Source organism: Anaeromassilibacillus sp. 1001302B_160321_C8 (assembly GCF_015554745.1).
In the GTDB taxonomy this organism is placed as follows: domain Bacteria; phylum Bacillota; class Clostridia; order Oscillospirales; family Acutalibacteraceae; genus Anaeromassilibacillus; species Anaeromassilibacillus stercoravium.
This window is the reverse complement of record NZ_JADNJD010000004.1, coordinates 1-55,859: the sequence shown is the minus strand read 5'-3', so window position 1 is coordinate 55,859 and position 55,859 is coordinate 1. Positions and strand designations below refer to the sequence as shown.

Genomic DNA, 55,859 nt, shown 5'->3' with positions numbered 1-55,859 from the left:
ACCATCGGTATTAACAAAAAACTATTGGGCGAAGACATGGAGAATTTCTACTGTATGGATTGCCTTGCCGAATATCTTGGGTGTACTGTTGAGGAATTGCTTGATAAAATCGAGGAGTTCAAAGAGGAAGGCTGTAAATTATTTGAATGAGGTGGGATTGTGAAGCGTTTTATCTATGCGGATAATGCAGCCACAACACAACTGGATATTGATGCGTTTGAGGCGATGCAACCATATCTTTTAGAAGAATACGGAAACGCTTCGCAGCCCTATTCATTTGCGAGAGCGCCCAAAAAAGCTCTGCGGGAATCGAGGGAAATCATTGCCCAGTGTATTGGCGCTCAACCTGACGAAATATTTTTCACTTCAGGTGGTACGGAAAGCAACAACTGGGCAATAAAGGGAACTGCATTTCTCGACCCGGAAAAACACGGATTTATAACATCAGCCATTGAGCACCATGCGATTTTGCGTCCGTGCGCTGATATTGAAAGAATGGGCTATCCCGTTTTTTATCTGCCGGTAGATTCTACCGGCAAAGTAAATACCGCAACGCTGTCAGAACACATTGCACCGGATACTCGGCTGGTTTCTATTATGGCCGCCAACAACGAGATAGGCTCCATTCAGGACATTCCAGCGTTAGCTGCCATTGCTCATTCCGTTGGCGCAATGTTTCATACCGATGCTGTTCAGGCGGTTGGACATATCAAAATAGATGTGAACGATCTTGGTGTAGATATGCTTTCTGCTTCCGCCCACAAATTCCATGGTCCCAAAGGTATCGGCTTCCTGTATGTCCGAAAAGGGACGCCGCTGGCTCCATACGCAAGTGGCGGCAGTCAGGAAAACCACATGAGGGCGGGCACAGAGAATATCGCATCTATTGTAGGTATGGCGGCTGCATTAAAAAAATGTGTAGATGGACTGAAAGATACAGCGGAGCATTTAACTCGGCTGGAAACCAAACTAATCATGGGCTTGTCAGATGCGAATGTACGATTTTCCAGAAATGGGAGCGCAGCACATATCCCCGGGAACATCAGTCTCTCTTTCCCCGGCTACAGTGGTGAAGCCCTCTTGCACCGATTGGATTTGATGGGAATCTGTGTCTCTACTGGTTCAGCCTGCAATAGCAGAGAAACACAAATATCCCATGTGTTGCAGGCGATTAAACTGGAGCCAGAACTGGCAAAGGGAACAATACGATTGTCGTTAGGAAAGAACAATACAGAAGGCGATATCGACGAAATCGTTGATGCACTTTTGCGAATTTTGAAGTAGAGCTTCTATTGAATACGATAACAATCATCAGCACTTGCTGGATGTGATGAAGTCCCTGTAAGGTGGTGTCATGATGAGCGAAGAACAACCCCTGATTGATTTTAGCCAAATCCCAGAATATGAAATGAAAGCCCTCTGCCGTACACTGCTGCAATCTTGCAGGGAGTTCTATTCCGACCCCAAGAATGTTGAGAAATTTGAACGGTGGAAAGCAGAGCGTGACAAGGAAAACAGAAAAGAGGTGTGATGATGTCAAGGACGATAACCGTAAAAGGAGTTGGCAGAGTCTCCACTCCGCCGGATTACATCGTCATCTCCATGAGCCTTGAAGCGCAGGATACGAACTACGAAAAAGCGATGGAACAGGCCGCACTCCAGATTGACTATCTAAACAAGGCGCTGGAATCTGTCGGATTTAAGAAGAAGTCTGTAAAAACCGTGAATTTCAATGTTCGCACAGACTATGAACGAGTAAAAGACAGAAACGGCAACTATAAAAGCGTATTCAACGGATATATCTGCAATCACCGGCTCAAAGTTGAATTTGATTTCGACACAAGGCGGCTGGCGCAGTCCCTTTCCGCAATCTCAAAATGTCTTGCCAAACCAGAGCTGTCCATCGCCTTCACAGTAAAAGACCCGTCTGCGGTCAACAAGAAGCTTTTGAAATCCGCAACGATCAACGCACGGGAAAAAGCGGAAATTCTTTGCGAAGCCTCGAATGTGGCGCTGGGAGATCTGCTCGCCATCGACTATAATTGGGGCGAACTCAATGTTGTCTCACGCACTGAATATATGCTTGATGAAAAGTGCTTGGCGATGCCGATGGGAGCCATGGCCGATATGGACATCGAACCGGATGACATTGATGTAAGCGACACAGCCACTTTCGTCTGGGAGATTCGATAATCAGAATGTGAGGTGCGGAAATGACTTGGGATGAATATTACGAAAAGTTCTATGACTGGGCGACGAGTACACAGATTCGACGGCTTTCCGCCCTCACCTCCTATGGCTCCCCGGCTGAAGTCACCGAAGTAGCTATGGAATTGTGTGATGAAAAGGCCGCAAGTCGGCTGATAAACAGAGCCTTGGATGCCGGTGTCACCTTTCAAGTCGAGAATATTGAGGATTTGAATTGCTGCGTGGATACAGCGACGATGAAGCGTGTCGTTTCCTCCGTCCAAGGAACACTTTCCGATGAAGCGTTGGATACCCTCACCGGCTGCATGGATGATGAAGTATTCCAGACACTTCTGAAAAAGGCTACGAGCGACCAATATGCACCGGCAACGATTATGGAGTTGGTTGACTGCGCAGATGAAGAGACCTTCAAAACGATGGTAATGAAAGTCACGGGATGCTTTGACGCTGAGCAGCTTGATATTTTGAGGGATTATCTTGACCAGGCAACTATCGAGACTCTGATTGAGAAATCGTTACAGGGCAAGGTGCGGTTCGCTCCGCAGCAAATCATGGAGTGGCTCGATTTTGGAATTTCGGAATCCCTCATTGAAAAAATGTCGCTGACCGCCCAAGGGACATTTGATGCCAATCAAGCTGAGGAGTTGTATGATGTACTCCCAGACGATACATATTTGAAGATTGCGAAAAAGCATCATCTGGAACTTCACAATGAGCCCATCTACGAGGACATATCTTATCAGGAATCCGCAGCACCTCGATTGGGCTTTTGGGGAACGCTATTCGCTGCGATTGCCGGAATCAATGCAGTTTCCCGGCACAGCGAACGACACCAGCATAACGGACATTGTAACGGGGACTGCGCCAACTGCCCTCCCCACTATGGGTATCGCTATGGACGATGGTACTATGGCCACGGTCATCAATACGGCTGCGAGTTTGGAGGTAACAAAGGCGATGGCAGCATGGATTGATGAGGTGCATTGATGTTTGGAAAAAAGAAAAAGGCTCCTGCGCCGGCCTTCGATGTGACGCAAAAGCTGAAGAAAACCTGGTATGGCGGCAAGAAACGGATTCCTACCACAAAGGCGGAACAGCGCAAGATGAAGGAGGCAATCCTGAAGGTTTATCCCGAGGCGATTGTCATAGATGATAATGCAAAGCGGCAAAGGGAACTGGATTGGATAGATCGAATTAAGGAATACGATGCCTTGTTCAATGACTAAGGCTATAAAGCCACCGAGAAGATAGCAGAGGGAAACCCGCTACAACATGGTCAGAGCATCCAATTTAATGTAATGATCCGTTTTTATCCAGCATCATTGCCACCTTGCATACGCCGCTCAAAAAGTGCAGCTTGACCGCAGATGATGGTGCATCACCTCCGCTTAAATGGTGCACCAATTCCGCCGAAATGGTGCATGGCGGCCGCAGGCGTGGTGCACGGGGCCGCCATGCGGGGAATCACTCGGGAATGCCCTTGCGCTTGCGCATGGACTCGCCCTCAATCTGGATGGTATAGGCGTTGTAGATGATCCGGTCACAGATGGCATCGGCGAGAGTCGGATCGTACAGGTTCTCGTGCCACTCGCTGGTGTCGTACTGGGAGCAGAAGATAGTGGAGGCCACCTTGTTTCTTGCCTCTACCAGTTCCAGCACATCCCGGGCCTCGGCCTCCTTGAGGGGATAGAGCAGCCACTCATCCAGGATGAGCAGTTTCTCTTTCCTGAGCTTTTTCATATAGTCCCGGTAGGTTCCGTTGGCCCGGGCCACAGAGATCTCCACCAGCAGATCGGGCAGGCGAATATACCGCACGGAATAGAAACTGCGGCTGGCAGCCATGCCAAGGGCGCAGGCCAGATAGGTCTTTCCGGCCCCAGTGGCTCCCAGAACGATGACATTGTGTGCTTCCTGGAGGTAGGTGCAGGAGGCCAGGCGCAGGATCTGCTCCCGATCCAGCCTTCGTTCCGGGTGATACTCAATATTCTCGACGCAGGCAGCAGGATCTGCGTAACCGGCGTTGCGGATGAGCCGGGTCAGGCGGTTGCTTTTCCGGGCGCTCCACTCCGCATCCACCAACATGGCAAACCGATCCTCAAAGGAAACGGTCTGGAATTGGCTGTCCTGCAGCTGGGTTGAAAAGGCTTCTGCCATGACGCCCAAGTGCATCTCCTGCAGCTTACGTACGGTTTCATTGCTCAGCATGGTCATTCCCCCCTCTTGTAGTAGCCGGCGCCTCGGGTAAACTTATGGGCTTTGGGCGCTTCCGGTTTGGGTAGAGCATCCTCATCCAGCAGCTTGTCCTGTCCGGATTTCAGGATGGACTGGACGCTTTTCAGGCTGGGGGAAGATGTGTAAGAGAGGGCTTTCCGACAGGCGTTCTCCAGCCGCTGCGGGGAATAGCGCTCTGCCAGTTTCAGCAGGGCCATACAGGACTTGTAACCCTGCTGCTCTATCTTGTGGGCAGAGAGGAAAAGCCGCACCACGGCAGCGGTGTGCTGGCCAATCTGCTCCGCCCAGCGGATGAAACGCTCACCATTCCATTGCAGGTAGGCCTGGTGGTCCGGCGGCATATGGTCCTCCACCGTGCTGTACTGGTTGGGACGGCCATGAAGCCGCAGATGAGAGGCGATACGGGTGCCAGAGAAGAAAATTTCTACTGTGGTCCGGGTAAGGCGCACATCCACCTGCTGCTTGATGTACTCATACGGCACGGAGTAGTTCATGCGCTCCACACTGATGTGGTAGTTATACTGGACGGTTGCCACTTTCCAGACTGCCAGCTCGAAAGGAGCTGCCGGCAGCGGCTGCAGAAAGAGCTGCTCCTCGGCAAAACAGGATGCCCGGCTGCCTTCTCGTTTCTGAAATGGCTTGTGGTTGAAGATTTCCAGCTTCTCACGGATTGCTTGATTCAGTTCCACAAGGGACAGAAACTGGCGGTTGCGCAGAGCAGCCAGGATCCAGGTAGAGACCACGCCGACGGAGCCCTCCACAAAGGCCTTGTCCTTGGGACTGCGGGGCCGGGCGGGGAGAATGGCGGTGCCGTAGTGCTCCGCCATCTCCTGGTAGGACTTGTTGAGCACAGTCTCTGTACGGGAGTTCTTGACAATACCGGTCTTGAGGTTGTCCGGCGTGAGGATGCGGGTGACGCCGCCGAAATACCGGTAGGCGTTGACATGGCCGGTAATCCAGGATTCCTGCTTCATGCCCAGGAAAGCCTCTGTGTAGGCGTAGCCGCTGTATGGCAGCACCGCCACAAACAGGTAGGTCTCCAGCCGTTCCCCTGAGTCTGTGTCCACCAGAGCCACTGTCTGGCCCGCCCAGTCTACCTGCATGGTCTCGCCGGGCTTGTGTTCCAGGTGCATGGTGGCTTTAGTTTTGTGGACATAGTCCGCGTAATACTTGTTGAACTGAGTGGACTTGTAGGGCAGCTCGCCGTTCTGACGGCACTGCTCGCAGTATTCCACCCACAGCAGGCTCAGGGTGACACCGCTCTTCTGCATTTCACGGTGTACCCATTCGTAGTCCGGCATTTTGTAAACAGGCCCCTTTGACTCGGCTGGAAATAGCCACTGGGAAACTTCCTGCTGCGACATGGACTGCGCTTGCTGCCAGCCAAGCTGCTGCTCCCGAGCCCGGGCTAATGTGCGTGTGACCGTGTTGCGGCCGCAGCCAACGGCATCCGCAATTTCTTGGTGTGTGAGTCCCAGCCTTTTCAGCCGGAGGATCTCTTTGTGATTGACCATGGTAAGGCCTCCTAAATTGAATTTGCATCTGACGATGCTAAACTCATTTTAGTGGCCATCCTGTCAATGCACCATAGATGCGGTGACCACGCACCATTTCAGCGGTCTGGGTGCACCATTCGTGCGGTCTAAGGGCACCGTTTCAGGCGGCGTATTCAACCTGAAAGATGAACTCTTCCGGTGTCGGTCTGTCGCTTTTGAATGACATCATATCCCATAACTTTTGCGCCTCCTTGTCATGGTGATCGTAAGCATGATCAATAGCCAACTGCATTTCACGGAGTACATTTTCTGGCGTGGTTCCGTTCTCCCTGGCAATTTTCGCAATAATCTCTTCAAAGTTTTTCATGGATATTCCTCCGTCTTTAGACTTTTCTCTTGTTCTTTGGCGCAAGTATAACATCATAAGAATGTCGAAATCACTCACATTTTGACAGAGGAAAAAGAAAAAGCGTGGAAGAGCCGAAAGCTCTTCCACACTCATCTATCTACCAATACAGACACTACTTTTAAGACCCGCATCCTTTCTTCGTGAGGGAGCGCCTCGATGGCGGCAGAAAGCTCCGAAGCAACTCCGGCAGTCGCTCGATCCACCACATCCACCAGAAGGTCATCCGCAGATACGCCAAGCACATTTGCAATCGCTACGAAAGTGTCCATCCTCGGAATCTTGGTTCCGCGTTCAATCACGCTCACATGGGTCGGGCTAATGTCAATGCAGGCGGCAAGATCTTCTTGTGTCATGTTCTTTTTCTCCCTTGCAGCCTTGATTCTTTGTCCAACTGCTCTTGCATCCATCCTGCCACCGCCTCCTTTAGAACTCGCTTTTGTTCTAAAGAATAGTATAGTGGTGATGGCCTGATTCATACAGAATCCAAAGAACGAGGTATAATTCTAAAGAACTGTTTACGCGGATAACTTTCAGCAAAGATAGAAAAATCGAGTATCAGGTAAGGCAGTATTGATTGACTGCGCTTTTGATAGCACGCACCAATCAATCGTTTTTTTCAATCTGCATCCAGCGGCGCACTGACTCGAACAGTGCAGATGGCTTCACGCAAGACCTCATGGTCGAGCTGTCCTGGCGCTGCCGCAGTAATAGTTTACAACACGATCCGCCCCGATGCCCGAATGCCTTGTAGTCTCCACCGCATCGATACTGGTGCCAAAGAACAGAAATTCCCAGCCATATAGGAGGACTCTTCTTCGGTTTGGTCGCAGGGAAAGCAGTAATCACAAAATTCCTCGAAAGCATTCACTCTCGATATCGGCGATCTCATCCAGTGGGATTTTCGTCCCATCGGTCAGAACAAATACTCGCTCATAATAGTCAATCCGTTTCAGACTGCCGGTGTGGGATGTATAGGAGCCTCCGGCCTTCCTCTCATCCGGGACGAAGTAGGTAATGGTGATCTCCGGTCGGTCTGCTATGATGTCCTGAAGGTACTGCTGTTTCCGGTCCAGCTCCTCCCGCACTTCCTCCCCAATCTCCACTTTTGTATCTGTCAGCCGTCCGGTTTCCTGGATGGCATCCTCGTAGCCGGTGAGAGCGGCGAAGGGGGAAAACTGTGCCGCTCTGTCCAGCATGGACATCTGCGGCCTTGTTTTGGAGACATGATGGGGCAGATGGATGATGTCATCATACTGTGTTTTCATGATTTTTGCCCCCCTCAAAAGGTGACCACAATTCCCTTGTGGTCGGATAAACGCTTGTCCACATTCCATTCTTCCAGAACTGGCCGTTTGGTGGTAACCATACTGCTTGACACGGCAATGTGGTCAATGCACTCTGTCTGTCTTTCGGTCAAAAGGGTCAATCCTGTATCACGAAACAAATCCAGAAGCGTTGTCCTTGCGGCCTGTGTGAAACAGTAGTTATCCGAGAAGGAGCAGTTAAAATCTCCGCAGACACATATCCCATCGCCCAATTCGGACAGGCGGCGAATGTCATCACACTGCCGGTGCAGTTGTTCCATGAAGGAAGAATGACGATTGCCCAGCGTACCTATGATTGTCCCATACACCAGCAGATTCCCTTTTTCCGTCTTTAGCTCAGCACAGAGGGCGGTACGCGAATCATAGGTTTGATGCAGCCGAACAACGGGATAGTTGGTGTAAAGCGAGACGCGATTTTCTGTGACGGCATAGGGAATGGTCTTATCTCCCATCAATGATGTGGTCTCGCAGCAGAAGGCATAATCGGGATGCAGCCGCTTGTCTGTCTCGGTCAGCACAAGGATGTCGGCATGGATGCCATCACATAAGCCTTGTATCTGGTCGAGCTGTTTTTTGTGCCTGAGCCGCTCCACATTCCATGTGGCAATTTTCACGCCCTATGCCCTCCAATCTGCCCGTTCCTGTCCTTGGCCGTTGCCCCTTCTTCCAAATTCATTCCCCGGAGGATCGCATTCTTGCCGAACTTCTTCTTGATGGTCAGCATAGCCGTCTGCATTTTCTGCTCCCGCTCCAATTCCTGCTTTTCCCGTTCCTGCTGCGCCTGTTGTGCGGCATAGTCGGTAAACAGGTCGAGCTGTTCAAAGCCCCCGTTTTTCACCGGCGCAGACTCTTTCGGAAGGACATGGTTCGCCACCACATTCAGCCTTCGGATGAGAAGGTTTTTGCCTACAATGCAATCAAACAACTCTGCCGCAGCGCACATTATTTTGCGTGTAGATGATGTGTGTCCGTCCAGATTGATGGTGCCATGGGCGTGTTTGGGGATCTGGCGTCCGTAATGATCCTTCACAACCGCACCGTGGTACTTTGCTTTTCTGGCCGGGTCGGTGAGGTTTTCGATGTCATAGCCCACCGTCACCACCAGCTGATCGGTGACAAGCCCCTTGTCCACCAGATCCAGCGAGAGCATATCGGCCATCTCCCGCAGGACAAGCCGTGCCTTCTCCGCATTGTAGGGACAGTGAAGCACCTGCCCGGAGCCTAAGCTGTTGGAGCTTGGCCTGTATGCCTTGATCGCCTCAATGGTGGTCGGCTCCCAGCCCCACGCATGGTCGATGAGCAACTCCGCATTTTTCCCAAAGAGTTGATACAGTAGGTCCTCGTTGCGCTCGGACATCCGCGCCACATCGCCCATGGTGAACATCCCATGCTCTTCCAGCTTCTTTGCATAGCCACGGCCTACCCGCCAGAAGTCGGTGAGAGGCTGATGCGACCACATGGTCTGCCGGTAGGTCATCTCGTCCAGCTGGGCGATGCGTACCCCGTTTTCATCCGCTGGGATATGCTTCGCCACAATATCCATGGCCACCTTACAGAGAAAGAGGTTGGTGCCGATCCCCGCCGTGGCCGTGATGCCTGTTGTCTCAATGACATCCAGTATGATCTTCATGGCAAGGTCATGGGCAGACAGCTTGTAGGTATTCAGGTAGTCGGTCACATCCATGAATACCTCGTCGATGGAGTAGACCACGATGTCCTCCGGGGCGATGTATTTCAGGTAGACCTCGTAGATCTTTGTGCTGTATTCCATGTAGTAGGCCATGCGGGGCGGGGCGATGATGAAGTCGATTTCCAGCTTCGGGTTTTGTTGCAGCTCAGAGATGAAGTGTGACTTGCCCTCCAGCACTCTGCCCGGAGCGTCGTGCCGCCGTCCGGCGTTGGCCTCCCTGACCCGCTGCCTGACCTCAAAGAGCCGCCCCCGGCCGGAAATGCCATAGCTTTTGAGGCTTGGGGTGACGGCAAGGCAGATGGTCTTGTCAGTGCGGCTTTCATCCGCCACAACAAGATTGGTGTCCATGGGGTCAAGCCCGCGCTCCCGGCATTCCACCGAAGCGTAGAAACTCTTGAGGTCGATTGCGATGTAAGTGCGCTGCTTCATGCTTCGGTACGCCTCCTTTCAGCGGCATCAGCTTTTCTTGGCTTTCTTTTTCCTCTTGGGCGCTGTTGCGCCATAGCTCATATCCAGCAGCATTTTGATCAGTTCGTCCGGCACACTGCCGTCTAAGGCAACCGAGATCCAGTTTGCCTTGTTCATGTGGTAAGCCGGAAAGATGCCGGGTTCTTTCCGCAGTGAGCCGATGAGGATCGGGTCGCATTTGAGGTTTACCACATCAATAACATCCGAGCCTGCCAGACCCAGCTTGTTTTTGGGAACATCCATCACAAGGGCAAACCATTTGCGGTTGCCCGGATGCCGGAAAACCTCGTTGTTGGGGTATTTTATCCACGGGTGGTTTGCCTCACAGGGATAGGTTTCAAGAATATATTGCTTGAACTGTCCCCGATTCATTCTGCAAACCTCCCGCTGCATTGCTCAATAGATGTGTTTTCCAAATTCATATGCCTCTTGCAGATGGTCGGTCTTGTCAATCTGTGGCTTGCCGTTGGTGTCGCCGCAGCCTCCGGCCAATAGCATCCCTCTGTCATGGAATCCGATGTAGTTGACAAGGGTAAACTGATAGTAAGAAACCGCTTGCTCAAATGTCCAGAAGAAATTGTCAGCGGAGGTCATCAGCAAGGCGCAGTCTTTGGAGGGGTATTTCTCATACCGTCCCAACGGCGGGTTGGGATCTTCCTCTGCGATGCAATAAAAGCGCTCGATCAGCGCCTTTAGCTGAGCGGAAATCGTCCAGAACAGTAAGGGTGAGGCAAAGACAATGCAGTCTGCATCCTTAATTTTGGGAACAAGCTCGTTGAAGCTGTCCTTCTGTACGCAAGGCTTTCCATACCGACAGGCGTTGCATCCCATGCAGCCCTTTACTTCCTGTTTTCTCAGTGAAATAACTTCTACGGTATGCCCCGCTTCTTTCGCACCACGGGCAAAGTGTTCCACCAACTGGGCAGTATTTCCGTTGGGTCTGCCGCCCCCTTGGATAATGAGAATGTTTTTCATCCGGAACCTCTTTTCTGCTCTTGATACAGCTTCCAATTTATTCGTACTCCACATCGTTGTCCCGGCACCAGCGCTCTGCCAGCTCCCGGTAGGCATCCGCCTGATAGTCGTACCACAGCTGCTCGATGCCGTGGAAGCGGATGGTCTGCTTGAAGCGCCGGAATGCACCCCTGCCCCGGATCGCTGCGCCGAGTTCGTTTTTCATCCTTCCCGGCGGGAGGTAGTCCACAAAGGAGTCCATGATGCTGTATTCGTGGATATCATATTTTGTCGGAAAATGCAGGAACCGCTTCGGTTCGTTCTCAACCAGAGCGGCAAGCGCCTCGTCGGTCTCACCAGTGACCCACGCATCGGGCAGATAAACCGTTTCGTTGGTTTTGGTGTCGTAGAGCATCGTGTAGGCATCGCTGGCCTGTTCGATTGCGTCTATGACTGTTTGCAGCTTGATTTTCATATGCTCACCGTCCGCAGCACTTTTTGAACTTCTTACCGCTGCCGCAGGGACAGGGATCATTCCGCCCCACCTTCTTCGGCTTAGCAGCAGTTTGAGCCGCTGCAATCTCTTTCAATAAACTCATACGCAGTTCTTCACTTGGCATATCCATCGTCAAGATCCCCTGCCGCAACTCTTCGGGATTCATGGTTCCGTCCGCAATGGCCTGACGGATGTTCGGACCAAAGGAAAGGGATTTGGGGATGCGTTCTTCCGGGGGAAGTAAGGCAAAAAGTTCATCAGGAGTATGCCCTCGGTTGCATTGCATCCGCACATGGTTGTGAAAGGGGGTATAGACCTCGGCAAAATCGCCTACATCCACTTTGCGGCGGAACTCCACGCCAATCTCATCCAACCGGTTCAGCACATCCTCCAATCCGGCGTTCATGCAGTGGAGGCCATAGTAGATGTCTACGAAAACCGCTTCCATCTTGTCCTCCGGCACGGTGGTTTTGGTCAGGAGGAAGGTGCGGAATGCTTCCGCTTCTGGGGTGTTCTCCCAGTAGAAGGGATTGTCGTAGGCCAGAAGCTCCTTTTTGTCCGGCACATAGTAGGGTTTTCCCTGATGGCCCCGTAAGACCTCGTGATAGGGATCAAGATCCTCGTCGATCAGCTGCACGTCGATGACCTCATATTCCATCAGCTCCGTTTCGGGGCCGTCGTAATAGAGTTCAGACTTGCCGAGGATGTAGTAGTCCTCACACTCATGCCGCGCGATTTCGGCAAAGGCCAGAAACTCCTCCCTGGTTACAAGGGATTTATTCTGGGAGGCGATGATCCCATAGAGCTTGTGCAGGGGGATAATGCCGTACAGATTGGCGGCGGCATTAAAATACTTCCGCAGGAGCCGGGAAGTGGCGTCCTTCAGCGGGATCTCCCGATAGAGGGCGTTCAGTTTTCTTCGCCCGTATATCTCCGGCATCGGGATATAATAGGGTTCCTCTCTGCTCATTCCGCTTCCTCCACGATTCCAAAGTCAATGAGAATATTCTTGTCAGCATGGGTAGGATAGACAATGCCGGTCATCTCGTAGGCGTACCGCTTGGTCTTACGGAAATCCTTTGTCCGCTCCGGAGCGAAGGCGGCGGTCTCATACTTTTCGTATTCCGACAGACCGGCAAGGTCATCCGCAGCTGCCTTGATGAGTGCGTCGGTCACATCGTAGATGTCTTTTCCATACTCCACAGCCACCAGCTCGTGCTTCTTCACATCCTTGTCCAGATTCCCGAAGGAACGATACAGCAAATATTTCATCTTGATTTTCTCCTTTTCGCTTGTCCCGGCAAAACCATCTCGTTCATTTTAAGAAATCGCTTCGGTGTTCCTGTTCACGGAAGCGATACCCCCTCGTGTTCAGCTCTGAGACCTTGAGCGCCACCAAATTGATGTCCGAAGACATTGCCCGCGCAATCTGGCCCACATCGTAGCCGCCGTATATGTATTCCAGAATTTCCTCGTCTGGAAGGGCGATCTGTGCGGCAAACATATTTGCCTCGTATTCCATGCGCTTGTCTCTCATGTCAAAGATATTGAATTCCTGCAGTCCGCCGGCACGGATTGCATCTTTACGGTGGAGGCGGTCATGGCCGATCTCATGGAGCAGAACAATGTCGTGCATCACGGGGTCGAGATGTTTATTGATAAAGATATAGCGGTTTCGTTCAATGACCATGTATGCGCCTTTTTGACGGGAGAAATCACGAGACATGACGATCAGCCCCAGCTCCCTTGCGATCCGGTCAGCATTTCTCGTGCCGCATTGCCGCACAATACGGTTGGCTTTTTGAATGGCTTCCTCCGCTCGAATCAGCATAGTGGTATCACCCCTTCCGGGCAGAATGGTACTGTTTCAATATAACAGATGAAAAGTCCCATAGAGCGGGCTTACTTCGTTCCTTCCTGCTGTTTCAGATACTTTTGGGGCGTGTATTTCTTGTTTCGCTTCTTCGCATCGATATAGGCTTCCTGAATGGCAAGCATCATCTCATCCATATCTTCTTCTGCCATCTCGCCTCCGGAAAAGGCTACCCTTACTTCTTTTAGCAGTCGCTCGGCGCCCTTCTTGCCCCGATAGCCATATTGCTGCCCCGCCATTGCGATGAAATCGTCGCCCTCGTTGTGCAGATAGTCTGCATCGCAGCCGAGAATCCGGGCAAGAATGCCATACACCTCGCGGTTCTGGGGGTATGTGCTGCCCTTTTCATAGTTGGTGATCGTCTTGAGTCCTACTCCCGCCAGTTTCGCAAGTTCCGCCTGAGTAAGTCCCTTTTCCTTGCGCAGTACGCGGAGCTTTTCTCCGAACCTCATAGTATATCCTCCTACCTGTAAGCGTGATAATATGCAATCTATTTGCGTTTTCCGCCTAAAAGTGCTTGACACAAGCAATCCGTTTACATATAATGATAATACGCAATCGCTTTACGCATTTATTGTATATCGGTTTGCGTGTCCCGTCAAGAGTGCGCAGACCAAAATGTGATGTTCGTTTTCGTTTGGACTGAAATTGGTAACGGACACCGGGCAACGAGAAAGTTGCCGGTGCCCGTTATGTGTAGCAAGGAGTGAGAAACATGAGTGCACACTGCAGGAAAGCCTATGTCTCGGTCAATCTGGATGTGGATCAGGAGGGCGTATTCCATCCGCGCTTCATCCGGTGGAAAAACGGCCTAATTTTTCAGATCGATCAGGTACTCTATAAGTGCCGTGCCTCTTCCAAAAAGGTGGGTGGCGGCGGCATTCGCTATACGGTGCTGATCCGTGGCAGAGAATCCTATCTGTTTCAGGAGGGCAGCAAGTGGTTTGTTGAAGCAAAGGAGACCTAACGATGATCTTATCCCAGAAGAAAATCGAAGAAATTGCAGTAGCCGTAACCAAGGATTTCAATGAGTTCTTTTTCGGCAGCGAAACCAAGGACATCCGACGAATGGCACGAGGGACACCGATTGACCAGTTCGCCAAGGAATACCTTGGCTTGGAAGTGTCGTTTGCCCATCTTTCCCCGGATGGAAGCATCTGTGGTCTGACCGCCTATGCGGATACCGAGTATATCACGGAAGAGATGGGCGTGAAGCGAACCATCCCACTCAGGAAAAATCAAATTCTGATGGACACCAGCTTTATTCAACCCGGACAAGTCCAAAAGCTCTGCGGCAAGAGACGCTTTACCCTTGCCCATGAGTGCGCACATCAGATTTTGTTCCAGATGGAAAGTGAAACTGCGCAGTCAGCCTATGCAAAGAAATACTCGGCACGGACAGTGTATTCGCTCCGCGACTTAAAGACTCGCGAGGACTGGAATGAATGGCAGGCTAATGTCCTTGGCGCGGCCATCCTTATGCCGCAAAAAGAAATTGATCTTGCCATGTGGTATTTTGCCGGTGGCAAGAAGTTAATCAATTACGAGGGGGTGTTCGCATATCGTGACAAGTTATCACTGTCTCTTTTGTGTAGGCAGTTTGCCGTGTCGAAGTCGGCGGCTGTAATCCGGCTGAGACATCTCGGTTACATTGAGGATCGTCCGTACCGGGAATATTCAGATCCCTTGGAGGTGTGGGCATGAAAAAGAATATCCGCATCTCTGAGCCGTCTGAGGAAATGATGGAGAAGATCCGAAAAGCGCGTCATGCCATCGCAAACCAAAAAACAAGGATGGTGAAATGTCCCTTCTGTGGACACAATTCAATCGCTGTATTTGAGGACACCAGAGGCCATGTCCAAGCAAAGTGCAAACGCTGTGGACAGGAGACCGTCTTTAATGTCCTCAGTATGAGACGGTTAAAACTTCGCTTTTATCAAGACCGATAAGGGCAGAGATTAACAAATAAATATTGATAGCTGTGCTGTGGAGCCGCTGACTGGTGAGTCTTCCTAATGCCGCATGATCAGATGTTTCCAAAATGGAAACACCTGATTTATCGGTATGGAATTACACGCTCACCGTCATGCGGCTCTTTTTGTTGCCTCGTCATTCCGCTGCTTCGCACCAGCGGAAAGGACGAAGCAATGAAAGGAATCCCGAAAACCCCAGTCGAGTTCGACTATGACCTCTGGACAACGGAGGACGGCAAGTGCATGGTGCGGATCAAGGCTACTGGCGAGGTAACAGAGGTGGAGCGCACTGTGATGCAGGTGTTGCGTTCGGAGGAAAAGCGGTTCCGTCGAGCAATGTCACTGGATCAGGAAGCGGATAGAGACGGCATATCCAAACCAACGATTCTATCGCTGGATGTGCTCCCTGAAGATGTGACAGACTCCAACTGGTTGGCTGATACGGTCGATTACACAGAAGAAATCTCCACGAAGCTGCTGGAACAAAGACTGCGAGAGAGCCTGACTCCTACCCAATATGGAATTTACCAGGCTTGCATTCTGAATGGGATCAGTTACAAGGCTTATGCGGATCAAATGGGAGTCAGTTATCAGAGCGTCCAGAATGCAATCCGACTCATTCAGAAAAAAGCGAAAAATATTTTTGGGTGATGGTTGTGATTTGCTGAAAAAATGTCCGTTGTAAAGTGAAGGGGTTCTTCGGACGCCTTCATTGAACCTTTTCAACTGAATATCCGGCAGCTAAATAACATCAGCGGATGAGCGAGCGATGCGGACGGTGCGCGATGACCACCTGTAGGGGAGAAAGGGGCAAAGCCCTCTTTCTCTTCTATCAATGACGGCCAATAAGGTGCCCAGCGGGTCCACCGATCCAAAAGCAGGCGTGGCAGTCTGTTTCGTCAAGACCTCATCCGCCTACAATGGTACCCCTGCCCAGCCACAGTCTCAAGCAATGGGGGCAGCTCGGAGAGATCCTCGGAGGGGTTCGATTCCCGGAGTGCGGCGCCCGCCGCAGTTTAGATGTCCGCCCTGGCCTGGGGAAGTAGTGTCGAATACAGGCAAAAAAAGACGAACAATCGTCTTGATATCAGAAGCAATGGGGGTCACCCACTATGTAGCGAAGTAAGCCAACACTGCCGCAACCAGACGGGGTGGCCCCTATTTTTGTGGTATCAATTCAATTTTGCAGTTAGGAGGGATCACACCATGATTACCATGTCACAAACCAAAAGTGCAAACTATCTGTTTATCGTGGTCGTGCTGAAATCGATGCGGAACAGCGGTGTGATCACCGCCGCTGAATACGAGCGAGCCAAGCGATATTACCAGAAGCTTACCGGCTCGGATCTTGTTATTGCGGATTAGGATGTCAGGACGGCATCGTCTAATCTGATGGAGTTTGCACGGCGCAGTCTGTTGACTATGTAGAAATTTCCTGATCTGCATTTATTCAATGGATTTTATCTTCTTCTTGAATATAATGTTGCTTGAACCGTAAAAGTGGATTGTACCAAAATGTAGTACAATCCAAAATTCAGCCAGAAAGGGGATTCTGCTGATGCCACAGGCCAAACTCATCTCGCCCATCACCAGACAGGAAATTCGGAAAGTCCGAGTCGCTGCCTACTGCCGGGTATCTTCCAATTCAGCAGATCAGCAGAACTCCTATGCCAACCAGATTCGGGTCTATACCAGCCTCATTCAGAGAAAAAAAGAGTGGGAACTGGTGGAGATCTTCGCGGATGAAGGGCTGTCTGGCATGAAAGCGCAGAACCGAACCGAATTCCAGCGAATGATCAAGATGTGCGAACAGCACCAAATCGACCTGATCGTCACCAAGTCCGTCTCCCGCTTCGCCCGAAACGCCAAGGAGTCTCTGGAATATGTCCGGAAGCTGAAGCTGCTCGGCGTGGGGGTGCAGTTCGAGAAAGAGGGAATCTACACTCTGGCCCTCGGGGATGAAATGCTCCTCAATACCTTCTCTGCCATTGCGCAGGAGGAGTCCAAGGCTATTTCCCAGAACCAGCGGCTCTCCATCGTAAAGCGGATGCAGTTGGGCGAGTATGTGGACAGCAACGCTCCCTACGGTTTCCGGCTGGTGGATAAGGCGCTGGTGGTCTATGAACCGGAGGCAGCCATCGTCCGCATGATGTTTGAAAACTATCTGAGCGGCCAGTCTACATCGGAGATCGCCCGCGACCTTAACAGCCGCGGCATCAAAACCAAGACCGGAAAATCCCTCTGGCGCTCCACCAAGGTGGCATACATCCTTGGGAATGAACGGTATTGCGGCGATTGCAAATACCAGAAAACCTACCGTGACACCACGGTCCCGTTCAAACAGTTCCGAAATCGAGGCCAGGAGGATATGTTCTACGCCTCCATGACCCACGCTCCGCTCATTGATCGGGAGACCTTCGACAAGGTCCAGACCCTCCTGAAAAAGCGCCAGGACATCTTTGGGAAATCCACAGCGCAAAATATCTATCCTCTTACGAGCCGCATTCAGTGTTCTGAGTGCGGCTCGTATTTTCGCAGGCGGCAGGTTTCCGGGACCGCCAAGTGGGGATGTTCCAAACACATTCAGGATCGCACCCAATGCGACTCGAACTACTACAGTGAGGATCGAATCTACGACGCCTTCATCGCCATGGTCAACAAGCTTCGGTTCTCTGAATACGACATTCTGGGGCAAACCCTGCTCCGCCTGGAATCCGCCGAGCTGAAGCAAAAGCGGAAAAACACAGCCGCAAGGGAGATCAGCCGGAGCATCGCAGATCTCAATGCCAAGCTGGTGATGGTGGAACAGCTCCATGCAAAAGGATACCTCAAAGACGAGGTCCACAAAGCCCAGGTGCAGGATATCAACGACCAACTGCGCCAACTGAAGCGTGAGCGCCAGTATGAATTCTCCTCGGGCATCACCGATATGATCGAGGAAGTGACACGGCTGAAAAAACTGCTGGAGGAGTTGGAAGAACCCCTGGACCGATTCGATGAAAAGCTGTTTGCCGAGATTGTCCAGGCCGTCCGCATAACCCGCCGGGATGAAATGACGGTCACCCTCATCGGCGGGCTGCGATTTACAGAAATGCTCCGACGGAGAGGAACCTCAAAATGAAGAAGATACGCTATATCCCATACGGTTACACTATGCGGAACGGAAGGACAGTCATCGCACAGGATGAAGCTATGGTCATCCGTGAGATATTCAGCGCCTACATCAACGGCGCTTCCCTCCAAAGCATTGCCGAACTGTTGACTGAAAGGAAGATCCCCTACAGCGAGAGGACGGATGTGTGGGATAAAGCCCGTATCGCAAGAATCATAGGAAACGCCAAATACCTCGGAGATGGAGAATATGACCCCATCATCGAGGAGGAGCAGTATGAGGAGGCTGCTGCGGTGCGGACAGCCCGCCAGCGGAACACCTTCGAGAAAAATCTGGAGGGGATCGACCTGCTCCGGAACCGGGTCCGGTGCGCGGAATGCGGGGCGCCAATGCGGAGGAGAGTAAGCAACAGGCACCGGATTCGGGAAAGCTGGGAATGCACCAATGCGGATTGCGGACAGCGCATACGAATTTCCGATACGCATCTGCTGGAAAAGGTGACGATCCTGATGAACCGCATCATCGCTAACAGCCACCTGCTCATACCCCGCCCCAAAAAACGAAGGGAGTTGTCGGCAGAGGCTCAGCAAATCAACAGGGAAATCGATGCCGAACTGGAGCGGGATAATCCCAGTGACGCCCTGGTCATCGCCAAAACAATTGAGATGGCGGAGCAGCTGTACGCAGAGAGCGATACACATCTGCAGATCGCCGCATCCATCGCCCGAAAACGTGTGCGCATGATGACGCCCCAGGAGGAATTCAGTCCGGCCTACTTTAGTGACATCGTCGCCTATCTGACGCTGGGAAGCGGAGGACAGGTGATCCTACATACCAAGACCGACGTAGAGATCGGAGGGGATGAAAATGAATGTAACCAGGATACCGAAAAAGACCATATCGGTCATTGAGCCGAAGCGCTCGCTGATCGTCAACAAGGAGCAATATCACCAGCGCCGGGTTGCCGCCTACTGCCGGGTATCCACTGACAGCGAGGAACAGCTTACCTCCTACACCAACCAGAAAAAAGTGTACACCGAAATGATTGCCGCCAAGCCGGAGTGGGAATTTGCCGGCCTGTACGCTGATGAGGGCATCTCAGGAACTCGAGCAGATAAACGGCCCCAGTTCCAAAAGATGATCAACGACTGCCTGGCAGGAAAAATCGACTATATCATCACCAAGTCGGTCTCCAGATTTGCCAGAAACACTGTTGACTGCCTGGACCATGTGCGTATGCTCAGGGCAAGAGGGATTGGCATCTACTTCGAGGAGCAAAATATAGACACACTGCAAATCGACAGCGAGCTCTATCTGGTCATCTACGCAGGGTTCGCACAGTCTGAATCCGAAAGCATCAGCAAGAATGTCACATGGAGCTTTCGGAAACGATTCCAGGACGGCAAGCCCGTATTCAATTATAAGTGCCTGCTTGGATACCGAAAGGGCGAGGACGGAGAACCGGAGATCGTCCCGGAGGAGGCATCCATCGTGGAGAGAATCTTCAATATGTACCTGTCAGGTGAAACCATCAACCGGATCTCAACCAAACTCAGAGAAGAGAATCTCCAGATACCAGGAAAACGATTCTCCTTCTCTGCGAGCATGATTAAGGGTATTCTCCGGAATGAACGATACTGCGGGGACAGCATCCTTCAAAAGACGGTCACAATTGACTGTATTGGCAAGGTCCGTCGCAAAAACACGGGTGAGGCACCCATGTACTATGTACAGAATAGCCATGTTGGTATCATCAGCCGAGAGCTCTTTCACAAAACGCAGGAAGAACTCGCCAGGCGGATGAGTCGGGAGCCAAACTCCACCAAAGCAGCCACTACGGCCACCGGAAAATACTCCCGGTATGCGCTGTCCAATGTGATGATCTGCGCCGAATGCAGGAGCCGATACAAGCGCGTGACCTGGACATCCCGTGGGAAAAAGCGGGTGGTCTGGCGCTGCATCAATCGATTGGACTACGGAAAGCGGTACTGCAAGTCCTCCCCTACAGTAGACGAGGAAGCGCTCCATGCTGCTATCGTCCGGGCGGTCAACCGCTTCAATGAGGAAGACGAGGCCACCTATCTGGCACTTATGAGGGCGACCATTGGGGAGGCCATCGGGCTGAACGGGAACAGCGATGAAATCGACCTGCTTCGCCGAAAAATCGATGGTCTGAACCGCAAAATGGTGTCCCTCATCAATGAGAGCGTAGAGAGCGGCGAGGGCATTGAAAGCCATGAGGCGGAATTCAAGGAGCTTTCCGATACCATCGAACTCCTGCAAGGGAGAATCAAAAAGCTGGAGGACGCCCTCCTCTCGGACCAGGGGAATGATGGCCGCATCCTCCAGCTGCAGCAAATCATCGCAGATCGTGCGTCGAGAAAGATGGAGTACGACGATACCATCGTCCACCAGATGATCGAGTGCGTAAAGGTATATCCCGACGGCAGGCTGGACATCATCTTCGGCGGCGGGTATCTCATCGAGGAAGCGCTCAATGAGGAAAACAAATAACTTCAAATATAATTGACATAATCGCCAAGGTAATATACTATAATGTATGTTAGGAGGCGATGATGTATGGGCAAAAGAGCGGCGGTCATCATGCCGCAGACAAGAAAGATTCTGGAGCAGATGGGTGAGCAGATCCGCCTTGCCCGCCTGCGCCGGAAGCTGAGTCTGGAACTGGTGGCGGAGCGGGCGGGGATCAGCCGGGCCACCCTCATCTCCATCGAGAAGGGTGCGCCCACGGTATCCATCGGCTCCTATGCCGCCGTGCTGCACGCACTGAACAATATGGACAGCGACCTGCTGCTTATTGCCAAAGATGATGAATTCGGCAGGAAGCTGCAAGACCTGGCGCTGCCTACCAGACGGCGGGCGCCCAAGAAAGGAGAGTAGCCCATGGCGCAGGACGAAAAGACCATCTATGTATATGAAAATTGGCGTGGAGAGACCCCCACCCTGATGGGGCGGCTCCGCTGCAGCTTTATCCGGGGGCAGGAAACCTTCTCCTTCGAGTATGACCCCGCCTGGCTGACATCCGCCGAGAGTTCCTTCTCTCTGGACCCGGATCTGGCCCTCTACCGGGGACGGCAGTATGTGCCGCTGGACAAGCGGCTCTTCGGGCTGTTCGCCGACTCCTGCCCGGACCGCTGGGGCCGCCTGCTGATGCGGCGCAAGGAGGCAATTGACGCCAGAAAAGAAGACCGAAAGCCCCGAAACCTCACAGAAAGCGATTTCCTGCTGGGGGTCTACGATGAATCCCGCATGGGGGCACTGCGGTTCAGCCTGGAAGAGGGGGGAGACTTTCTCTCCAACGACAAGTCCTTCGCAACGCCGCCCTGGGTTCATCTTCGGACACTGGAAAACGCCTCTATCGCCTTTGAGAATGACGAAAGCGGCCTGAACGAAACATGGCTGCGGGAGCTTCTGGCCCCCGGTTCCTCTCTGGGCGGAGCAAGGCCCAAGGCCACGGTGCAGGCAGCGGACGGCGCTTTGTGGATCGCCAAGTTTCCGTCTAAGCACGATGAATCCAACAGCGGCGCATGGGAGAAGGTCGTGCATGACCTGGCGCGGCTGTGCGGATTGAATGTCCCGGAATCCAGGCTGGAGACCTTCTCCAAGACCGGCAGCACCTTCCTGGTCAAGCGATTTGACCGGGATGGCCGCCGCCGTATCCATTTTGCCTCCGCCATGACTCTGCTGGGAAAAACCGACGGAGCCTCTGCGGCGGACGGGAGCAGTTATCTGGATCTGGCGGCGTTCATCCGCGCCAATGGGGCGGCTCCCAGGCAGGATCTGGCTGAGCTGTGGAAACGGATCGTATTCAGTATGGCGGTGTCCAACACCGACGACCACCTGCGCAACCACGGTTTCCTCCTGACTCTCACCGGCTGGCGACTGGCTCCGCTCTACGATGTAAACCCAGTCCCCACAGGCGACCGTCTCTCCCTCAATGTGAGCGAGTACGACAACACCATCGACCTGGATCTGGCGCTGGAGGTCGCTGACTACTTCGGCTTATCTCCCCAGGAGGCTCAGCAGGCGGCGGAGGAGATCTGCAAAACCGTATCCGGACACTGGGAGCAGCTGGCCGGACAGTATGGCCTCAGTCGGGGCGCTGTGGAATATATGCGCCCGGCCTTTTCCCTCCGGCCATGAAATTAAAAATGGACCATTCCCACAGGAACCGTCTCCATCGAAGTTAGGTTTCTTCGGAATACGCTTTACAGTCATAGCGTGTGTTGGCATCGCATCCAAATCAAAGGCAAAGACATTGTAATGGGGGACTGCACCAATTGTCTCCCTCACAGTGGTTACCGATACTGCAGATGGTATTATGGACATGACCATGTACGCGGCTGCGAGTTCGGCGGAAATAAAGATAGTGGCAGCATGGATTAATTATCCGCGAAATTTACAAGTTCTCTTACAGAACACGATAGGAGGTGCGCTTATGAGTTTAAAAGGTAAACTCACAGCTTTAGCTGGTGCTAAAATCGCCGAAAAAGTCATACCGAAAGGATCGGTAGATGGGGTGGTAAACTCCGTGCTGAATAAACTCGGTCAAGCCACAGGGCAGAAAACTGCGGCCGAACATATCCAGGGAATCAAGAAAAATTTCCTGGTTATCAAATCAAAGTCCTATTCCATAGGCACGATGGTCGGCCTCTTTACTGGGAAAACGCCTGATATGAATGATTATCTTGGGCGTTATCAAATTGTTGACGGCAATGGTACGCTCAAGTATAAATCTAACGCTGAGAACACTATCACCGACCGTGAAATCTTGGATTTGTTTGATGCAAACGGAAATAAAATCGGCTATGTTAAAGAGCATCTGATTTCTACAGGTGTTCCGTTGTTTGAAAAAGAGGTGAAGAAATGCACGGTATTCTTGGGTAAAGAAAAAATCGCATTGCTAAAAAAATATGTGTCATTTGGTAATCTGGAGTTCGAGGTTCTTGAAGGTAGTGTCAAAATCACACACCAGGAAGGCAAGAGTTTCAAAATCCAATATAAGGGTAAGCAGGTAGCTACTCTGCATGATTGTCCTTTAAATCTTAAGGATGGCTATGCCGATAAATTCGTTATGGAGTATGATAATTCTGAAGATGAAGTCATTGCAATTCTGCTTGCAACAGCAATCGACCTTATAAATACATAAATCTTTTAAGCATGAACGATGTATCTACCAACGGCGAATGGGGTAAGGTCGCATAATCTGGGGCGGCTGTGGATTAGATGTCCCGGAATCCAGCCCGAAGACCTTCTCCAAGGTCGGCAGTACCTTCCAGGTCAAGCAATTTGACAGGAACGGTCGCCTCCGCATCCACTTCGCCTCCGCTATGACACTACTGAGAAAAACCGATAGAGCCTCTGCGGCGGACGGGAGCAGTTATCTGGATCTGGCGGCGTTCATCTACCCTCCGGCCATGAAATCACAAGCGGACGATTCCCTGGGGAGTCGTCCGCTTGTTTATTCCTCGGGGTTATCTCCGAAGGAGTCCTCGTTCTCCTCCTCATCCAGATCTGTATCAATGTCCAGCCCTTCACTGTTCCCCACATTCTTCTCGTAGAGCCTGGTCCACTTAAGCGGATATTTACACTTTCGGTTGTAGGCAATAAGCATGGCCTCGGCATACCCCATGGAGCCGGGCCGCCGCTCCTTGGCGGTTCTGGAGAGCAGCTTTACCGACATCTCGCCCACCTTTTCCTTGAAGTTTTCATCCTTCAGCGCATCTCCAAAGGTATGGACCAGGCGGGCAATGCCGTTGAGCATATTAGCGGAGAGAGAATTCATATCGCCCTCCCAAGTGCCCACACAGAGCCGAAGTGTCCGGTCCAGAACATGATAGCCGAACTTGTCGTAGATGCTTTCCAACGTGGACACAGCGCAAACCACCCCATAGTTTCTGACTTGGCCAATGGAAAGCGAGTAGGACTCCACCAGATCCCGGATAATGAGCTGTTTCTGATTTCCGGCTTCGATATTTGCCATGAACACCTCATAGGGCTTTAAGGGTTTCACGAACTTCATCTGATTGGCGAAGATATCCGCCTCGTGCTCATAGTTGAGATCGTCGTAGATCATGCACCAGACCGGCGTGTCCCGAGAACCGGAGGCCAGCGCGACGATCTCCACCGTGTGCTGCCCATTGAACACATAGTTGACGCCGTTTCGTCGGCTTACCTTGACCGGATTGATCTGATATAGATCAAAGTGGGCTGCCGCATTCAGTACATGCTGTTCGGATATGTTTCGCTGATACTCCTGGTTGGACACCAGATTTTTAATGGGGATCTGCTCGAAATGGACATTGGGTACAAACATGCTGAAATCAGCCATTAGGAATCCTCCTCAATTGCCGCGAGCATCTCCTGCACCTTTTCTCCCAGCGCTGTTAAGGCTGCCTGCAAGTTCTCCTTGGCTGCGGGAGAGATGGATGCGAGATGCGCCATATTTCTGGTTCGCTCGATGGAGCTCATCCAGGAGGGAATGGTGAGGGTCAGTCCAGCCACCTCCGCATCCGGATCATAGGCGGGCATCGTCTTGATGGCAGGCTGCTCCGCCGCCTGTATGCCGGGCTTAGAAGACGCCTCGGTGGAGAGGCTGCGCCGTGAATCGCTGTATCGGGCAAAGGCATAGGGATTGTTCCCGATTTTCTTACTGAGTTCCTTCAGCTCCGCAGGGGCCATCTCCGCCAGTGCCACAATGTTTTCGAAGGATATCTTGTATGTCCCCGACAGGATGTGGGGAATCAATTCCGGCGCGGTTTTTGCAATCGCATCCAGCGCCACGCTGTATTTTGCATATTTTTGGACCGTTGCTCCAGACACATGATGCTCCTTTCCCAGACGGGCGGCGGTTCGTCGACTGCTCTCTTCCTCTACCGGACGGCCTCTTCCAACTGTGGCGAGGGGATTTGGGCAGTACTGATTATAGCCGTTCTCATTCCGGTGCGCTTTCTTTTCCGCCTCATACTGCCTGCCGATCAGATACTTCTTCGTCTCCTCTGAAATGTTGCGGCGACCGAGTTGATTGGAGCAGATCCAGGCGATTGCCGCATCCCGGTTTGGAAAAACCTGTTCTTTTACGCCATAAGGGATTTTCAATTTATTGCAGATCTCGTATCGGTTATGTCCGTCTACAATGGTACCGTCCCAAACAACGATGGCCTCCCGGCAGCCCTCCATCACCAGATTCAGCTCCAGCTGCCGGTATTCCTCCCGCCGGAGAGGTCGAATCAGGTTTTTGAATTCCGGATCGATCCTGAGTTCCCTAAACCCCTTCTCTTCCATATTGCCTCCTGCGCTCCTGCGGTTTCACGGTTTGGAGGGAAAAATAGGCGACCCGGTTCACCGAATCGATCTCTCCTGTCAAATGATAATTGAACCGCAGATCGAAGCCACCGACAATCTCCGACAGATTGCTCAGCAAGGTAGAACTATAAAACTCTACGGATTGGTTGGTGTGAAAGCTGACACTGGACAATCGAACCTTATTTGCCGTTCCCCCAATCATAGGCTTGTCCGAGCCAAGAACGGCGATATAAAGTTCTTCCGGATTCACTAAAAACTGCACATAGGCAGGACTGCCCAGGCGGCGTATGGTTTTCTTGTGGATGCGGATTCGATTGCGAAATGGATCAAGGGTCAGCGAGGCTTGCGGTTGATTTTCTCGACTCATATTCTGCCTCCTATGATGGATTCTGTTCTTCGCTTCCGTCCGGTATGGGAGCCTCCGCAATAGGCGTTTCTGGCGTAGAGGCACGATCCCGAAGCCCATACACCGCATATCCTTCAAAAATATCAACCTGCATGGATTTCTGATGTTCCCGGAACGGCAGGCCAAATTGTGTTTTCCAACCTTCCGGGAACACCGGCGTCCGGGAGGCTCTGGGCTTCTCGCCATCCTTCAGAACCCGCTGGTATACTTCGGTGGCAGTCAGGTCAAATGCGATAAGCCATTCATCCTTGGCGTGGATCACCCGTCCGAGGAGCTTGTATCGATAGTCCAGATTCCATCCCATCAGAGAAAACACCTTGGCAAAGAAGATCTTGCAGGTGATTTGCTTCGGCTTTCGTCTGCCAGAGCCATTGGTACACCAGGCGCAGGCATCCCGGTCTTCTGCCTGACAGGGGCGGATCGCCAATATTTTGCTTTCCTGATTGACCAGCACCTGCACATAATCTACCTTCGGGAATCGATTCAGGCAGGCAGCGTTTACATAGAATTTATAGTTGTTAAAGGTCACGGATGGCTCATTGATATGGGCAAAGAATTCCCGGCGTACCACCTGGTAGCCCTCGTAATTGAATTCCCGCTCCGTCTCCAGAACATCATCGCCTTCATGACCTGCCTGATGAACGTCCACTTCCATCTCCGGCATGACAGGAGCAATCCCGGCCGTCTGCTCCCCTTCCAGAGAACGGAGCATCCCGGCAATCACACCACCGGGTTTTTCGCCTCTCTCCTCGCTCAATTATGGTTCCTCCTTTCCGCGCCGGTTGAATTCCTGGCGGATATAGTCTCTCAGTTCCTCAAAACCGGTCACATGGAGTTTTTGACCGGTTTCGTAAAGCTGCCCCTCTATGCGAATCTTCCAATCCTCCTCGCTCTGGTCATGAACCTGCTGGAAAGATTGCTGGTGGAGATAATACTGCGTTCCAAAAGAATGAATCCACTCCTCCGGTACGGCGCGCACCCGCTTGCCAGAGATGGAGAGCGGCTGCACAGAATCATGGGAATCCTGCTCGCCTTGCTGACCGGAGAGCAGATAAGATTTGATAAACGCCTCTGCGTCATTGAGATCGAAAATATACGCTGATTCACTTTGGCTTTGAAAGAGCCGCCCGGCAATCCGATACTTTAAATCCGGGCTCCAGCCGAACAGCTGAAACAGCGTTTCCATATAGGCCGCACCCGCAATCTCTCTGGGCTGGTATTTCCCATCCACCAGTTTGGAGAACAGGACGGCATTGCGGTTGCCTTTTTCCGCCGTGCGGACAGCAAACTTCATCTCCACTGGGTTGACCAGTAGTTCCACATGGTTGTCTTTCCCAAATGTACGAACACAAGCTGTGCTGAATTTGATCCTCTTATCCTGAAACTGAACATAAGGACGGTGGTAATTATCAAAGAACTCGCTGCGGGTAATCTCAAAACCCCTCATGTCAAAATCCCCAGGAGCCAGAGTGACACTGGAAAGAGGCGCTCTTTCTTCCGCCTGCTCATCGGGAGGATGGATACTGGCGGAAGCCTGAAAGTAATCCGCAGGTTTGAACCCGGCCCAGCGAGGGTTGATGGTTACAAAGCCTTTGAGCAGGCCGCTGTCAATCACCCGCAGCTCCGGGAGGATAGAGCGATGTCCATACTTGGAGTTGTTCAGAAGGTGCTGAACGGCAATGAAATCATCTCTGGAAACAATGCCCTCGTGGTGATTCCGGTAAAGGCTCTGGGGGCGGTCGCCCCGATTCTTCCTGGACTTGTGGTTCAGGTAGTTCGGGGTGAAGGTCTTTCGGGTCAGCACATCCCCGCAATGACGCTCATTGCGAAGAACCTGAACAATGGAATTGGAGGTCCATTTGATATTTCCCAGGTAGGTCTTACGGCCCAGCTCGGTAAGCGCCGCCGCGATGTCGCTGGTGGAGTAGCCGTACAGATACATGTAGAAGATGAGCTTCACCGTAGGCGCTTCCTCCGGGTTGACCACCAGGTTTCCATCCCCGTCGTGAGAATAGCCCAGCAGCTTGGGCGTCAAAGGCAAGCCGCCGTCCAGCCGCATCCGCAGGGAGGTTTCCATGCTCCGGCTGCGGATATGGGACTCCTCCTGCGCCATGGTGGCCTGAAAGGAAAGCGCCATCTGGGAATCATCCTTAAGGGAAAAGATACATTCGCTCTCGAAAAACACGCCCACCGGGCTGGGCAGTTCCGCCAGCATCCGGACCATGCTGATGCAGTCCACCACATTCCGGGCAAAACGGGACACGCTTTTGGTGATGATCATGTCGATTTTACCGCTGCGGCAGTCAGTCATCATGGCATTAAACTCGTCCCGATGGACGAGGGAAGTCCCACTAATGCCCTCATCGGCATAGATTTTAACCAGCGTCCAATTGGGGTGATGCAGGACGAAATCCTCATAGTATTTCTTCTGCAGCTCATAGGAGGATGTCTGCTGGACATTGTCCGTGGAAACACGGGCATACACGGCGACTCGTTGCGGAATATCGTTGTCGTAGTAGTCGATAGGCTTCTTGGCAGGGATGAATTCGTAGTTCTCCGGGTCAACCTTTGTGTTGATCCGGCGGCGGACCCGTTCCTTTCGTTCTGCAAGCCGATTGCGGGTGGCCTTGTCAATCATGCAGCATTTCCCTCCCAGGCTGGTGATCGGGGAGGATCGTCCAATCAGGACCGGGCAGAAAATACGGATCATGGAGATCCTCCCGGTAGTAGGAAGCCATTGTGTAGATATCCTCCGAAACAAAGTAAATGCCCACCGGCTTTGGCAGCGCCGCAAGAAGCCGGGCACAGAAAGAGAGCTCCGATAGTTTCTTGGAAATATTGCTTGCCTTCTGGGTGATCACCAGATCTACCTTGCCCTCATAGCAATCTTGCAGGAGTCTCGCCCATTCTGGAGCGTTTTCCATGTTCGGTGCGGTGCTTCCCTCATCCACATAGAAACCGACAAATTCCCAGTTCGGACAAAGAGCCAGCGTGTCCAAAAACTGCTTTTTGTGGGCGGAGAGATAATCCTCATAGCGGGTTTGGTTGAAGTAGCGAATGTATACCGCCACCCGGTGATGGTTTTTCGGAAGCGGGCGCTCCCGCCGAATGCCTTTTAACCAGGCACGATGCTCTGCCAAAAGCGCATTCTTTTCCGCCTCTCCTTCCAGCAGAAAATCAAAGGACGGCATGATCTCCTGCTCCATTGCTTCGCCCTTTATTGCCAGCTCTTCCATATGTGCTCCCCCTGCGAATGTTCTTACGGGCTATTATAGCGGCCACAGACTATAAATAAAATCGACCAGAGGTCAACAACTTGACTCCTGGTCGATGAACGAGAAAAAAAGATTCAGATTACAATGACTTCCGGCGAGCTGCAAACCCATTTCTACCCCAAGACGAGCCCCATTGAGTCTTCTGCACCATATATGTACGATGAAGATAGTGAGATCGCAGTATTTTGCCACTCGGCTTTATCCTATCCAGGATGTACTGCCATCCGTGCTACTCCTGAAAACGAAATGTGCATTGACATTATGTGATATAACACATATAATGAACATAGAGAGAAGGCGGTGGGTATGGAAAACTTCTCGGCAAAATACTACGAAACGACAGACGGTACTTAACCAGCTTAAAATTGCATTCTAATAGACTATTCGAAGTGGAAGGAATGGTTATCGGCATGGACAATAGCATTGAAAAAAAGCGAATTGAGGGCGAAGAAGATCTCATTTCAACGATTAAAGTGGCAACTGCGGCTCTCCCTCTTATCTTCACAATTGCAGAAAAACTATCTAAGCAACATGGATTTATCCACGATAGCGTACCTGCTCGTTTCGGGGACAAAACTGGACGATTAGTTTGGGATTACATATTATACAATGAGATTACATTTGATAGTGAGGACGGAAAAATAATTAGCCTTTTCACATCTCTTTCTGATGCAGAAACGAAGAAGCGCTGGGATGTTTTAGTCGACAAGTATGGGTTATAACATTAGACAGACATTATCGAGCGGACTACCAGCAGAGGAAGGAGGATTGACCTATGGGCAAGAATTTTCGTGAAACTCTGAATGAACAGCTCCGAGATCCCGCATTCAAAGCCGAGTGGGATGCCCTCGAACCGGAGCGTCAGATCATGAGAGCGATTCTGGAAGGGCGCGATGAACAGTCGCTGACGCAAAAGCAGCTGGCGGAAGTGACTGGTATCGCCCAGGCAGACATCAGCCGTTTCGAAAACGGAACCGGCAATCCGTCTCTCCGCACCCTGAAAAGACTGGCGGATGGCCTGGGGATGCGTCTCAAAGTGGAGTTCGTCCCCAAAAAACCAACTGCATAAGAAAAGCGGCGGGCCTTTGGAACACTCCTCGGCTCGCCGCTTTAATCGTTGTCTTCTCTTCTGGTCATGGTGGATTTCACTTCCCGGACGATTTTCAGGATGGAATCCAGTTCCTTGGGGGAGCAATCGGCCAACAGCTCGTCAAACTCACTTTGGTAGAGGCTCCGCACCTCCGGCACATCGGGCCGAAGCAGGGAGTCCGCTGACACCTGAAGCGCCTCGATGATCCGGATGAAGGACTCCAGTTTCATATTGGTCTTTCCCGTTTCAATAGCGCTGACATGAGGCAGGGAGATATTGGCCTTGGCTGCAAGATCTGCCTGGCTCATCCGCCGGCCGACTCGCGCCTCCCGAATGCGGGAGCCAATCAGCTGACGCTCGTTCAAACCATGTTCCTCCATCGGCTCCCCCCCTTTTTGAAATATATTCTCCAGTTAATCTATTTCTAAGAGTATATCAACTTGGGGTGAAATTGATATAAGGCAAAGGCGATGATATAAGCCAGACACTATAATAAGGCTACAATTTTTTTGGAGGTCTTATTATGAGTCTTGACTACAAAGCCATTGGCAAACACATCCGCGAAGCCCGTCGCCGCAACCATCTCTCCCAGGCAATGCTCGCCGAGGCGGTGGACAAAACCCCCTCTTACATCAGTTACATAGAGAGCGGCCTCAAAAGTATGAGCCTGGACACCTTTGTTCTCATCGCCAATGCCCTCGGCGTATCGCCGGAAAGGTTGTTGATGGAGCAGATCACCGACACGGAACGGTGCGCCAGTGAGGAGATCACCTTGCTCCTCTCAGATTGCACCATCTGTGAGGCTCTCATTCTGCTGGACATGATGAAAGCCTTAAAGACAGCTCTGCGAGAACACCGGGAGAAGTGCATCGATTCGGATGCTTCCGATTTTACATTCCTGCTCTGAGAAAACAATCGACCGGAAGTCATGTGCTTTGACTGCCGGTCGATTTTTGCCTGTAAAAGTGTATATGTTTTTGGGAAAGTGAATATGTTTTCGAAAAGTCCAGGATATGGGCCTCCAAAGTTGGTATAATGGAGGGCGAAAGGTGGGATAGTCCATGATCTACTACACGGGCGATATCCACGGGAACCCTCGTGAGATCGTACAGTTCTGTGACCGGCACAAGCTGACCGAGCAGGACACCCTCGTCCTTCTGGGGGATGTGGGGGCCAATTATTTCCTGAACGGGCGGGATGCCGAGATGAAGCAGCTTTTGACACAGGTGAAACCCACGCTCCTGTGCATCCACGGCAATCATGAGGTTCGCCCATCTACCCTGCCATCCTACCAGACCAAGGAATGGAACGGCGGAACGGTCTGGGTGGAGGAGACCTACCCCCGCCTGCTGTTCGCTGCTGATGGGGAGATATTTCATCTGGAGGGTCTTTGCCATCTGGTAATCGGCGGGGCTTACAGCGTGGACAAGTTTTACCGGCTGGACAGAGGATATGGCTGGTGGCCGGACGAGCAGCCTTCTCAGGAGATCAAGGAGAAGGTCATCCGGACGCTGGATGCCTGCGGCTGGCAGGTGGATACCGTTCTCTCCCACACCTGCCCCTATCGGTATGAGCCGCGGGAAGCATTCCTCCCCATGATCGACCAGAGCACCGTGGATGCCTCTACCGAGGAGTGGCTGGAGGAGATCGAGAGGAAGCTGCAATACAATCACTGGTTCTGCGGCCACTGGCATATCAACAAGCGCATCGACCGGATGCACTTCCTCTTCCACAGTGTGGAGGCGGCGCCGCAGCTCCTGTCGGGAGATAGCATACGATGACAGAGGAAGAAAAAACGGAACGGGAGGCTTGCTTTGCCGCAATCCGTGAAACCGTCCAGAGGCTCTCCCGCCTGATGGATACCGCATACCAGCAATACAGTCAATTGGTGGAACAGGTGGTGAAGGACAGGATCACCGGGGAGCAGGAGATCGAGCGGATCATGGACGGCCTTATGGACTTCGGGGATGACCAGAGATTCCTTGCTCTGTACAAGGCCCTTTGCCGCCATGTCTATGACAAACATCCTACTCTTGTGAGAGAACACATTGCTCTCTTCCGAACCCAATTTGAGGAGAGAGCGGACGAGGAAACGCAACAAGCACAAGGAGGTGAACGCCATGAAGGCACCGGAGATTAAGCACTATATCAGCTGGCTGGGCCGGGTGGGATACCGAAACATCGACTGCTCTTTCTCCTACGACGAGGCATCCTATGGGGCCATCGACCGGATCTTCCGGCTGCTCTACCGGCTGGAACCTGACCCGGAGCACAACAGCTGGGAGCTTTGGCTTCGTGCCGAGCGGGGAACCATCGAGGACTTCGGCAGTTTTGAGGATCTACGGGAGGATGGGCAGGTGGAGAGCTACGAGGAATTTGAAGCCTGGTGGCGTTCCGAGTTCCCGGAGGAGGTGGAGTGGTTCCACTTTTCCGCCGGTGAAGATCAGAAGATCGGATACCGGGCGGTATTCCTGAGCCATAACCATGTGCTGGAGGTGGACTGCCGCAAAGAGAGATCTTTCCCCCATGACATCTCCCCATTTACCTCCTGGCTGGAGGAAGCCGTGCGGGACGCCGTGCAGGCGGTGGAGGATGGCAGCTATCCGAAGCTGGTGGAGCGGAATCTGCCCGTCTGGCATCGGACGGGAACCGTCCTGCGCCGGGATCTGTGGAAGGTCTTTCCCGAATGGAAAGAGAAGTTCTTCCAGAATATCTCCCGGCAGGAGGTGGATGAGTTTCTTGCCTCGGCGGCAGGCTATCCCCTGGAAGCAAACAGAAGACTCCCGTCCATGACCGCAAACGACTTCTATCATGCCTGCGCTCTGGGCTACCGGGCCATGGGATATGCCGGAACGGAGAAACCGGACAAGGAGCAGTACCTTCTCCACGCGGATGGGCGGGACGAGGGCCTGTCCAAATTGGACGGGAATTCCCCCGATGCCTTTGATCGCTGGCTGAAAGAGCGGCCACGCATCGGCCACCCCTGGGAGGTATGCCGGGGCGGCAACAGCACCCACATCGACTGCATCGTGTGCCGGGATGAGCATGGTTACTATCTGGCGGTGGCCGGTCTTGCGGAGACCCGGACGGTGGAGGCCATCCACTTCTTCCTCGCACTCCATCGGGCAGACATTCCCGTATGTATCCGCAATGCTGAGGAATTGAAGGCCCGCCTGACCGGAGAGGAGCCCATCGGCATCGTGCCGGAAGGAGTTCTTCCCGCCTACTGCCACGCCTGGTTCCCAGGCGAGCGTATCGTCGATTTTATGAATCTGCCCCTTGAGCGCCGGGACGAACTTGCAAACTACTGCCGGTGGCAGCCAATCCCGGTTCCCCGGTTGAAGAAGGACGGTGAATCCCCATGATTTTCTTTACCTCTGACCTGCATCTCGGTCACGAGAACTGCATCCGGCTTTGCAACCGGCCCTTCTCCAGCATTGAGGAGATGGACGAAACCCTCATCGAAAACTGGAACCGCAAGGTCACAGGGAAGGATACCGTCTATATCCTCGGCGACCTCATCTACCGGAGCAAAAAGCCGCCGGAGGAATACCTGCGGCGGCTGCGGGGAAAGAAGCATCTCATCCTTGAGAATCACGACCGGGGATGGGTCCAGAATTGTCAGACGGAGCGATTCTTTGAAAGCGTGAGCAATCTGCTGTATATCACGGACGGAAAGCGGCAGTACACCCTCTGCCACTACCCCATGATGTCCTGGCCGCATATCATGCGGTGCTACATGGTCTTTGGTCACATCCACGGAAATACCGATGCGGACTACTGGCCGCTCATTCAGGCAAACGAGCGGATGCTGAATGCCGGGGTGGATGTCAATCGCTTCGAGCCGGTCACCTTCGAGGAGATGGAAGCCAACAATCTCCTGCATAAAGGCCAGCAGAAAGCGGAACCGGAGGTGCAGCCGTGAAAAGAAGAAAGGGATTTTATGAGGCGGAACCTCTGGCCAGTTCCATCGCTCGTCGAGACTGGCAGCACACGCTGGAGCGAGCCGAGGAAAGCGGCCTGCCACTCCAATCCCGAAAGGGGAACACAGGACTGCTGTTTCCGGCAAGAATCCTTGCCCCCGTTTGGGAGGAAGGACTGCGGCATATCATTCTGGCGGCGATTCGGTACAGTATGGGACGGCACACCTATATGCCCAGCATCGCTGTGGATTTCACCTGCCGGAATCTGAGCTGCCTGGACGAGAGCACCCGTTCCGCCGCTGCGGCGGAGATTCAATATCATCTGAACCGATATGGAGAACAGGAGCCATATCCCCGGCTGTGGAACAGTCTCAGCCGACTGCTCATATCTGAAGAAATCGGACAAGAGGACAGGAGGAAGGAAACAATGCCGATTTTACAATCACTGGAAAGCATGGAGCGCATCTCACGTCAGGCGCTGGCAGCTGATCTGGATGCCGTGTTGGAACGGGTAAGCCGTGAAAACATCGGGCTGGTGATCACCGATGAAGGGAAGGATGATCTTGTCCTCTGTCCGGCCTCCTGGTTAGATTTCGACTATGTGGATGACTTTGGCTGTGTCATCAACTGTGCCCTCCGCTATGCCATGCGAACGGAAGATGAGGAGAGCGAAGCGGTCGTCCGATATGCCCGATGTCACTACCGCCTGTTCGATGAAAAGACGCTGTCGGTGGCCGTGGCCGATCTGGAGCGGGAACTGGAAGAACCGATGGAGCCTCTCAAGAAGCCGCAGGTCTGGAAAGAACTTCTGGAGTTGTTTCAGCAGCGGCTTGCTGAGCTCCGGCAGGAAGATTCAAATGGAGATGAAAAATCCAATGGATGAGAAGAAGTACGAAATTGTGGAGATTCAAGTGGATGCGGATGTGTTGGAAGAACTGAAAACAGTGATAGCACCACTTGGTCTGACACCGGAAATGCTGATCGTGCGTTTCTTTGAATTCTGCACCGATCCTGCCACGCAGGAAGAGGCCGTTTCGCTGCTTCTGAAATGGAAAGCTGAGTTGGAAGCGGAGAGCTACGAACCCCGAGGTGATTTCTGATGCTGTCCAAGAAAACCTTCTGCGAAGCCCTGCGGAAGATCCAAGCCCAGAGGAAAAGAGACGCACAATTCAGTGAGGCGCTCAATCTGGTGGGCGATGGTCATTTCGTTTTTGAGGGCGGGCCGCAGCTTCTTTCCGCCTTACTGAATGTGTTGGAGGAAGCGGTCAACGACAAGTACGACTACATCAGCTGGTGGATTTACGATGCCGCTCCGGACTATGAGGTCTGGACCGAAGACGAAAAAACCAAATGGTGTCTGAAGGAGCCGGAAGCCCTATATGATTTCATCCGGGATGAATGTCAGGGCTAAGCGGCATCTCCTTCTCATATCGGAACCTTGGTGCTGAGAAATGAAACATTACCATAATGAAGATTATATGTTGCAGTTATCCCCTGAAGACAAGGAAAGATTTGAGCAGATTTTTCTTGCTCTTTGTATCCGAGAATCCCAGGAAAAAAGCCGTGGGGGAAGTATACCAATCAATTATTACAGGCTGAGTAATGAACACCTCTTTCCCGATATGCCGCAGGATGAAGATGCCCTTGAGGGAGAAGAAGGGCTGACGCGATTCACCGATGGCTGTCAGAAGCTGAAGAAGTATGAATAGGCGGATATCTTTTTTGGTCTTACACTAAAATCCCCCTTCGGCAGAAAATCCGCCAAGTCCCAGCCGAAAAAAAGAAAAAATAAGCGGCGCTGACCCGCAAAGCCTTGCAAATAAAGGGTTTTCGCAAACATCTTTATTGGTCTTACACTCCAGACCGAGTCTGGACGCACGGCGCGTTCAGACTCTTTTTCTTTTCCGGGCTGGACCGCTCGCGCCGGAGACAGCATCTAAAGTGTCCATCCCATTTGTATGTACCGGTCACTTTAGAAAGAGTGGCCGGCTTTTTTATTATTTCGGTTGACGTTTGCTTTTAGAGCGCCAAAGGAAGTTAGAAACGCTTTTCCCATGCTATTGTTGTTCTATATGGCGGGTAAGTCTGTCCGGTAACCCATCGATGACGATCTTCCAGAAACAGATGGAGTTTTGAAAAGGTCAGACAAATGGCGTTTGGCATTTTGGAGGATGTCTATGCCCATGGTGTTTATAGAACGTCTTTGAGGCAAAATGAGCGCTTCTGCTTCATAGAGAGCCAAGCGTTTATCCACCCTGATATCCCAGCGGTTTCTCTTGTGTCCCTTCTATGCGGCTTTAAAATGAAAATCGGGAAGAAGGTTATTTGGCATGTCATTGTAAAGTGAAGTGGAGCAGAACCCATTGCGGAGTATGGTTTCGGGACAGTGATAGAGAGACGCATAGGCGATAAAATACAAGGAAGGCAGGTAGGACTTTATGGAGAGGTTTTTTAAACTCAAGCAAAACGGGACGACAGTAGGCAGAGAACTTGTCGCCGGTTTCACAACGTTTTTCGCAATGGCCTATATCATTGCGGTAAACCCGACTTTGTTGAGCCAATCCGGTATGGAATGGGGAGCGGTGTTTTTAGCAACGATTATCTCGTCCATTATCGGCACATTGGTCATGGGCTTGGTGGCGAATGTCCCCTATGCGCTGGCGCCAGGAATGGGCTTGAATGCATTTTTTGTCTATACGGTTTGCTTCACACTCGGCTTTACCTGGCAGCAAGCCTTGTCGATGGTCTTTATTTGCGGATTAATCAATATTATTATCACGGTTACAAAAGTCCGCAAATATATCATTAAAGCGATCCCCCGCAGCTTGCAGAATGCCATTGGCGGCGGAATCGGCATTTTTGTTGCCTATATCGGTTTGTTGAACGTGGGTATTATTACTTTTGATTCCGGTGTGCCTGCGTTGGCGACTTTGAACCAGCCGTCCTTCTGGCTGTTCCTGATCGGCCTGGCATTGACAATTGTCCTGCTTGTGTGCAAAGTCAAGGGCGCCATCCTGATTGGCATTGTTGTGACGGCTTTGCTGGGTATCCCGATGGGCGTAACCACCACCACGGAAACCATCAGCTTTACGGAGGCATGCCAGCAGCTGCCCACGACCTTTGGCGCGATTTTTACCAGCGAAGGCTTAGGCTCCCTGTTCTCGGATGCGTCGAAGATCCCGCTGGTGTTGGTCACGATTTTCTCTTTCAGCCTCTCGGATACGTTTGATACGATCGGAACCTTTATTGGCACGGGACGCCGTACGGGCATCTTCAGTGATCAGGATGAAAAGACCATGGAGACCAGTGTGGGCTTTAAATCCAAGATGGACAAGGCCCTGTTTGCAGATGCAACGGCCACTTCCATCGGCGCGATCCTCGGAACATCCAACACGACGACTTACGTGGAGAGCGCCGCAGGCATCGGCGCCGGCGGGCGTACAGGCCTGACCAGCGTAGTGGTTGCGCTGTGCTTTGCAGTGAGCGCGTTCCTGGCGACGTTTGTCAGCGCGATCCCCTTTGCGGCGACTGCGCCTGCGTTGGTGGTTGTCGGCATTATGATGCTGTCGGCATTTAAGGAAATTAAATGGGATGATTTTGACGAGGCAATCCCGGCATTCTTTGCGGGTATTTTCATGGCGATCTGCTACAGCATTTCCTATGGTATTGCGGCAGGCTTTATCTTCTATTGCATCACCAAGATCTGCAAAAAGCAGGCGAAACAAATTCATCCGATTCTTTGGGGCGCAACGGTATTGTTTATTTTGAACTTTGTGCTGTTGACCTTTATTTAACAGATTGATTGAACCCTTTATAGAAAGGCGCGTTTTGCAACCCGATTCGAGGATATGCAAAACGCGCCTTTCGTTTTTGATGAAAGAGAAGATCGATTGATGGATGCAACCGGCCTTCTCTTTTTTGCGGATACTCGTAGGCCTTTTTTATTCGTATACGGAAGGCGTTAAAAAGTGGATGTGGATGGCTTTAGAGAGTTCCGCCAGTTGCTTTCGGATGCGGATTTGTTTTTCCAGGATCTCCTCTTCGTTCACCTTTAAGTTGAGTTCCCTGCGGTAGTAGTTGCCATTGTGTTTGTGGTGGAAGCCGTCGAAACCTGCCAAATAGATTTCGGCCGCCCCGCAATATGCCAATAGCTTCAGCAACATCAACCCTGCGTTGTCGGAGATCATTTCATCCGCATTTGTGTAGCGGTCGTAGTCCACATAGAGGCAGTCTTCCCGGCCGGTATCTGGGATATTCGAGGTTAAAATGGTGTGGATATCTGGGAAACGTTGAAGCTCTTGCCCGATAACATCCATGCGCTTGTGATTGCTGACAAAGCAGGCGTTCATGCGGTATTTTGGGTCCAAAAAATTGACGGAGATAACAAACGGCTTCTCTTGGCCAATAAACGCCATAATTTCCTCGTACTTTGATAAAAGGCTTTTTCCCGGCGCCAGAAGCAGGAGTTTTTTTCCGCGAATCCAACCGGTGATCGTTTGAACGGAAGCGCTGTCGTCGATTTTCCGGCTCTGATACTGCGTATAGAGCTGTTCAATCAAGACCCGGTCGTACAAAACTTTGTAGGCGTCCGGAATGGATTGGATGATCTTTTCGATGTCCTTCATGGTGAGGGTCTGCTTGTTGATGAGATAGGCAGCGTAATTTGGATGGCAGACATGGTTGGCGGCAATATGGTAGGGCATCGTATAGCCCCATTCGTATTTTTTGCGGATGTTGGCGATGTACTCATCGTAGATGTCCATGACCATGGTCACATCGTACCGGGAGGAAATATTCTTATTGATATATTGGGTGATGAGTTCTGTAGGAAGGTTGCCGGCGCCCCGCCCCATTCCATAGACAGAGGAATCCAAAATCAGGGTGCGTTTGGTCTGGATCTTCCCCAGAACCTGTGCATTGGAAAAGGCGAGCTGCATGTTGTTGTGCCCATGGAAGCCCAGATGGATTTCGGGGTCCATGTTCTCATCGATCAGATAGAAGCGGTGGGAAACCTCGTTGCGGTACATGCTTCCCAAAGTATCTACAATATAGAATGCATACGGTTTGAGCTGGTTCATCTTTTCCACCAGTTGGAGCAGCTCGATGTCGCTGTAAAAGACTGTCCCCACAGGCTGCATAAAGACGCGGTAGCCCTTTTCCATGATAATTTTGGCCCAATCGATCGCCGTTTCGATTTCCTTTTTGTGGAAGGTCAGGCGAATCCCATCGATGCTGTTTCCATCATAGGGAGCGAGTTTGGATGGATGCAGCTCTTTCTCCCCGATGGCGATCATGGCCACGTACATGGAGTTCCTCTGCTGTTTTGGCAGCACTGCTTCAATATCGGCGGTGCTGTTAAAGAGGGAACACTCCTTTTCCTCGACCATACCGGTTAAGAACCCGCATTCGATGATGTCGATTTTGGCGTTTTCCAGTTTATCCAAGATAGATGCGATGGTCCTGCGGCCGAACCGCCAGTCGTTGATATACCCTCCGTCCCGGAGTGTACAATCCAACACTTGAATGCTCACAGTTTGATTTCCCCCCGTTCCAGTTTTTCTTGCAGGACGCCCCGGACATAATCCAGATCCTTTGGCGTATCTACGGACAGCGTGTGCGCGTCCACCTCGATCATACGGAGCTTTCTCCCATGCTCGACAAAGCGCAGTTCGTTGATGTCCTCGATTTTTTCCAGGGCCCCTTTGGGGGTTTCTGCGAAAAACCGCAGTGCTTCCATGGAATAGGCGAGGACCCCCAGGTGTTTATAATAGTCGAAGTGAACGCTGGCCTTTGGATGCGGGATCGGGCTGCGGGATAGGAACAATGCGTTGTCCGCTTCGTCCGTCACTACTTTGATGTTTGTCTCATCGACCACTTCGACGGGAGAGTGGATTTTGGTCATCAGATTTGCGGCGAAGAACCCCTCTTTCCGGTTGGGGATGACTTGCTCGACGATGTTCGGGTCGATCAGCGGCTCGTCCCCGTTGATGCAGAGATAAATGTCCGCCGGAAGGGATTGTGCGGCCTCGTAGATGCGCTCCGTACTGGTCCGGTTTGCGGGCGACGTCATCAGGCAGGGGATGTGAAGCTCTGTGCAAGCTTGCTGGATGGCCGCATGGTCCGTGGCCACATAGACGGCGTCAATTTTTTTCGATTGGGACACCTGGTTGTACACCCACCAGACCATGGGCTTTCCACAGAGATCCGCCAAGGGCTTTCCTTGAAACCGGCTGGAACCGTATCGTGCTGGAATGATTGCGATGGTGCGCATAACGGTTTCCTCACCTTCCTAAGAAATTGCCGATGGCGCGGATCGGCTTGGTAATCCGCCAGCTTGTGGAGTGTTCGTAGGTGTCCACAACCTCCTGGATGCGCCGGTCCAGCTCCTTTTGGTACCAATCCGGCGGGGGTACTTTTCCAGGCGCTGGGGCAGGCTTGGCGGGCGCTGCTTTCGCGGGAACGGACGGCTTCCGGTTCAGCTCCTGCTTGTAGAGGTTCCAGTTTTCCAGCAGGCGGTCCGACCACATTTTTAATACGGGCCCACTGATCAGTTCGTATCCATCCGGGACGGGATACGCCCCGATTTTGCAACAATTTTCCCCGTCCTTCATGTCGTAGGCGAGCACGCTGGGGAGGTACACCTGGATTTCCTTTTTTAAAAGCTGTTTGCGGCCATTTACCTTTAAATGGAAATGGAGGACGAGAAAATCCCGAAGGCGGTCTTTTAGCGGAAGAAAGGCCTTGTTGAAGATGGTGTCCATCTCATAGGTGCTGAGCAGGGCCTGAATCACGTAGTGCCCCTTGACCGCCCCAAAGCAGCCGGTGGTCAATTCCTCTTCGTTTTCAAACCCGAAAAAGATCCGGTTGAGACGCAATTTTTTTAAGTTCAATTGGACGTGCATGTCCGGGGTGAGGACGATCCCGCCCTCCGCGCACAGAATCTTCAGCGCGCAGTATTCCTCCACATAGGAGACATATCCCGCATCCCAGGCTTGGTGTACATTTTCCGGAAGCTGTTCCTGCGCAAAATAGCGCTCGTCCGCGTCGATCAGTTTGGTCTTTGGAAGGGTTTCCTGGATTTCCTCCAAAAATTCGGTTGGGAGGGGACGGCCAAAATGTACGCAGATGATTTTGTCCGGGATGATCTCCTCCCGCAGGAAATCCAGGATGCTGCGCGTCTTCCCATCCTTGGCAAGATACGGATTGAGCAGGAAATCTTTCTGATACTCTTTGAGCAGGTCGATGAAATCCGCCCGGAAGAGCACCCTGGATTGCATCATATTCCAATACAGCTGCTTGGCGACGCAATAGATCACTTCTTCCCGGTAGTCCTGGTCGCTGGTTTCGATAAAATTCCGAAAGGCCTGGATGATGTCGACCATATTCCCCACCAGGGAAGTGGAAATGGTGTTGGCTCGCCGGTAGTAGTTGTAGAAGGGCTTGGGGACGTAACCGATCCGCGGGTAACGGGTAATCAAGGAGGGAATCAGGGAGATGTCCTCAAACAACATTTTTTCGTACTGGTTTTCTTCCCAGATGGTCCTCCGGAAGAGCTTGTTGACGCTATAGGTGATGTTGTTCCCATTGGCAATATAGTCGGATAGGTCGATCTGCTCGCGCGGATAGGATGACACAATGCTGGTTCTGTTTTCGTCGACGTAAATGATTTTTACATCGCACATCACAATGTCGTCGTCCTGTTCGACGGCCTTCTGATACAGTTCCTCGTACATCTCTGGCTCGACGGTGTCGTCTGAGTCAAGGAAAGCGATGAATTCGCCTCTGGCGGCCCGCACGCCGGTGTTCCTGGCCAGCCCGAGCCCCTCGTTTTCCTTGTGTATGACATGAATCAAATCCGGATACTCCTGGGCGTAGCGGTCGCAGATTTGCGGGGAAGCGTCGTCGCTGCCGTCGTCCACCAAGATAATCTCCTTTTCTGGCAGGGTTTGCGCAATGGCGGAATCCACAGCCCGCTCAAGATAGTTTTCGACCTGATACACGGGAATAATGATGGAAACTTTGATCGGTTGGTTCATGGCGGCCTCCTAAATACATGAGAATATCCTGGAGCTCATAGACCGTTTGCGGTACGTAATAGTTGTTTCCGGCAAACTGCCGGCGGAACTTGCGCAGATATTGTTTGAGGATAGCGTCTTCCTTCCAGAGGATCTTGCCCTCAAACAGACGGTACAGCATGACCGTATTGACATCCATCCCGAATACAATACGGCTGGTGAGCGCTGCGTTGGAGCAGACGGTGATCGTTGTGCAATGCTCCGGGTTTTCATTGAATAGAAACAGCTCCCAGGGCGCTTCGGTGGGATATTTTCTAGTCAGGCCCAATTGAAAGGGGGTGTTTTCCGGGTTGCGCGGGTGGGGCTTTACCAGGAACCGGCCGGGGCCGACGGCCTGCTGGCAAAGCCGCATCAACGCAAGGTCGTTGGTTTGGATGCCCTCGGCGCGGAAGGATTGCTCCAAAAAGATGAAATCCATGCGCTCCTCGGGCTTTTGGTAATCGAAAATATAGTTGAGCAGAAGCTTTAATTCCTGATCGTTCCGGTCGACTTTAGGAAGAGCCTGGTTGATGAGGTGGTCCCCACGCAAGGCGAGGTGCGGTTCATAGAGCAGTACCCGGCGCACTTTCTCCCGGATTTTCCTTCCCGCCGGATGGCGGTTGATCGGCGCGCGGTCTTCCCGCAGATAGTCGATCACATAGGTTGAAAAGCCATCCTCATACCAGATGAATTCACAGGAAGGGCGGTCGAATTGGCACGCCAACATGCGGATAAATGGATCGAAGTTGGAAAAATAGACTTCCGAATAGTCTGCAAGCTCTTCGTTCAGCATCCAGCGCAGGGTGTGGGAGGCGTTCTGAAAGCCTTCGTCGAGCGTGCCCCCTTTTGCCGCCGCGTATTTTTGGTTCCACTCCTTCGTCTTTCCAAAGATCACTTGGGCAAATAGCCCCGTCTCCTTAAGACGGGGGATGTATGTGTGTAGAACAGAGGTGACGTCCGTCACAAGCAGGTCGGCCTCCTTTTCCGCGAGGATGCTTCGCTTCATGTGTACAGCGGTGAAAAGCTGATAGACGGAATTCACAACAAGCAAAACTTTGTTATTCAGCATAGGATTTCCTCTCGATTTTCTGAATCAAAAAATGGTTCCCGAGATTTTCGCAGCTGGTGGAATCGAATGTGTAGATGGATGTAGGTTTGTGCCAAAACACATAGGGGAGCAATTCCGCAGGGAAGATCTCTTTGATGCATTCCGCGTCCGGGAAGATTTTCCGATAGTTTAAGAAATCGTCCGGATGCTTTTTGATGATGAGGGGGACGTCCTGAAGGACGTTGACCCGCAGGAGTTTGTAGGAGCGAATCTGTTCCTCTTCACTCATCATATTGAGGTTGGCAAAGTGCTGCGTCAATAGGATGGCTTCCGCCTTTGTCCAAAGGCGGTGCTTGAGAAAGAAGTGGATCAAATGGTTCCGCTTCCGTTCCGGCAGATTTTGTAGGACTTCTTCCACGGAGAAGTCCACATACCGCTCCCCGGAGACGTCGATGGTCTGCGCCTTTTTTAGGCAGATGACGCTGCAAATGTAGGGATTTTCGCCGTTGAACAACCGGTGCTTGCGGGCGATCCTCGCATGGGTGGGGAAACTTGCGGCCAAGGTTTCGTACAGTTCGTTTGACCGGCTCAACATCCCCGCTGCATCTTCAAAAAAGTGGAAGGGCATCCGGTTTTGAATCAAGTAGAGCGAAAAATAAAAGTGCGCCCCCGCCACATAGATTTCGGAGAAATCTGTGATGGGGTGGGGGATGATCTGCTCATAACACAGCTTCACATCTTCCAAGATCTGCTGCTCCTCCCGGTGCAGAATGTGGAGATAGGGGAAGAGATACACCTCGTTGAACAGACGCCGTGTCACCAGTTTCTTATATTGCGGGTACTTTTGGGTGATGAAGTCCGGAAGGATCAGCACGGCCCGTTCCCGGCTGTGGTAGGTCATGCGGTGCAGGATCACCTCCAACAGCTGGTAGGAACTCACCGCATGGTATAGGACGAGCGGCTTGTCCGATATGCTAGGCGATGTGTATTTCATCCATCAACCCCTCCAGACCTTTTCGAAACGCTTTGTTTTTTCGGCTGCACACGCTGAGCATGGGCGCATAGGCATCCCGCCCATGGATGGGGATGGAACACCCAAGGCGGCGTTCCACTTCCAAGAATTGCTGGACAAAATCCAGAATTCCCCGGTGAATTTCGCGAATCCGTGCGGCATCGGCCCGGGATTCTTTGAAACGGCATTCACAGTGTCCATTTCGATCCCAGTAAAAGCCTTTCAAGCTTCCCTCCGGCGCGCCGAGCAGGAGTTCCCAATAGAGGTTGTGATTCTGCGCCGGGTCGTGGAATTTCCAAAGATCGCGGTTTTCACTTTGAGAATACAGATAGCTGACCAGCTTCCCCTGGAACAGGAAGGCTTCTCCTGTGTCGGGCTCCGGGCTATAGCAGGAATTGGTCCCGGCCAAAATCCCGGTGATGTCGCAGTGGAGCCCCCACAGGCGGTTTACGGCGTGGTCAAGGGAAATGGCCCCGCTGCCTGCCCAGCCAATGTCGACCGCTGCGGCACTACGGCACCCCTGCAAGACCTGGGAATAATAGGCTTTTCCCGCGTCCACCTGTTCCTGGTAGGCGTCCAAAACCTGTTCCCAAGCGTCCATGAAATATTTTTTAATCCTTCCGACATTTTTATACGTCAATTCCGCGTCCGGTTCGATTTCCACTGTATGGCAAAGCGGTTCTAAGAGATGGCCAAGCTCCATGCTCTCCAGGATCTGCCGGACGGTATACGTTTGATCGGTTTTGTGAAACAGGAACCTGCGGAAATACGCCTCTTTATAGTAACCGGCTGTCAGCTTCGTGGCTGCCAGCCTGGACCAATAGACATATTGGGTTGTCTCTGTTTCATCGGGATACATCCGCCGGTATGCCTGCATCAAAACCGAACCGTCCCTTGACAGGAATAGGATTTTCTCAGTGCCATGCGCTTTTACATAATCATGGATAAATTGGCAGTATCCCGTTACGAATAGCCCTCCGTAGATAAAGCCATATTCGTATTCCCGCGAATAGGAGGAAAGCCCGTTGTGCATCTGCGCGTTGACGATCCCGCGGTAGATGCTGCCAGTGATGGAGGACATGTCTTCCGGACGAAAGCGGTTCCCCTGCTGATGAACATTGGGATAGAGGATCGCTTGCATCCTGTGACGTTGGGCCTCTTGCAGATCGGAATGGCGGTTGTCCCCCACATGCACATAAGATTTCGCTTCGCCGAAGCGCTTTCGGATTTTCTCGTAGAGATGGCCGTCGCTTTTGGACGCGCCAAATTCACAGGAGACAAACACATTGGAAAGGGTTCCATAGCCGCATTGATGCAATAATTCCTGGATGAAACCAGAGGGTAGATACATATCGGAAGTTGCAACAATGGCTTTTCCCTGCGCTTGCAGAGCCTTGACGACGCGGAGCATGTACGGATTGGCGAAGCAACACCGCAGTTCCCACGAGCTTTCCACCTGCATGCCGCGTTCTTTCGGAATTCCAGTTTCCCGCTCTATCTCTTCCCAGATCTCTTGAAAGGTGACTTCCCGCGTACCGGTTTCCCTTTGCTTGTTTTTCCGCGCCTGTTCTTCCGCATCGATTCGGATCTGCCGGAAGTCGGGATAGCACAGCTCCATGCCCACTAGATAAAACAGGTCCGCCGGCTCGGAGAAGGGCCGGAACAGGAGCGTGTCAAATACATCCATAGAAATCACGTCGAAGGCCATCAGCTTCGCGGCAAAGGCCTCCGGGGATTCCCGCTCGCTGAGGGACGATTCGCTTCCGCCGCTGTAGAGACGCTTTTCCTCATAAAAAGGAAAGCGTTCCGGGCGCCCCAAGCTCCGCCGGAACAGAAGGTAGTACTGAACGTTCAGCCACAGCAGATAGAAAAGAACCTTCCAGCGCGCGGTGGTGTTTTGCCTTTGGTGGAGATACCGGTCCCGGATTCCGGGCACCCGGTTGACCAGGAGATGATAGATCCACGCCTTCAATGCTCACATCTCCTTCAATGTTTCATAAGCGCGGCAGACCTCTTTTGGATTGCCATCCGCCCGCAGGCGGCCCTTTTCAATCCAGACAGCCCTGGAGCAATTGGCTTGAATGACCGAGGTGGAATGGGAGACCATCAGGACCGTGGAACCGCCGTGGATCATTTCGCGGATACGGGCCTCGCTTTTTTGCCGGAAGAACATGTCGCCCACGCTTAGAACTTCATCCAGAATGAGAATTTCCGGGGTATCCCGGATGGTCGCAATGGCAAAGCCAAGACGCGAGACCATGCCGGAGGAATAGTTGCGTACCTTTTCCTCCATGAAACCCTCCAACTCCGCAAATTGGACAATCGCGCGGTATTTTTGATCGATGAAGCTCTTGGGGTATCCGATGATCGCGCCATTTAAATAGACGTTTTCCCGGCCGGTCAGCTCGGGATCAAAACCCGTCCCAAGGGTGAGAAGCTGAACGCTTTTTCGGTCCACCAGCACCTTGCCGCGGGTGGGAATCAGCGCCCCAGAGATGATCTTGAGCAAGGTGCTTTTTCCGGAGCCGTTCGTACCGATGATGCCGACAACTTCGCCTTTTTGGATGGTCAAGTTAATATCATCCAATGCCTTGAACATCTCGTAGTGGTTCTGTCCCCGTACGGCCCGCACCAGAAGCTCTTTGACGCTGGTGGCCTCATCTTTGGCCCGTTTGAACAGCATGCTTACATGGCTTACGACAATGGCGGGTTCTGGTTTGCTTTTTTGCCCTTGCGCTATGGCTGGCTTGTTTTCGGATGGCATTTGAACACCCGCCTCCATCAAAGTTTCTGCATAATCCGATTCCGGTTCTTTTGAAAGATTAAAGAACCGATGACATAGACGCCCAGACTCCAAAATAGCATCTGGAACCATTCGATGCGCTCCGGCAGCGCCCCCATCATCACGACTTTCCGCATGCAGTGGATGAATGTATAGAGCGGGTTGTTCCAGATTACCACCCGGATAATCCCCTGAAGCTGCTCGACCGGGTAAAAAATCGCAGAGCAATACATCCAGATGGTCAGCAGCACCGTATACAGGTGCTTCACATCCCCCAAAAAGACGTAGGCGGTGGCCAGCATGTAGGAGATGCCAAGAGAAAACAGAAACAGGAAGAGAATGATCAATGGGGAAAAGAGCATGGTCCATTTGGGCGATACCTGGAATACAAAGAGCATGATGACATAGGCGATGAGCGAATAGCCGAGATTGATCAGGGCGGTATACACCCGGGTGAGGATAAACAACTCCATGGGGAATTTGACTTTGAGCAACAGCATTTTATTGTCCACCAGGGAGGTCATGGAGGCATTGGTGGCCCCTGTGAATGCCTGCCATAGGATGTTGCCGGTCAGGTAATAAATGGGATAGTTTTCGATGGAGCGGCGGAACAGTTGGGAAAAGATCAGGGAGAGGACCACCATGGAGAGAAGGGGATTCAGGACGCTCCAGATGACTCCCAGATAGGAGCGGGCATATTTTCGCTTGAGTTCCCTGGCCGTCAACTGCCGGATGACAAACGCATATTGCTTTCCCTGTTGTGCGTCAATCATGTTTGCGATCCCTCCGTTTCCCTCTTCGAGTTTGCATCTGCTTTTTGCTATACCGCATCCATTTATAGAGGGTATACTGCCACAAATGATAGCGGATATGCTTTCCACAGCGCACGACGCTCCCCTCATACCAGGCGCTTTCCCGTACCGGCTTTTTTATTTTTCCGGAAAGGGCAAAGAGCTTATGGAATAAATGGTTTTCTGCGAGTTCTTTTTCCGTCAGCGGGGCGGCAAGGGGTTGTTCTCCGCCCTCCAAAACGTCGTCCGAAAAGGGAAGGCTTCCAAAGCATTCCGCCTCCGCTTTGGAGGGGGTGGTCATAAACCTTGCCAGCAAGCGCTGGATGGTTTCCCTGTCGCGCGCAATGGCCTCCGGCTGCAGGCCGGTTTCCCTGGTCTCGTCTGCCAGCCGTTCGATGTAAGGCATCATCAGGCGTTCCAGCCGATGGACAAACGCATTCCTGTGCGCATCGGAGAGTCCATAATGCGGGAGATATTGTTCCCCCATCCGGCGGTATCCGGTCGTCATCCCGTGAGGAGCGGTGAAAATGGCCTCAAATAGACAGTTATTAAAAAAGATTTTTGGCGTTAGGCCATGATCGGGCGCGAAATCGTAGCAATGGTATGCGCCACGGTCCGCGCCAGGGGGCAGGGCATACAGGCCCCAGTAGTACCCCTCCAATGGCTTTGTCCGTCCCATGGAAGCAAGGACTTCGTTTAAGGCCATCTGCATGGAACCCACCCAGCCGCTGTCCACGATCGCGTCTGGCACTTCCTCCAGCAATCCCTCTTGTTGCAGGTATCCGGCCAATCCGGGCATGGCGGCGCGGGAATGACGGTCCATCGAGTCGAGGAAGCGCTCGCACTGTTGCAGACGGCGGCGGACCTCTTGTAACTTGGCGTAGGGAATCACGTCCCCGGCCTTCCACGGAAGGGAGAGCGCCCCGGCGACGAGCCTCCGCTCTTGTTCGGTGAGCCCTGCCCGCGCGAGAATCTGATCGAGCGTAACGTGGATTCCGCCCCGGCAGATTGCATCGAGGGCGGCCCCCTGATCCAGATGAAAGAAGGGAATCCGCAGGGAATAGCGCGAGCAGCTCAGGTACCGGCAGACGAGGGGAAGCTGCAACGTTTCGCAAAAGAGAAGCGCAGCCCGGGACATCAGATACCCGTCCCGCGCCAGAAAATAGAGCCGTTGTTTCCCACTTTTCAGGGTATGGTAGAGAAGCCACAGGGTAAATCCTCCCAGGGCCGGCGCCAATACATATTGGCAGACGGCCGCCATCGGGTCGTTCCCCGCGGCGGGTAATCCCCGGATGCGCCGCTCCATGGCGGGATTCCCCTTGAGATCGTCCCGGTATTGTTCCAGCCGGTTTTGCTGTGCGTCCCTCATGCTTGGTTGTCTCTCCCTTATTTTGGCATCTGCTGAGGTTTCTTCTTCCTCCAATGTTTGATCGAATGGTGAGCGGAAGCCGGAACCGCGCCCACCAGCAGAGGCTTCATCACATAAAAAAACGTCCCTGGACGCAAAATGCCCAGGTCCTGGAACCCATGGTACCGCACCTTCATTTCCCGAATGCGCCGCCGGTAGGTCCGCTTGCGATAGGATTCGCGGTCCTCCCAGTATTGCAGAAGGGGTTCCTGCAAGTTGTATCCCTGGTTTCCCCGGCTGTGAAGCCGCATGAACAATTCATAGTCCTCGCACTGAACCACGGAACTGGATGGGTCGTATCCTCCGTGTCCGAGCAACACCCCTGCCCGAAACAGGACGGAAGGATGGATATACGGGGAATTCCAAAGGAAATCCCTGCCTTGCGGGGTCTCCGGCACGGATTCGATGCCCCAGACGCCGTGGGAATCCACCAATTCCGCAAGGGAACCCACCCACTGATATTGTGAATGCGTTTCCAAAAAGTCCAATTGCTTTTGAAAGCGGTCCGGCTTGGAAACGTCGTCATCGTCCATCCGGGCGATATAAGAACCGGAAGCCGAACGGATGCAGACATTCAGCGCGTGGGCCAGTCCGCGGTTCTGCTGGCCGTGTAGCAAAAGGATGCGAGGGTCCAACGCTGCCGCTGCTTGAATCAAAGATGTGAAGGGGGCTTGTGAACCGTCGTCGTAGAGCAGGAGCTCCCACTCTGCAAAGCTCTGGTCGATCACAGACTGCACGGAGCGGAAGAGGCGTTCCTGCGAGGCCGGATTATATACCCCCATGATGACGCTGATTTTTATATTGTTTTTCATAGACGCTCCGTTCGATCCGCTTGCTCACTTCGGAATATATTTCCTGCATGAGGGCGTTTGTATGGCTTTTGGCAAAAGGTTTTGCGGATTCCCTGCAAAGGGCCTTCATGTTCTCTTTTTTGGGCCCGTCCAGCTTTCGGATGGTTTCAATTCCTTCCCGGAATTCTTCCGCTGTGTTGTGGCGGCAGACAAACCCATTTTGCCCGTGTTTCATATATTCCCGAGTCCCGCGGTTGTCCGCTGCGATGACCGGGACCCCCATTGCTAGCGATTCCAGACCGGCCATCCCCAATCCCTCTCGCTTGGAGGGAAGAATGGAAGCGTCCGCACAGCCGAGGATTTTTGGGATGTCGGTACAATAGCCGTACAAGGCGACGTTTTCGGTCAGTCCCATTTCCCCGATCCATCCCGCCATGCGTTCCCGAAGGAACCCATCCCCGCAGACGCCGTATCGAAGGTGTTTCAGATGCTTTTGGCGTCGTTTCATCTCCGCCAGAGCTTCCAGGACGATTTTCTGATTTTTGTTTTCGTTGAGTTCCCCAATGGAGACCAGGAAAAAATCGTCCTTTCCAATCCCTTGCTTTTCCCGCAGGGATTCACGCTGCTGCTCGGAGAAAGGTTGAAATGTATCCAGATCAAGCCCTATGCCGGGAATATGATAGAGGAGGCCGTTGGGCTTTAATCGAAAGGTTTGGGCGGCTTGGTAATCTTCCTGATTGATCACAATCAGGATGTCGGTATCGCGTGCCAGAATTTTTTCCACTTGATAATAGACCGATCGATTGAACAGAGGCGCCCCCTTGTAAAAATGGAATCCATGCGCCGTGTAGATCACAATTAGATCCCGATCCCGGCACAACTTTCCAGCGAAGCGTCCCAAAAGCCCGCCCACCGGTGTGTGGCAATGGATGGCTTGAATGGAATAGCGATGGATCAGCTGCAAAAGCTGATGCAGCGCCCGTTGATTATCCTGCCAAACGAAGGGGGACCGGGCAATGTCGATGTGGTGCAGGAACACGCCCATTTTTTGAATTTCTTTCTGATAGGAGACATAATGGGGCTCTAGGGTGTTTGTCGCGTAATGCACGATGTAGCCCATGCGCTGCAATCGTTTGACGTCCTCACGCTCGAATTTCCAAAGGAAGTCGTGGGTGGTCGCCAGGATCAGAATGTGCTTCTCCATGATGAACGATCCCCCAATCATTCCGATAGGATAAAAGCGGACAAGCGACGAGAATCGTATGATTCAAAGGCCTGTACATAGAGTGCATAGATGACGTAGCGAAGCAGCATTCCTCGATACGGAATCGCGTAAGTGCAAAAAATTGTTTGCGAAGAACGTTGGAATCCTTGCAAGTCACTTATAGACAGTTTCGTCATTTATTAGAGGCTTTATTCTTGCTGGGAATCGCCGGAATAGAATCCCATCTTTTTTCCAGCTCTTTGTATGGCCTTAGCATAAACATATATATTTTTTGCTGGTAGTTCCGCAGGCAAAGAGCCCATATTAAAATTAACTGTGTACGCAAATTATAAAAATAACCTAAAAACAATCATTTCGTTTTGTAAAATAGTTAAGATTGAATATTTATTACATGGATGTTAAAATATAGAATGGTTACTTAGAAAATGGATCGGATAGGGAAGGGGGGAGAAAAGCAGCGCTTATATGCGGCCTATGATGGAGCTATGTAAAAACATTTTTCCCATAGATTTCCGATTCGCCGTCATGCATGGCGTGCCGTGCTTTTGGGCCGCATAATGGCAAAGGGCTAAGAGAATCTATTGGGATTTTCTGTGCCCTTATGGGATTTAAGGAGTTAGAGAAAAGGAGTGGAAGGTTTGAAAAAAAAGAGATGGATATCCCTGGTGGTCGTCCTTTGTCTGTTGATGCAGATGCTTCCTGTTTCAGCAATGGCAAGCGTCCAAACAGCAGGAAAGGCCCCTGCTGCCGCAGCTACAGAACCGGTCGATTTAATCCCGGACGAGCCAAATACGGAAACACCAAACTATGTTTGCACGTGGAGTTTTCAGGATTGGGCTGCGTACAGTGACGACTATACGCCTGCAATGGATTCCAATATCCCGCGGGATATGTTAAACCATGAGCAGTTGTTTGGTGAAAATGGCTGGGTAAACACAGCTTATCAGGATTCCAAACAAGATCTGATTTTCCTGCTGGATGACGGCTGGGATCTCCCCAAGGGAGGAAACGGCAGCTATTTTGGCAGCTTCCTTGTCAGCCCGGATAAATTTCCGGATTATGGCGATACGCCCCAAGACCGGCTAAAGACCTTGGTTGAGAACATCGAAAATGCCGGCTGGAAGGGCGCGGGCGTCTGGGTCTGCGCGAGTGAGATGTCCAGCGAACAGGATGGGACCTGGAATGAGGACTATTGGCGGGAACGCTTGGAATGGAGCAAATACGCCGGTGTGGATTACTGGAAGATCGACTGGGGAAATCATTCGGGCGACGCCGGATGGCGGCAGATGGTCAGCGACTTGGCGGATGAAATCTATCCGGAGCTGGTCATTGAACATATCACCGGTTATGGAACGCTCAATAGCGATGCGGACAACGGTACGCGCCTCTCCGAAGGCAATGTCGATTGGAGCGCCTATTGTGCCAGCTATTCCGATGTGTACCGTACGTACGATGTCAACGGAAATTTGTCCATTGCCACGACGTTTGAGCGCATTGGACGCCAATTGGAGCAGGCCTACACCAATGGCCGTCAATTGGGGTTGATTAACGGCGAAGACGAAGTCTATATGTGTTCTGCACTAGGACTGATCTTCGGCGTGATGCGCTATGACATTGGAGATGCAAGTTCCGGTAGCCTGCCGAACATCTTCTTTGGCGGCGATGAAACGTTTACGGAAACACGTCCGATTCGAAAAATGCTGGATGAAGTGCAGCGTGCCACCATGTGGCAGCGTATTGCCCCTGCATATCGCATCGACGCTTATCAGACCGTTATTTCCGATGAAGCGTTAGCGGATACCTGGGTATACAGCCAGGAGGACACCTGGGATTGGAGCCGGGTGCAGGGCCGCGAAGTGACCCAGAAGGCGCCGGCTGTCATTGCGCGCGGAATTGATATGCCGGTTGTAACGGCGGTGGACGGCGGTCAGAAGCCCTTTGTGGCAGCTAGCCGTAACCCGAATGGCGCCATCAGCGTCGGTACATATGGCCGGACTTCGACCGATACGGGGTATCAGGTTGCAAAGGCAGACGTTGCTCTGAATGCCGGCGATCTCACCGGGCTGATCGGCGTATTCGGCTATTACAACAACCTTTCCCTTACGTTCAACCAGGATTTGCATGGCAAGGAAATCTATGCGCAGGATCTGATGGGCGACACCGCTGAGAATATCACCAATGCAGAAGGCGTGACCATCAGCGAGGATGGGAAGACCATTACTTTCTCCGGAGAGTTGCTTGCACGCATCGGCCTGAGCGCAAAAACGGAGGATTATTCCGAGCCTGGCCTTGCGATTCGAATTGGCGAGGAGGCGGACTTTGTAGAAGCTCCCGCTATCCGTTATATCCCCGAATCCAGAATCCCCAACAGTTCCTTTGAATTGACCACGGAGGGTGAAAGCGAAGGAGAATTGGATGCCCTGGTATGGGATGAATGGGCGAATGAAAACAAGCTGGAAAACTTCTATGTTGAGAAGGGTGATGCCCATTCCGGCGATTACTATGCGGTACAAAAGGGCGACGCAGATTATTGCGGCGGCTTGTACTATAGTTTGAGCGATCTGCAGGATGGCGTTTATGACGTTTCCGTTTGGGTGAAAGCCAGTGAGCACACTAAGGAAGGGGACCCGGCCTCCGCATGTTTGGTGGCGAAAAATTTCCAGCCGAGCGATCAGGGGCTTGTGTACGCAGAAATTCCACAGACGGACGAATGGACCGAGATCCGGATCGAAGGCATCCCGGTGACCAGCGGTAAGATGCATTTGGAGATTTACTCCGATGCCGCAGCTGGCGAGTACATCTACTTTGACGACTTCAACATCGAGATGAGCAAGGATATGGATGCGATTGCATCCATGGTGGAGAGCGTCCTGGGAGAGATGATGCTGGATAACGGCATTACAGAGGAATCCCTGTTGGCGGAAGTAGAGGATATGTTGGATTCCTATGATGGGATGACCGCCTCGATCACGGACTTTCAGAAGACAGAAGCAACGGACGATACAGAGGGCTCCATTTCGGGCACCATCGTTTTGAAGAATTCCTCCGGCGACACAAAGGAAGTACCATTCAACCTGTCGATCCCCAGAACGTCCCTCGTCTATAACGCATCCTTCGAATTGTCTACCTATAATGGGCAGCAGCCAGAGGGATGGGAAATTTGGCATCGGACCGGTGGAAGTGGCAATTTCTATGTGGAAAGTAAACCAGACCTGGGCGGGGCCCACAGCGGCGATTGGTACGGAATGCACTGGGGCAGCAACGGCTACGACGGCAGTACTTACCAGATCGTAAAGAACCTTCCGAACGGAATGTATCGTGCATCTGTTTGGGTGAAAAATACGCCGTTTACGAGCTCGACTGCCGATCCCTGTGCGGCTTGCTTTGTCGTCAAGGACTTTGGGCAAGGTTCCACTGGAAGCGGGCTTAAATATGTGGATCTCTCCGCCGGAAATTCCGAATGGACACAGGTTGAGATTGAGGATGTTCCCGTAACCAATGGGCAGATGCATATTGAAATTTATACGCAGGCAAAGAATGGGACATTGGAATGGATAATGTTCGATGATTTTGTGATTGAGCCGTATGAGTATGATGTTGCAGTAGCACCTACGGAGAATGGGGCAATCGCGGTTTCTTCGGAAAAGGCTTCCGAAGGGGAGACCATCGAATTGACTGTGACTCCTGCGACGAGCTATCGTCTGAAGGACGGCACGTTAAAGGTGTATAAGACGGATGATCCAGAGACAACGGTACCTGTTGAGAACAATACATTTGTCATGCCTGGTTATGGTGTGACTGTAACGGCAGAGTTCGAGCCGGCTACACCGGTAGGAGAAAAAAGTGTAAAACTCGGCTTGCAAGCACCGGAGACGGTAGCAGCAGGCAGCGAGTTTGAAGTGAAGGGCACGATCAGCGGCCTGGATGCGCTGGAAAGCCCAGTGGCAGGCTTGCAGATGATCATGACGTATCCGGAAGGCATGACCTGCACAGAGGTTACGCCGAACGAGGCGATCAAGGACCAGATGTCCTATAGCATCCATGACGATGTATTGGAAGTAAACTTTGGATACATCTCTTGGGATCTCGAAGCGGGCCTGCCGGTGGATCTGGACAGCCTGTTTACGGCGAAGTTTACCGCATCCGCAGATATGGCGGAAGGCGATTACACGTTTGGCTTGAAAGACATCGTGCTGAGCGATTGGAATGGCGAAGAGGTCCCGTATACCGCAGAAGGCGCATCCGTACATGTGACGGAACTGCCGAAGGAACCGCAGCTGCTGACGGTACAGTGGAGCGGCAACGCATCGATGAGCGTCGAGGGCAATGCGGAGGAAATCATCTCCACAGATGCGATCTACGGCGCGAAGGTACAGCCGGGCGAAGAGCTGACCTTCACCTTCACCCCGACGGACGGCGCGTTCTCCGGAGCGCAGCTCAACGGCGAGGACATCGAGTTTGCAGCGGACGGCTGCACGTACACCTTCACGAT

Annotated in this window: 63 protein-coding genes (1 of these 63 running past the window's edge); 31 read left to right on the top strand and 32 right to left on the bottom strand. The window is 52.2% G+C overall.

Annotation, left to right across the window (positions count from 1 at the left end; all coding sequences use genetic code 11):
- The 6 genes from I2E77_RS04115 to I2E77_RS04090 all read left to right on the top strand — a co-directional run.
- Nucleotides 1-150 carry the 3' portion of a hypothetical protein gene (locus tag I2E77_RS04115; protein ID WP_071430723.1) on the top strand. 48 nt of this gene lie to the left of the window's left edge, so 150 of the gene's 198 nt are visible here — the last part of the coding sequence; its start codon lies off the left edge, out of view; it ends in the stop codon at nucleotides 148-150.
- A 9-nt stretch (nucleotides 151-159) separates the two neighbouring features.
- Nucleotides 160-1,284, top strand: coding sequence for a cysteine desulfurase family protein (locus tag I2E77_RS04110; protein ID WP_235821954.1), 1,125 nt, complete (start codon nucleotides 160-162; stop codon nucleotides 1,282-1,284).
- A 70-nt stretch (nucleotides 1,285-1,354) separates the two neighbouring features.
- Nucleotides 1,355-1,531: a hypothetical protein gene (locus I2E77_RS04105; RefSeq protein ID WP_172724600.1), complete on the top strand. Its 177-nt coding sequence runs from the start codon at nucleotides 1,355-1,357 to the stop codon at nucleotides 1,529-1,531.
- A gap of 2 nt (nucleotides 1,532-1,533) precedes the next feature.
- On the top strand, nucleotides 1,534-2,193 hold the full coding sequence (locus I2E77_RS04100; protein WP_083389885.1) for an SIMPL domain-containing protein: 660 nt from the start codon (nucleotides 1,534-1,536) through the stop codon (nucleotides 2,191-2,193).
- Between the two features lie 20 nt (nucleotides 2,194-2,213).
- Entirely contained in the window at nucleotides 2,214-3,182 is a 969-nt protein-coding gene (locus tag I2E77_RS04095) for a hypothetical protein (RefSeq protein ID WP_071430717.1), read from the top strand.
- Between the two features lie 12 nt (nucleotides 3,183-3,194).
- Nucleotides 3,195-3,434, top strand: a complete 240-nt coding sequence (locus I2E77_RS04090) for a hypothetical protein (RefSeq protein WP_071430715.1) — start codon at nucleotides 3,195-3,197, stop codon at nucleotides 3,432-3,434.
- 238 nt (nucleotides 3,435-3,672) lie between these two features.
- On the opposite strand, the gene istB is transcribed toward I2E77_RS04090, so the two are convergent.
- The 14 genes from istB to I2E77_RS04020 form a co-directional block, all read right to left on the bottom strand.
- Nucleotides 3,673-4,413, bottom strand: a complete 741-nt coding sequence (istB, locus tag I2E77_RS04085) for an IS21-like element helper ATPase IstB (RefSeq protein ID WP_195450679.1) — start codon at nucleotides 4,411-4,413, stop codon at nucleotides 3,673-3,675.
- Nucleotides 4,414-4,415: 2 nt separating this feature from the next.
- Nucleotides 4,416-5,954, bottom strand: a complete 1,539-nt coding sequence (gene istA / locus I2E77_RS04080) for an IS21 family transposase (protein ID WP_195450678.1) — start codon at nucleotides 5,952-5,954, stop codon at nucleotides 4,416-4,418.
- Nucleotides 5,955-6,096: 142 nt separating this feature from the next.
- The gene (locus tag I2E77_RS04075; RefSeq protein WP_195450677.1) at nucleotides 6,097-6,303 is read right to left on the bottom strand and encodes a sporulation initiation factor Spo0A C-terminal domain-containing protein; all 207 of its coding nucleotides are present in this window, start codon (nucleotides 6,301-6,303) and stop codon (nucleotides 6,097-6,099) included.
- Between the two features lie 131 nt (nucleotides 6,304-6,434).
- Nucleotides 6,435-6,752, bottom strand: coding sequence for a helix-turn-helix domain-containing protein (locus I2E77_RS04070; protein ID WP_071430711.1), 318 nt, complete (start codon nucleotides 6,750-6,752; stop codon nucleotides 6,435-6,437).
- A 435-nt stretch (nucleotides 6,753-7,187) separates the two neighbouring features.
- Nucleotides 7,188-7,610 carry a hypothetical protein gene (locus I2E77_RS04065; protein ID WP_087233705.1) on the bottom strand — a complete coding sequence of 141 codons (423 nt, stop codon included), beginning with the start codon at nucleotides 7,608-7,610 and terminating at the stop codon, nucleotides 7,188-7,190.
- 14 nt (nucleotides 7,611-7,624) lie between these two features.
- Entirely contained in the window at nucleotides 7,625-8,284 is a 660-nt protein-coding gene (locus I2E77_RS04060) for an endonuclease/exonuclease/phosphatase family protein (RefSeq protein WP_071430708.1), read from the bottom strand.
- On the bottom strand, nucleotides 8,281-9,789 hold the full coding sequence (locus I2E77_RS04055) for a Y-family DNA polymerase (protein WP_087233708.1): 1,509 nt from the start codon (nucleotides 9,787-9,789) through the stop codon (nucleotides 8,281-8,283). Before I2E77_RS04055 ends, I2E77_RS04060 begins: the two co-directional genes overlap by 4 nt.
- Before the next feature lie 27 nt (nucleotides 9,790-9,816).
- Nucleotides 9,817-10,200: an MmcQ/YjbR family DNA-binding protein gene (locus I2E77_RS04050; RefSeq protein WP_071430704.1), complete on the bottom strand. Its 384-nt coding sequence runs from the start codon at nucleotides 10,198-10,200 to the stop codon at nucleotides 9,817-9,819.
- Nucleotides 10,201-10,224: 24 nt separating this feature from the next.
- The gene (locus tag I2E77_RS04045; RefSeq protein WP_071430702.1) at nucleotides 10,225-10,803 is read right to left on the bottom strand and encodes a flavodoxin family protein; all 579 of its coding nucleotides are present in this window, start codon (nucleotides 10,801-10,803) and stop codon (nucleotides 10,225-10,227) included.
- A gap of 37 nt (nucleotides 10,804-10,840) precedes the next feature.
- Entirely contained in the window at nucleotides 10,841-11,257 is a 417-nt protein-coding gene (locus I2E77_RS04040; RefSeq protein WP_071430700.1) for a UPF0158 family protein, read from the bottom strand.
- 4 nt (nucleotides 11,258-11,261) lie between these two features.
- Complete coding sequence (locus I2E77_RS14070) at nucleotides 11,262-12,248, bottom strand: SEC-C metal-binding domain-containing protein (RefSeq protein WP_071430698.1); 987 nt, start codon at nucleotides 12,246-12,248, stop codon at nucleotides 11,262-11,264.
- The gene (locus I2E77_RS04030; RefSeq protein WP_071430695.1) at nucleotides 12,245-12,550 is read right to left on the bottom strand and encodes a carboxylate--amine ligase; all 306 of its coding nucleotides are present in this window, start codon (nucleotides 12,548-12,550) and stop codon (nucleotides 12,245-12,247) included. The genes I2E77_RS14070 and I2E77_RS04030 overlap by 4 nt, the downstream gene beginning before the upstream one ends.
- A gap of 43 nt (nucleotides 12,551-12,593) precedes the next feature.
- Entirely contained in the window at nucleotides 12,594-13,109 is a 516-nt protein-coding gene (locus tag I2E77_RS04025) for an ImmA/IrrE family metallo-endopeptidase (RefSeq protein WP_071430693.1), read from the bottom strand.
- 71 nt (nucleotides 13,110-13,180) lie between these two features.
- Nucleotides 13,181-13,603: a helix-turn-helix domain-containing protein gene (locus I2E77_RS04020; protein WP_071430691.1), complete on the bottom strand. Its 423-nt coding sequence runs from the start codon at nucleotides 13,601-13,603 to the stop codon at nucleotides 13,181-13,183.
- A 263-nt stretch (nucleotides 13,604-13,866) separates the two neighbouring features.
- On the opposite strand from I2E77_RS04020, the gene I2E77_RS04015 reads away from it, so the two are divergent.
- The 12 genes from I2E77_RS04015 (at nucleotide 13,867) to I2E77_RS14145 (ending at nucleotide 23,818) form a co-directional block, all read left to right on the top strand.
- A complete protein-coding gene (locus I2E77_RS04015) occupies nucleotides 13,867-14,118 on the top strand; it encodes a hypothetical protein (protein ID WP_071430689.1) in 252 nt (83 codons plus the stop codon).
- Nucleotides 14,119-14,120: 2 nt separating this feature from the next.
- Nucleotides 14,121-14,855 (top strand): ImmA/IrrE family metallo-endopeptidase, encoded by a 735-nt coding sequence (locus I2E77_RS04010; protein WP_071430687.1) that lies wholly within the window; start codon nucleotides 14,121-14,123, stop codon nucleotides 14,853-14,855.
- A complete protein-coding gene (locus I2E77_RS04005) occupies nucleotides 14,852-15,100 on the top strand; it encodes a hypothetical protein (protein ID WP_071430685.1) in 249 nt (82 codons plus the stop codon). The genes I2E77_RS04010 and I2E77_RS04005 overlap by 4 nt, the downstream gene beginning before the upstream one ends.
- A gap of 198 nt (nucleotides 15,101-15,298) precedes the next feature.
- Nucleotides 15,299-15,775, top strand: a complete 477-nt coding sequence (locus tag I2E77_RS04000; RefSeq protein ID WP_071430683.1) for a hypothetical protein — start codon at nucleotides 15,299-15,301, stop codon at nucleotides 15,773-15,775.
- A 555-nt stretch (nucleotides 15,776-16,330) separates the two neighbouring features.
- On the top strand, nucleotides 16,331-16,489 hold the full coding sequence (locus I2E77_RS03995; RefSeq protein ID WP_140400354.1) for an SHOCT domain-containing protein: 159 nt from the start codon (nucleotides 16,331-16,333) through the stop codon (nucleotides 16,487-16,489).
- A 193-nt stretch (nucleotides 16,490-16,682) separates the two neighbouring features.
- Nucleotides 16,683-18,245, top strand: coding sequence for a recombinase family protein (locus tag I2E77_RS03990; protein ID WP_195450676.1), 1,563 nt, complete (start codon nucleotides 16,683-16,685; stop codon nucleotides 18,243-18,245).
- Nucleotides 18,242-19,147 carry a recombinase family protein gene (locus I2E77_RS03985; protein WP_087233717.1) on the top strand — a complete coding sequence of 302 codons (906 nt, stop codon included), beginning with the start codon at nucleotides 18,242-18,244 and terminating at the stop codon, nucleotides 19,145-19,147. Before I2E77_RS03990 ends, I2E77_RS03985 begins: the two co-directional genes overlap by 4 nt.
- A complete protein-coding gene (locus I2E77_RS03980) occupies nucleotides 19,104-20,750 on the top strand; it encodes a recombinase family protein (RefSeq protein ID WP_195450675.1) in 1,647 nt (548 codons plus the stop codon). Before I2E77_RS03985 ends, I2E77_RS03980 begins: the two co-directional genes overlap by 44 nt.
- Nucleotides 20,751-20,816: 66 nt before the next feature.
- On the top strand, nucleotides 20,817-21,137 hold the full coding sequence (locus tag I2E77_RS03975; RefSeq protein WP_087233722.1) for a helix-turn-helix domain-containing protein: 321 nt from the start codon (nucleotides 20,817-20,819) through the stop codon (nucleotides 21,135-21,137).
- A gap of 3 nt (nucleotides 21,138-21,140) precedes the next feature.
- Entirely contained in the window at nucleotides 21,141-22,400 is a 1,260-nt protein-coding gene (locus I2E77_RS03970; protein ID WP_087233725.1) for a type II toxin-antitoxin system HipA family toxin, read from the top strand.
- Between the two features lie 295 nt (nucleotides 22,401-22,695).
- Entirely contained in the window at nucleotides 22,696-23,406 is a 711-nt protein-coding gene (locus tag I2E77_RS03965) for a hypothetical protein (protein WP_087233727.1), read from the top strand.
- Nucleotides 23,407-23,458: 52 nt separating this feature from the next.
- Entirely contained in the window at nucleotides 23,459-23,818 is a 360-nt protein-coding gene (locus tag I2E77_RS14145) for a HipA domain-containing protein (RefSeq protein ID WP_328245458.1), read from the top strand.
- On the opposite strand, the gene I2E77_RS03960 is transcribed toward I2E77_RS14145, so the two are convergent.
- From I2E77_RS03960 to I2E77_RS03935, 6 genes are read right to left on the bottom strand one after another with little or no spacing between them, the layout of a single operon-like run.
- Entirely contained in the window at nucleotides 23,719-24,588 is an 870-nt protein-coding gene (locus I2E77_RS03960; protein ID WP_087233730.1) for a DUF6551 family protein, read from the bottom strand. The genes I2E77_RS14145 and I2E77_RS03960 overlap by 100 nt on opposite strands.
- Nucleotides 24,588-25,541 (bottom strand): hypothetical protein, encoded by a 954-nt coding sequence (locus tag I2E77_RS03955; protein ID WP_087233733.1) that lies wholly within the window; start codon nucleotides 25,539-25,541, stop codon nucleotides 24,588-24,590. Before I2E77_RS03955 ends, I2E77_RS03960 begins: the two co-directional genes overlap by 1 nt.
- On the bottom strand, nucleotides 25,522-25,929 hold the full coding sequence (locus tag I2E77_RS03950; RefSeq protein ID WP_087233736.1) for a hypothetical protein: 408 nt from the start codon (nucleotides 25,927-25,929) through the stop codon (nucleotides 25,522-25,524). Before I2E77_RS03950 ends, I2E77_RS03955 begins: the two co-directional genes overlap by 20 nt.
- Before the next feature lie 10 nt (nucleotides 25,930-25,939).
- A complete protein-coding gene (locus I2E77_RS03945) occupies nucleotides 25,940-26,725 on the bottom strand; it encodes a hypothetical protein (RefSeq protein ID WP_195450674.1) in 786 nt (261 codons plus the stop codon).
- Entirely contained in the window at nucleotides 26,726-28,678 is a 1,953-nt protein-coding gene (locus I2E77_RS03940) for a recombinase family protein (RefSeq protein ID WP_235396394.1), read from the bottom strand. It lies immediately after the preceding gene.
- The gene (locus I2E77_RS03935; RefSeq protein WP_087233742.1) at nucleotides 28,599-29,204 is read right to left on the bottom strand and encodes a recombinase family protein; all 606 of its coding nucleotides are present in this window, start codon (nucleotides 29,202-29,204) and stop codon (nucleotides 28,599-28,601) included. Before I2E77_RS03935 ends, I2E77_RS03940 begins: the two co-directional genes overlap by 80 nt.
- Nucleotides 29,205-29,641: 437 nt before the next feature.
- On the opposite strand from I2E77_RS03935, the gene I2E77_RS03930 reads away from it, so the two are divergent.
- Both I2E77_RS03930 and I2E77_RS03925 read left to right on the top strand, forming a co-directional pair.
- Nucleotides 29,642-29,965, top strand: coding sequence for a hypothetical protein (locus I2E77_RS03930; protein WP_087233745.1), 324 nt, complete (start codon nucleotides 29,642-29,644; stop codon nucleotides 29,963-29,965).
- A gap of 53 nt (nucleotides 29,966-30,018) precedes the next feature.
- Nucleotides 30,019-30,312, top strand: coding sequence for a helix-turn-helix domain-containing protein (locus tag I2E77_RS03925; protein ID WP_087233748.1), 294 nt, complete (start codon nucleotides 30,019-30,021; stop codon nucleotides 30,310-30,312).
- Nucleotides 30,313-30,353: 41 nt separating this feature from the next.
- Here I2E77_RS03925 and I2E77_RS03920 read toward each other — a convergent pair whose 3' ends face one another.
- Nucleotides 30,354-30,713 (bottom strand): helix-turn-helix domain-containing protein, encoded by a 360-nt coding sequence (locus I2E77_RS03920; protein WP_087233751.1) that lies wholly within the window; start codon nucleotides 30,711-30,713, stop codon nucleotides 30,354-30,356.
- Nucleotides 30,714-30,856: 143 nt separating this feature from the next.
- On the opposite strand from I2E77_RS03920, the gene I2E77_RS03915 reads away from it, so the two are divergent.
- The 10 genes from I2E77_RS03915 (at nucleotide 30,857) to I2E77_RS03870 (ending at nucleotide 38,050) form a co-directional block, all read left to right on the top strand.
- Nucleotides 30,857-31,240, top strand: a complete 384-nt coding sequence (locus I2E77_RS03915; protein WP_087233754.1) for a helix-turn-helix domain-containing protein — start codon at nucleotides 30,857-30,859, stop codon at nucleotides 31,238-31,240.
- A 154-nt stretch (nucleotides 31,241-31,394) separates the two neighbouring features.
- Nucleotides 31,395-32,114 (top strand): metallophosphoesterase, encoded by a 720-nt coding sequence (locus I2E77_RS03910; protein ID WP_087233757.1) that lies wholly within the window; start codon nucleotides 31,395-31,397, stop codon nucleotides 32,112-32,114.
- The gene (locus I2E77_RS03905; RefSeq protein WP_087233760.1) at nucleotides 32,111-32,473 is read left to right on the top strand and encodes a hypothetical protein; all 363 of its coding nucleotides are present in this window, start codon (nucleotides 32,111-32,113) and stop codon (nucleotides 32,471-32,473) included. Before I2E77_RS03910 ends, I2E77_RS03905 begins: the two co-directional genes overlap by 4 nt.
- The gene (locus I2E77_RS03900; protein WP_087233762.1) at nucleotides 32,454-33,698 is read left to right on the top strand and encodes a hypothetical protein; all 1,245 of its coding nucleotides are present in this window, start codon (nucleotides 32,454-32,456) and stop codon (nucleotides 33,696-33,698) included. Before I2E77_RS03905 ends, I2E77_RS03900 begins: the two co-directional genes overlap by 20 nt.
- Entirely contained in the window at nucleotides 33,695-34,258 is a 564-nt protein-coding gene (locus I2E77_RS03895) for a metallophosphoesterase (protein WP_087233765.1), read from the top strand. Before I2E77_RS03900 ends, I2E77_RS03895 begins: the two co-directional genes overlap by 4 nt.
- Nucleotides 34,255-35,139: a hypothetical protein gene (locus I2E77_RS03890; RefSeq protein WP_195450673.1), complete on the top strand. Its 885-nt coding sequence runs from the start codon at nucleotides 34,255-34,257 to the stop codon at nucleotides 35,137-35,139. The genes I2E77_RS03895 and I2E77_RS03890 overlap by 4 nt, the downstream gene beginning before the upstream one ends.
- Complete coding sequence (locus I2E77_RS03885; protein ID WP_087233772.1) at nucleotides 35,114-35,356, top strand: hypothetical protein; 243 nt, start codon at nucleotides 35,114-35,116, stop codon at nucleotides 35,354-35,356. The genes I2E77_RS03890 and I2E77_RS03885 overlap by 26 nt, the downstream gene beginning before the upstream one ends.
- Entirely contained in the window at nucleotides 35,356-35,667 is a 312-nt protein-coding gene (locus tag I2E77_RS03880) for a hypothetical protein (protein ID WP_087233774.1), read from the top strand. The genes I2E77_RS03885 and I2E77_RS03880 overlap by 1 nt, the downstream gene beginning before the upstream one ends.
- Nucleotides 35,668-35,707: 40 nt before the next feature.
- Nucleotides 35,708-35,965, top strand: coding sequence for a hypothetical protein (locus tag I2E77_RS03875; protein ID WP_140400355.1), 258 nt, complete (start codon nucleotides 35,708-35,710; stop codon nucleotides 35,963-35,965).
- Between the two features lie 729 nt (nucleotides 35,966-36,694).
- Nucleotides 36,695-38,050: an NCS2 family permease gene (locus tag I2E77_RS03870; RefSeq protein WP_087233783.1), complete on the top strand. Its 1,356-nt coding sequence runs from the start codon at nucleotides 36,695-36,697 to the stop codon at nucleotides 38,048-38,050.
- A 147-nt stretch (nucleotides 38,051-38,197) separates the two neighbouring features.
- Here I2E77_RS03870 and I2E77_RS03865 read toward each other — a convergent pair whose 3' ends face one another.
- The 11 genes from I2E77_RS03865 to I2E77_RS03815 are packed head-to-tail and all read right to left on the bottom strand — an operon-like array spanning nucleotide 38,198 to nucleotide 51,346.
- Entirely contained in the window at nucleotides 38,198-39,787 is a 1,590-nt protein-coding gene (locus I2E77_RS03865; RefSeq protein ID WP_087233786.1) for an aldolase catalytic domain-containing protein, read from the bottom strand.
- Nucleotides 39,784-40,527: a 3-deoxy-manno-octulosonate cytidylyltransferase gene (locus I2E77_RS03860; RefSeq protein WP_087233789.1), complete on the bottom strand. Its 744-nt coding sequence runs from the start codon at nucleotides 40,525-40,527 to the stop codon at nucleotides 39,784-39,786. The genes I2E77_RS03865 and I2E77_RS03860 overlap by 4 nt, the downstream gene beginning before the upstream one ends.
- Nucleotides 40,528-40,537: 10 nt before the next feature.
- A complete protein-coding gene (locus I2E77_RS03855; protein WP_195450672.1) occupies nucleotides 40,538-42,292 on the bottom strand; it encodes a glycosyltransferase family 2 protein in 1,755 nt (584 codons plus the stop codon).
- Nucleotides 42,231-43,379, bottom strand: coding sequence for a polysialyltransferase family glycosyltransferase (locus I2E77_RS03850; protein ID WP_195450671.1), 1,149 nt, complete (start codon nucleotides 43,377-43,379; stop codon nucleotides 42,231-42,233). The genes I2E77_RS03855 and I2E77_RS03850 overlap by 62 nt, the downstream gene beginning before the upstream one ends.
- Entirely contained in the window at nucleotides 43,369-44,352 is a 984-nt protein-coding gene (locus I2E77_RS03845) for a hypothetical protein (protein ID WP_087233798.1), read from the bottom strand. The genes I2E77_RS03850 and I2E77_RS03845 overlap by 11 nt, the downstream gene beginning before the upstream one ends.
- Nucleotides 44,333-46,342 carry an HAD family hydrolase gene (locus I2E77_RS03840; RefSeq protein WP_195450670.1) on the bottom strand — a complete coding sequence of 670 codons (2,010 nt, stop codon included), beginning with the start codon at nucleotides 46,340-46,342 and terminating at the stop codon, nucleotides 44,333-44,335. The genes I2E77_RS03845 and I2E77_RS03840 overlap by 20 nt, the downstream gene beginning before the upstream one ends.
- Nucleotides 46,343-46,345: 3 nt before the next feature.
- The gene (locus I2E77_RS03835) at nucleotides 46,346-47,134 is read right to left on the bottom strand and encodes an ABC transporter ATP-binding protein (RefSeq protein WP_237966482.1); all 789 of its coding nucleotides are present in this window, start codon (nucleotides 47,132-47,134) and stop codon (nucleotides 46,346-46,348) included.
- Nucleotides 47,135-47,151: 17 nt separating this feature from the next.
- Nucleotides 47,152-47,925, bottom strand: coding sequence for an ABC transporter permease (locus tag I2E77_RS03830; RefSeq protein WP_195450669.1), 774 nt, complete (start codon nucleotides 47,923-47,925; stop codon nucleotides 47,152-47,154).
- Nucleotides 47,918-49,312, bottom strand: a complete 1,395-nt coding sequence (locus I2E77_RS03825) for a hypothetical protein (protein WP_195450668.1) — start codon at nucleotides 49,310-49,312, stop codon at nucleotides 47,918-47,920. The genes I2E77_RS03830 and I2E77_RS03825 overlap by 8 nt, the downstream gene beginning before the upstream one ends.
- A gap of 17 nt (nucleotides 49,313-49,329) precedes the next feature.
- Nucleotides 49,330-50,163 (bottom strand): glycosyltransferase, encoded by an 834-nt coding sequence (locus I2E77_RS03820; RefSeq protein ID WP_087233809.1) that lies wholly within the window; start codon nucleotides 50,161-50,163, stop codon nucleotides 49,330-49,332.
- Nucleotides 50,120-51,346 carry a glycosyltransferase gene (locus I2E77_RS03815; RefSeq protein ID WP_191362594.1) on the bottom strand — a complete coding sequence of 409 codons (1,227 nt, stop codon included), beginning with the start codon at nucleotides 51,344-51,346 and terminating at the stop codon, nucleotides 50,120-50,122. Before I2E77_RS03815 ends, I2E77_RS03820 begins: the two co-directional genes overlap by 44 nt.
- A 659-nt stretch (nucleotides 51,347-52,005) precedes the next feature.
- On the opposite strand from I2E77_RS03815, the gene I2E77_RS03810 reads away from it, so the two are divergent.
- Nucleotides 52,006-55,859 (top strand): InlB B-repeat-containing protein (locus I2E77_RS03810; RefSeq protein WP_195450667.1); only part of this gene is annotated, 3,854 nt, incomplete at its 3' end.

Coding starts and splice junctions, on each gene's coding strand:
- I2E77_RS04105 (WP_172724600.1), top strand. CDS start 1,355: ATGATGAGCGAAGAACAACCCCTGATTGATTTTAGCCAAATCCCAGAA.
- I2E77_RS04100 (WP_083389885.1), top strand. CDS start 1,534: ATGTCAAGGACGATAACCGTAAAAGGAGTTGGCAGAGTCTCCACTCCG.
- I2E77_RS04095 (WP_071430717.1), top strand. CDS start 2,214: ATGACTTGGGATGAATATTACGAAAAGTTCTATGACTGGGCGACGAGT.
- I2E77_RS04090 (WP_071430715.1), top strand. CDS start 3,195: ATGTTTGGAAAAAAGAAAAAGGCTCCTGCGCCGGCCTTCGATGTGACG.
- istB (WP_195450679.1), bottom strand. CDS start 4,413: ATGCTGAGCAATGAAACCGTACGTAAGCTGCAGGAGATGCACTTGGGC.
- istA (WP_195450678.1), bottom strand. CDS start 5,954: ATGGTCAATCACAAAGAGATCCTCCGGCTGAAAAGGCTGGGACTCACA.
- I2E77_RS04075 (WP_195450677.1), bottom strand. CDS start 6,303: ATGAAAAACTTTGAAGAGATTATTGCGAAAATTGCCAGGGAGAACGGA.
- I2E77_RS04070 (WP_071430711.1), bottom strand. CDS start 6,752: ATGGATGCAAGAGCAGTTGGACAAAGAATCAAGGCTGCAAGGGAGAAA.
- I2E77_RS04065 (WP_087233705.1), bottom strand. CDS start 7,610: ATGAAAACACAGTATGATGACATCATCCATCTGCCCCATCATGTCTCC.
- I2E77_RS04055 (WP_087233708.1), bottom strand. CDS start 9,789: ATGAAGCAGCGCACTTACATCGCAATCGACCTCAAGAGTTTCTACGCT.
- I2E77_RS04050 (WP_071430704.1), bottom strand. CDS start 10,200: ATGAATCGGGGACAGTTCAAGCAATATATTCTTGAAACCTATCCCTGT.
- I2E77_RS04045 (WP_071430702.1), bottom strand. CDS start 10,803: ATGAAAAACATTCTCATTATCCAAGGGGGCGGCAGACCCAACGGAAAT.
- I2E77_RS04040 (WP_071430700.1), bottom strand. CDS start 11,257: ATGAAAATCAAGCTGCAAACAGTCATAGACGCAATCGAACAGGCCAGC.
- I2E77_RS14070 (WP_071430698.1), bottom strand. CDS start 12,248: ATGAGCAGAGAGGAACCCTATTATATCCCGATGCCGGAGATATACGGG.
- I2E77_RS04030 (WP_071430695.1), bottom strand. CDS start 12,550: ATGAAATATTTGCTGTATCGTTCCTTCGGGAATCTGGACAAGGATGTG.
- I2E77_RS04025 (WP_071430693.1), bottom strand. CDS start 13,109: ATGCTGATTCGAGCGGAGGAAGCCATTCAAAAAGCCAACCGTATTGTG.
- I2E77_RS04020 (WP_071430691.1), bottom strand. CDS start 13,603: ATGAGGTTCGGAGAAAAGCTCCGCGTACTGCGCAAGGAAAAGGGACTT.
- I2E77_RS04015 (WP_071430689.1), top strand. CDS start 13,867: ATGAGTGCACACTGCAGGAAAGCCTATGTCTCGGTCAATCTGGATGTG.
- I2E77_RS04010 (WP_071430687.1), top strand. CDS start 14,121: ATGATCTTATCCCAGAAGAAAATCGAAGAAATTGCAGTAGCCGTAACC.
- I2E77_RS04005 (WP_071430685.1), top strand. CDS start 14,852: ATGAAAAAGAATATCCGCATCTCTGAGCCGTCTGAGGAAATGATGGAG.
- I2E77_RS04000 (WP_071430683.1), top strand. CDS start 15,299: ATGAAAGGAATCCCGAAAACCCCAGTCGAGTTCGACTATGACCTCTGG.
- I2E77_RS03995 (WP_140400354.1), top strand. CDS start 16,331: ATGATTACCATGTCACAAACCAAAAGTGCAAACTATCTGTTTATCGTG.
- I2E77_RS03990 (WP_195450676.1), top strand. CDS start 16,683: ATGCCACAGGCCAAACTCATCTCGCCCATCACCAGACAGGAAATTCGG.
- I2E77_RS03985 (WP_087233717.1), top strand. CDS start 18,242: ATGAAGAAGATACGCTATATCCCATACGGTTACACTATGCGGAACGGA.
- I2E77_RS03980 (WP_195450675.1), top strand. CDS start 19,104: ATGAATGTAACCAGGATACCGAAAAAGACCATATCGGTCATTGAGCCG.
- I2E77_RS03975 (WP_087233722.1), top strand. CDS start 20,817: ATGGGCAAAAGAGCGGCGGTCATCATGCCGCAGACAAGAAAGATTCTG.
- I2E77_RS03970 (WP_087233725.1), top strand. CDS start 21,141: ATGGCGCAGGACGAAAAGACCATCTATGTATATGAAAATTGGCGTGGA.
- I2E77_RS03965 (WP_087233727.1), top strand. CDS start 22,696: ATGAGTTTAAAAGGTAAACTCACAGCTTTAGCTGGTGCTAAAATCGCC.
- I2E77_RS03960 (WP_087233730.1), bottom strand. CDS start 24,588: ATGGCTGATTTCAGCATGTTTGTACCCAATGTCCATTTCGAGCAGATC.
- I2E77_RS03955 (WP_087233733.1), bottom strand. CDS start 25,541: ATGGAAGAGAAGGGGTTTAGGGAACTCAGGATCGATCCGGAATTCAAA.
- I2E77_RS03950 (WP_087233736.1), bottom strand. CDS start 25,929: ATGAGTCGAGAAAATCAACCGCAAGCCTCGCTGACCCTTGATCCATTT.
- I2E77_RS03940 (WP_235396394.1), bottom strand. CDS start 28,678: ATGATCCGTATTTTCTGCCCGGTCCTGATTGGACGATCCTCCCCGATC.
- I2E77_RS03935 (WP_087233742.1), bottom strand. CDS start 29,204: ATGGAAGAGCTGGCAATAAAGGGCGAAGCAATGGAGCAGGAGATCATG.
- I2E77_RS03930 (WP_087233745.1), top strand. CDS start 29,642: ATGGTTATCGGCATGGACAATAGCATTGAAAAAAAGCGAATTGAGGGC.
- I2E77_RS03925 (WP_087233748.1), top strand. CDS start 30,019: ATGGGCAAGAATTTTCGTGAAACTCTGAATGAACAGCTCCGAGATCCC.
- I2E77_RS03920 (WP_087233751.1), bottom strand. CDS start 30,713: ATGGAGGAACATGGTTTGAACGAGCGTCAGCTGATTGGCTCCCGCATT.
- I2E77_RS03915 (WP_087233754.1), top strand. CDS start 30,857: ATGAGTCTTGACTACAAAGCCATTGGCAAACACATCCGCGAAGCCCGT.
- I2E77_RS03910 (WP_087233757.1), top strand. CDS start 31,395: ATGATCTACTACACGGGCGATATCCACGGGAACCCTCGTGAGATCGTA.
- I2E77_RS03905 (WP_087233760.1), top strand. CDS start 32,111: ATGACAGAGGAAGAAAAAACGGAACGGGAGGCTTGCTTTGCCGCAATC.
- I2E77_RS03900 (WP_087233762.1), top strand. CDS start 32,454: ATGAAGGCACCGGAGATTAAGCACTATATCAGCTGGCTGGGCCGGGTG.
- I2E77_RS03895 (WP_087233765.1), top strand. CDS start 33,695: ATGATTTTCTTTACCTCTGACCTGCATCTCGGTCACGAGAACTGCATC.
- I2E77_RS03885 (WP_087233772.1), top strand. CDS start 35,114: ATGGAGATGAAAAATCCAATGGATGAGAAGAAGTACGAAATTGTGGAG.
- I2E77_RS03880 (WP_087233774.1), top strand. CDS start 35,356: ATGCTGTCCAAGAAAACCTTCTGCGAAGCCCTGCGGAAGATCCAAGCC.
- I2E77_RS03875 (WP_140400355.1), top strand. CDS start 35,708: ATGAAACATTACCATAATGAAGATTATATGTTGCAGTTATCCCCTGAA.
- I2E77_RS03870 (WP_087233783.1), top strand. CDS start 36,695: ATGGAGAGGTTTTTTAAACTCAAGCAAAACGGGACGACAGTAGGCAGA.
- I2E77_RS03860 (WP_087233789.1), bottom strand. CDS start 40,527: ATGCGCACCATCGCAATCATTCCAGCACGATACGGTTCCAGCCGGTTT.
- I2E77_RS03855 (WP_195450672.1), bottom strand. CDS start 42,292: ATGAACCAACCGATCAAAGTTTCCATCATTATTCCCGTGTATCAGGTC.
- I2E77_RS03850 (WP_195450671.1), bottom strand. CDS start 43,379: ATGCTGAATAACAAAGTTTTGCTTGTTGTGAATTCCGTCTATCAGCTT.
- I2E77_RS03845 (WP_087233798.1), bottom strand. CDS start 44,352: ATGAAATACACATCGCCTAGCATATCGGACAAGCCGCTCGTCCTATAC.
- I2E77_RS03835 (WP_237966482.1), bottom strand. CDS start 47,134: ATGCCATCCGAAAACAAGCCAGCCATAGCGCAAGGGCAAAAAAGCAAA.
- I2E77_RS03830 (WP_195450669.1), bottom strand. CDS start 47,925: ATGATTGACGCACAACAGGGAAAGCAATATGCGTTTGTCATCCGGCAG.
- I2E77_RS03825 (WP_195450668.1), bottom strand. CDS start 49,312: ATGAGGGACGCACAGCAAAACCGGCTGGAACAATACCGGGACGATCTC.
- I2E77_RS03820 (WP_087233809.1), bottom strand. CDS start 50,163: ATGAAAAACAATATAAAAATCAGCGTCATCATGGGGGTATATAATCCG.
- I2E77_RS03815 (WP_191362594.1), bottom strand. CDS start 51,346: ATGGAGAAGCACATTCTGATCCTGGCGACCACCCACGACTTCCTTTGG.